The following is a 57138-nucleotide window of genomic DNA, read 5'->3' as shown; positions in this document are numbered from 1 at the left end:
TTTTGCAAGAAAACAGCGTTAATGTAAGGCAAAATAGTGATATATAGTAGCTTATTGATTTCATTTTAAAAAATTTTGTTTGTAAATTTGCACCCTATTTGCAAAATGTAAATATAACTAAAATACCTATTTCCCAATTGGGCTCCCGATAATGACATTGACTAAAAAAAAAGTAGCATTTTACACTCTTGGTTGCAAGCTGAATTTTTCTGAAACTTCTACCATTGCTCGAAACTTTCAAGACGAAGGTTTTGAACGGGTTGACTTTGAAGAAGTGGCTGATATTTACGTGATTAATACGTGTTCGGTGACTGAAAATGCCGATAAGCAATTCAAGCAAGTGGTTAAAAAAGCCATGAAATTGAACGATAAAGCTTTTGTTGCTGCAGTGGGTTGTTATGCTCAACTGAAACCCGAAGAGTTGGCGGATGTCAATGGGGTGGATTTGGTTTTAGGTGCGACTGAAAAGTTCAAAATCACAGATTACATCAATGATTTGTCCAAAAATGACATGGGCGAAATTCATTCTTGTGAAATTTCTGAAGCCGATTTTTATGTAGGAAGTTACTCCATTGGCGACAGAACGCGTGCTTTTTTGAAAGTTCAAGACGGATGTGATTATAAATGTACCTATTGTACAATTCCTCTAGCTCGCGGAATTTCTCGAAGCGATACGTTAGAAAATGTGTTGCAAAATGCGGCGGCTATTTCTGCTCAAGATATTAAAGAAATCGTTTTAACCGGTGTGAATATCGGTGATTACGGAAAAGGTGAATTTGGAAATAAAAAACACGAACATACATTTTATGAATTGGTTCAAAAATTAGACGAAGTAGAAGGTATTGAACGTTTACGAATTTCTTCAATTGAACCTAATTTATTGAAAAATGAAACCATTGAATTCGTTTCAAAAAGTCGAACTTTTGTTCCTCATTTTCATATTCCATTGCAATCGGGAAGTAACGAGATTTTGAAATTGATGAAACGCCGTTATTTGCGAGAAGTGTATACAGAACGGGTGAATAAAATTCGTGAAGTAATGCCGCACGCTTGTATTGGCGTTGATGTAATTGTTGGTTTCCCTGGTGAAACGGACGAACATTTCTTGGAAACCTACCATTTCTTGAATGACATGGATATTTCATACTTACACGTTTTTACTTATTCAGAAAGAGAAAATACAGAAGCTGCAGCAATGGAAGGCGTTGTTCCAGCGAATGTACGTTCAAAAAGAAGTAAAATGCTTCGTGGACTTTCAGTAAAAAAACGTCGTGCATTTTATGAGAGTCAAGTTGGCACCAGCCGAACTGTTTTATTTGAAAGTGAAAATAAAGAAGGTTACATTCATGGTTTTACCGAAAATTACGTAAAAGTAAAAACACCGTGGAATCCTGAATTAGTGAATACATTACACGAAATTACTTTGACAAAAATCGATGAAGACGGAAGTGTAAGATTGGAATTTGTACACGATTTAGTGAAAGCATAAGACGGGAAAATTTTATATAGATTACAAGAATTTGCACTAATTTTTAATCTGTGGAAATTCGTGTAAAAGAGATTTAGTTGATTATAATCCTGTCTTTCTAATACTTATAATGAAATTTAATCGTCGTCATTCTATAAACTGAAGGACTGTATTGCTCGATGAATTCAAATTTATTTCTGCCTTTTTTTTCGAATGAGAGAATATTTTTGGCACTGATTTCAACATACATTGAACCGCCTTCCATCATAAAACGCTCTCCTTTTTTGCGATAAGCAGCACGGATTAAGTTGAATTCAGACAAATTCCATGTGATATTGTGCGAATCGAAATCTTCCATATTAGTGTATAAACCGGAAGTAATTTCAGTTTTAGAACCATAATACTTTATGATTTCTTCAAAAAAAGCCAGTACGTTTGCGTTGAGTTCTTCGGATGTCATTTCGTAAAAATAGCAATTTTTTAAAAATAAAAAAAACCACTTGACGTAAGTGGTTTGCTTTTTGTAAATTATTAAATCCGAATTCCGGGTGGTAAAAGTTCTCTGTACACTCTATTTTTGCGAAAGAAAGAAGCGATTTTTGGTAAAATCGGAACTACTTTCCAGTTGTTATCAATAGCAATTTGCATAATTTCTTTCAAAAAGGCATTGATGAATTCTTCGTTTTCAAAATCTTCTGGAACATTTATACGGGTTAAGAAAATCTTTTTTTCCTGAAACGAATATTCTAAAGTAACGAGTTGTTCATCAACATAAGTTTCAAATTGTCTAGAGAACGTATTGTCTTTAATTTCCATAATATAAGTAATTTATAATTTTAATTGCTTTTTAGATGTAAAAGCAATGTAAATCGCAACGCATGAACTTTAAAATTACGTTCATAATTTATTGGTAAAATAATAATAAGTGTTGGGCTACTACAATTAATCGTGTAATTTTATACAAATTTCGTCATTTTATATGACTTTGGCTGCAGTAGCAGCGTTAAAACATTTATATGGAAAAAATTCATGTGTATTTTATGCCAGGTCTTGCCGCGAGTTCGCTGATTTTTGAACGAATCGAGTTGACTGAAGATCAATTCGAAATTCATTTATTAGATTGGGAAATGCCGTTAATTGCCGAAACATTGACCGCTTATGCGGAGCGAATGTCTAAATTAGTAAAGCATCCTAGTCCAGTTTTAATAGGCGTTTCCTTTGGGGGTGTTTTGGTTCAAGAAATGGCTCATTTTTTGAAACCTAAAAAAGTAATCATTATTTCCAGTGTGAAAACCAATTTGGAAGTCCCGCTTCGGATGAAATTTGCAAAATCAACAAAAGCCTATAAATTATTGCCCACAAGTTGGTTGCATAATGTAGAAATCTTGGCCAAATATTCGTTCGGGAATGCAGTGAAGCAACGCTTGAAACTGTATGAAAAATACTTGTCCATGCGAGAAAAAGTATATTTGGATTGGGCAATTGAGCAAATGGTTTTATGGAACAGAACCGAGCCTGACAAGCAAGTCATTCACATACATGGAACGATGGATGAAGTGTTTCCTCCTAAAAATATAAAAGATTATATTGCGGTATCAGGAGGAACGCACATTATGATTTTGAGTAAATACCGTTGGATGAACGAAAATCTTCCCAAAATTATTTTGGGCGAGAAATAATAAATGTACCATTTAGGTAGTTTAATTGTAAATAAAAATGAAAGAGATGAATACAATAAAAAAAATTGGAAGTATTGGTGCATTGGTATTGATAAGCGGAACGTTAATTCATTCGGTTGCTTATTCAGAGCCAAAAGCTAAAACTGAAGTAGGAGCGAGGTATTATCCAAGTAAAATGGATTTTGCTGGAGAAAAGACACCCTTGCATTTAGCCGATGTGAAAGAGCGATTTGACCGCGAATTGATTGTAAATGCAAATTTGCACGGTTCAATGATCATCATTACCAAAAGAGCCAATCGTGAATTTCCTATAATTGAGCCAATTTTAAAGAAATACGGAGTTCCAGACGACTTTAAATATTTGGCTGTAGCCGAAAGTGCTTTGGTAAACGCTACTTCATCAGCTGGAGCAAAAGGATTTTGGCAATTTATGCCTGCAACTGCAAAAGAGTACGGAATGGAAGTTAACGATGAAGTGGACGAAAGATACCATTTGATAAAATCAACCGAAGCTGCTTGCAAATACCTCGCGAATGCAAAAGAGAAAATGGGTTCTTGGACGTTAGCTGCCGCATCTTATAACGGAGGTTTAGCAGGAGTTAACCGTCAAGTTACTAGTCAAGGCGAAACTAATTACTATGATTTATTATTAACTGAAGAAACGTACCGCTATGTTTTTAGGATTTTGGCATTGAAAGAAATTATGCAAAATCCGGTGATGTACGGTTTCACTTATACAAAAGAGGAATTATATAGCGGAATTCCAACTAAAAAAGTGGAAGTTGACTCTTCAATTCCTGATTTAGCTGCTTTTGCCAAAGAGCAAGGAATCAATTATAAGATATTAAAAATCCACAATCCATGGTTGCGCGATAAAAAGTTGACCAATACTTCAGGAAAGAAATATGTAATTGAAATCCCAACGAGCGGTTATTAAGGAAGTGTTCAGAAACAATTTTCTGTTTAAAATTAAATTGCAATTTTTGATAAAAAAAATCCACTTTTGAAACATTCAAAAGTGGATTTTGTATTTTTAACCTAGAACCTAGAACCTAGAACCTAGAACCTAAATCTTCTTCATCTGATCCTTCATCATCTTAATTTGGTCTTTCAATAAGCCTTGTTTGTCAAGTTTCTTAGCTTCGTTCAATAAGTTCGTAGCTTCCAATTTTCTTCTTCTCGTCATCGCTACACCAGCCAAATTCAATTTAGCAATTGCGATATCAGTATCCATACCCAATCCCAATACTAATGCTTTTTTGAAATGTTTTTCAGCTTGTATGATGTTAGTCTGAGACAACATCAAACCATGTAGGTATTCGTAATAACCTTGTTGTTTTTTTACTAAAGCCGTTTCAGGATTTTTAATATAAGAAAGCCACTTTTGTGCACCTGTAAAATCTTGTTTTCGCAATTTTAAAAAGGCTAAAAGGATAAATTCATTTTTAAAATATAAAAAGATGAAAATTGTAGATAGTAAAAGAAGGAAAATTCCGTTACCAATATTGTTTTCCGTAAATTGCCAAATCCCAGTTGCAATGATTAATCCCGCTATAATAAGTTTAATATTTCTGTGATACATAGTAGTTCTTTAATTAAGTTTGCAAAGGTAAGAAAATCATTTGAAAATATTTTTATAAAACCGCTTGCTTAAAAAAAAAACCTTTGTATATTTGCACTCGGTTTTAAGGGAAGAAAAACTTACAACCTAATAGATAGAAATTAAATCAAGATTTTAAAGATACAAAGCAATGAGCAAAAGAACATTTCAACCATCGAAAAGAAAGAGAAGAAATAAACACGGATTTATGGACAGAATGGAATCTCCAAATGGAAGAAAAGTTCTAGCACGTAGAAGAGCAAAAGGAAGACATAAATTGACTGTTTCTTGCGAACCAAGACACAAAAAATAATGATTAGCTTCTAATCAATATCAAGCCGTTACTTTTATTAGTAGCGGCTTTTTTTTAAAGTTTTTTATAAAATATTGATTAATTTTAGGAGCTATTTCCTGCTATTCGCTATATCTTTTTAATTTTAAAGAAAAATTAAAAAGGATACCGCTGCTATCAGGGCTAGGGTTTGAGGGTATAAACTCAACTCTTTTTAATATACAATTTGGATAAGTCGCGACTTGTCCGAAAGTAAACATACAACAACACAACTACACATAAAAACAACTACTATGCCGAAAGACAATTCAATTAAATCGCTTTTAATAATTGGTTCAGGACCTATTGTAATCGGACAAGCATGCGAATTTGATTATGCTGGTTCACAATCCGCTCGTTCTATTCGTGAGGAAGGAATTGAAGTTATCTTAATCAATTCCAATCCAGCAACCATCATGACCGATCCAACAATGGCGGATCATGTGTATTTATTGCCTTTAACTACCAAGTCAATAATTCAAATTTTAAAAGAACATCCTCAAATTGACGCTGTTTTACCAACAATGGGAGGACAAACGGCTTTAAATTTATGTTTAGAAGCCGATGAAAAAGGAATTTGGGAAGATTTTGGTGTGAAATTAATTGGTGTGGACATCAATGCGATTAACGTTACAGAAGATCGCGAACAGTTTAAACAACTACTTGAAAAAATTGGCGTTCCAACGGCACCAGCAAAAACGGCAACATCTTTCTTACAAGGAAAAGAGATTGCGCAAGAATTTGGTTTCCCATTGGTAATCCGTCCTTCGTTTACTTTAGGAGGAACTGGAGCTGCTTTTGTACATACCAAAGAAGAATTCGACGAAAAACTTTCTTACGGATTGGAAATGTCACCAATACATGAAGTATTAATTGACAAAGCGTTAATCGGATGGAAAGAATACGAATTGGAACTTTTACGTGACAATAACGATAATGTGGTAATCATCTGTTCTATTGAAAACATGGACCCGATGGGAATTCATACAGGAGATTCAATTACAGTGGCTCCAGCAATGACGTTATCGGACACGACTTTCCAAAAAATGCGTGACATGGCAATTTTGATGATGCGAAGTATCGGAAATTTTGCAGGAGGTTGTAACGTGCAATTCGCCGTTTCGCCTGACGAAAAAGAAGATATTGTTGCCATTGAGATCAATCCACGTGTTTCTCGTTCATCAGCCTTGGCATCAAAAGCAACAGGTTATCCAATTGCAAAAATCGCTTCGAAATTAGCTTTAGGTTACACTTTAGATGAACTGCAAAACCAAATTACAAAATCAACTTCGGCTTTATTCGAGCCAACTTTAGATTATGTAATTGTAAAAATACCACGTTGGAACTTTGATAAATTTGAAGGTGCTGATAGAACTTTGGGACTTCAAATGAAATCAGTTGGTGAAGTAATGGGAATTGGACGTTCGTTCCAAGAAGCCTTGCACAAAGCGACACAATCCTTAGAAATTAAAAGGAATGGTTTAGGAGCTGATGGAAAAGGATATAAAAATTACGAACAAATCATTGAGAAACTGACTTTTGCAAGTTGGGACCGTGTGTTTGTAATTTACGATGCAATTGCAATGGGAATTCCATTGAGTAGAATTCACGAAATTACTAAAATTGACATGTGGTTCTTGAAGCAATATGAGGAATTGTATACTTTAGACCGTGAAATATCAAATTTCAAAGTCGATACGCTTCCTAAAGAATTGCTTTTAGAAGCGAAACAAAAAGGATTTGCCGACCGACAAATCGCTCACATGATGGGTTGTTTGGAAAGTCAGATTTATAAATTACGTGAGGAGAAAAACATCAACCGCGTTTTCAAGTTAGTAGATACGTGTGCGGCTGAATTTACGGCACTAACTCCTTACTACTATTCTACTTTTGAAGCTGAAGTTGAAAAAGCAGACGGAACAAGATACGTTCATAACGAAAGTATTGTTACCGACAAGAAAAAAGTAATCGTTCTTGGATCAGGTCCAAACCGTATTGGTCAAGGAATTGAATTTGATTATTCTTGTGTTCACGGAGTTTTAGCGGCAAAAGAATGTGGTTACGAAACCATTATGATCAACTGTAATCCTGAAACGGTTTCGACTGATTTTGATACAGCAGATAAATTGTACTTTGAACCGGTTTTCTGGGAACATATTTACGACATCATTCGTCACGAAAAACCAGAAGGTGTAATTGTGCAATTAGGAGGACAAACTGCTTTGAAATTAGCTGAAAAACTTTCAAAATACGGAATTAAAATTCTAGGAACTAGTTTTGACGCTTTAGATTTAGCGGAAGATAGAGGTCGTTTCTCTGAATTATTGACGGATCTTAAAATTCCTTTTCCACAATTCGGAATTGCCGAAAGTGCTGAAGAAGCAAGTAAATTAGCCGATACATTAGATTTTCCATTATTAGTTCGACCTTCCTATGTTTTGGGTGGACAAGGAATGAAAATTGTCATCAATAAACAAGAATTAGAAGAACACGTAATTGATTTATTGAAATCAATTCCTGGAAATAAATTGCTTTTAGACCACTATTTAGATGGTGCGATTGAAGCAGAAGCCGATGCAATTTGCGATGCGGATGGAAATGTATACATCATTGGAATTATGGAGCATATTGAGCCTTGTGGTGTGCATTCTGGAGATTCAAACGCAACTTTACCACCATTTAATCTAGGTGAATTTGTGATGCAGCAAATTAAAGATCATACGCATAAAATTGCAAGAGCATTGCATACTGTGGGTCTAATCAATATTCAATTCGCAATTAAAGATGACATGGTTTATATTATTGAGGCCAATCCAAGAGCTTCTAGAACAGTTCCTTTTATTGCAAAAGCGTATGGTGAACCTTACGTAAATTATGCTACTAAAGTAATGTTGGGTCATAATAAAGTAACGGATTTTAAATTCAATCCGCAATTGAAAGGATATGCAATCAAGCAACCCGTTTTCTCTTTTAGTAAGTTTAAAAACGTAAATAAAGCTTTAGGTCCAGAAATGAAATCAACGGGAGAAAGTATTTTATTCATTGACGATTTGAAAGACGACCAGTTTTATGAGTTGTATTCAAGACGAAAAATGTATTTGAGTAAATAATAAGAAGCTTAAACTTAAAAAAAAAAGTCTCTTTCTGTTGTGGAAAGAGACTTTTTTGTTGCGGTAAAGATTTTTATTAACCGACTATTTTAAAACAAAAACATTAGAAATATTAATTTTATTAGATACTTTGTTTTTTACAACACTTGGAATCTCAATAGCAAAGTCACTTGCATTCACAGAAAAATTGGTTACGATTTCTACGCCATTATCTGCTTTTTTAATTTTGGCAACAGTAGTGATGTCTTTTGACTTTCCGTGCATCTCAAGTTTGCCACTTATAGTATATTCTTGCGCAACACTAGTCAAATCTTTAACATTGAAATTTTTGATAACGCCTCTAAATGTTGATTTTGGATAACGTGTGGATTCCATGTAATTTTCATTAAAATGCTCTTCCATTAAAGCAACTTTAAATTTGAAACCTTTGATTAGTGCCAAACTTGCAATTTCGCCAGTTTGCGTATTTAAGATACACGTCACATTATCATTCTTGGCCTTTACTTCTTCAAACGAGGCAACGGAACCTTCAAACGAGGTAGTTCCATTTTTGGTAATTAATTTTTCTTGTGCAAAGGTTGCATTGAAGCAAAGCAGTAAGCAAATTATAATTGAATTTTTCATAATGTATTGATTTTTATTGTTGTAAACCGTCTTCTTGCCATTTTGCAATAATAGAAATTGTGGCATTTGGCAATTTTGGACCTCCTTGTGGCATTAAACTCGAATTTCCTTCTTCCAGCATAATTCTGTTAATCAAACCACGATTTAAAACTGCATCACGAACTTTATCGTACGTAGTTAAAGATAGATTTGTACCTGGGATAGGCGTTGCTCCATGGCACACCACGCAATTATTGTCAATGATGGACTTTACATCTTTCGCAAAACCAACTTGTTCCGCAATGGGTTCAGAATTGACAAGATCCATCGTGCTATCAGAAGTGCAACTCCACAGGAAAGTGGTGTTAAGTGTTAAAAAAGTAATTTGTTTAATATTCATTTTAATTGTTTTTCTAAAGTTAGATAGTAAAGTTAATATAATGCAGAAAATAGATAAAGTTAATTAAATTTGTTTAAATTTTTTATTATGAAAAAAGGTATAATCATTGTTTTTTCAGTCGCAATTGTTGCGGCAATCGGTCTTTATTTTTACACCTATCAAGGCCATCGCGACATCGGTTCAGAAAATTCGGACTTCAAGCTCAGGCTTTCTGAATTGCAAACGGAGTTCAAAGCCAATGATAGTTTGTTCAATGCAAAATATGCAGACAAGACTATTGAGATATACGGTAAAATTACCGCGTTAGATTTAGAAAATAAATCTTTTATGTTAGAGGAAAAGATTGAGGTCAATCTTATGGACGCTATTCCCAACACTATAAAAATTTCAGATACTATTGCTATAAAGGGCAGGTACGTTGGCTTTGATGATTTATTGGAAGAATTTAAAATTGATCAAGCAATTATTGTCAAAAATTAAACTATAACCGCACTTTAACCGTATCTGATAAGTATACACTTAAAACACCACCTTATGAAAATCAAATTACTGTTCTTATTTCTGCCGTTTTTATCTTTTGCACAAGATGATTTATTATCTGAAATTGATACTACGCTTAACAATCAAGTAGTCACTTCCGCCTTTAAAGCATTGAAGATTGTTAATTTAGAATCTACAAAACTTGCCGCAAAAGGTGATTTATATTTTATAGTTGCACATAGATTTGGTTCTGTGAAAGACGGTTTTGAAGGATTTTATGGCTTAGACAATGCCAATACACAGATTAAATTTTTGTACGGTGTCAAAGATTGGTTGACTATTGGTGGGGCACGAAGTGAACTGGCTTATGACTTTTCTGTAAAATACCGTTTACAAGAGCAAATTGAAGATGGATTTCCAGTAGCAATAGTTGGATTCAATAGTTTGGCAATTAACAATACGTTGAAAGAAAGCTTATATCCAAATATGACGTTCGAGAATAGACTGATTTACGTGAGTCAAATTTTAGTATCCAGAAAATTTTCAGAGAATCTGTCTTTAGAATTGGCTCCGACTTTCTTTCACGAAAACTTTGTAGCCAATGATATGCAGGATAACAGTCAATTTGCAATTGGTATTGGAGGTCGATATAAAATTTCTAAAAGATGGTCTATTAATGCAGATTATGCCGCACATTTAAATCGTGCAAGTAATTCTCCATTTAAAAATCCACTATCAGTTGGTGTAGATTTAGAAACGGGTGGACACGTATTTCAGATGCATTTTACCAGTTCGCAAGGTATTCATGAAGCGGGATATTTAGGACAAACCACGGGCGATTGGACAAAAGGAGATGTGTTTTTTGGTTTTAATCTCGCCCGCGTATTTTAATTTATTGAATCTGAACATTGTAATCTTCAAACAATTGATCCATCTCAATCGTATCAAAGTTTTCGTCGATTGCAATTTTCGGATTTGCTTTTTTTATCTTAGTTTGCTGAATTCCGTGGTAAAAGCGACGAATTTCATCAGCACTTGAAACAATTAATCCAGGCACTTTTATAGGTTTTCCTTCATCATCTTTTGCAACCATAGTAAAGTAGGACGAGTTACAGTGTTTTCTCGTTCCGGTCCGAATGTTTTCTGATTCCACACGAATGCCCACAATCATCGAGCTATTGCCCACAAAATTAACGCTTGCTTTTAAAGTAATCAATTCTCCGATTTCTATGGGATTTAAAAAATTAACTGTATTTACAGAAGCGGTTACGCAATAATATCCTGAGAATTTGGACGCACTTGCAAAAGCAATCTGATCCATTAACGACAGAATAAATCCACCGTGGATCTTACCACTAAAATTAGAATGCGAAGGTAACATTAACTCAGACAAGGTTACTTTAGAGGATTTTGCGGTTTTAAAAGTCATAATTCGGTTTTTAGGTAGTTTAAATATAAGGGTTAATTGTCAACTTCGTGATCCATTTCCGAAGTAAAAAGGTTTTCAGGCAAACTCTTATTTGTTTTTGCACCCATTTTTTTAAGTTTTTGCACACTGTTTACCAAGTTTCCTTTGCCATCGACCAACTTGTTCATCGCCAAACTGTATTCGCTTTTAGCATCGTCCAACTTTTTACCTATCTTTTCTAAATCGGTAATAAAACCATAGAATTTATCGTATAATGCTCCGGCTTGTCGGGCAATTTCAAAGGCATTTTGTTGCTGTTTTTGATTGGTCCAAATACTGTCAATCGTACGAAGCGTTGCCAAAAGAGTAGTAGGAGTAACAATTATAATGTTTTGCTCAAAAGCTTTATTGTACAGAAAATTATCTTGGTTCAGTGCTGTAGCAAAAGCCGCTTCAATAGGAACAAATAACAATACAAAGTCGGGACTTTCAATAGAATACAACGTATGGTAGTTTTTTGAACCCAATTGCTCCACGTGTCTTTTTAAGGAACTAATGTGCTCGTTGAGGTAATTCTTCTTCAAAGTCTCCTCCTCTTCATTCACGTACTTTTCATAAGCAATGAGTGAAACTTTCGAGTCAATAATCATTTTTTTGCCTTCCGGCAAATGCACTACCACATCGGGAATGCGTTTCTGACCTTCAACCGTAAAGCTTTGTTGGACATCATATTCACGTCCTTTTTCCAGACCTGATTTTTCCAAAACACGTTCAAGAACCAATTCGCCCCAATTCCCTTGCATTTTATTGTCCCCTTTTAACGCTTTGGTCAGATTTATGGTTTCTTTATTCATCAGCACATTTAAATCTTTCAAACCTAAAATTTGCTCACGCAGTGCCGCATGATAATCAATACTTTCTTTGTGTGTATCTTCTACTTTTTTCTCAAAATGTAGAATTTTCTCCTGCAAAGGCGCTAAAATAGTCTTCAGATTTTCTTGATTCTGAAGTGTGAATTTGGACGTTTTTTCCTCTAAGATTTTATTTGCCAAATTTTCAAATTCAACACTGAACTTTTTCTGCAAATGCTCAACTTCCTGCTTCTGTTCCTTATTGCGTTCCAGCAAATAATCAAAATCAGATTCTTTTTTTGAAAGTTGAATACTTAAAACTTCTTTTTCCGTCCGAATCAATTCCCGTTCGCGCTGCACCTGATCAATTTGCCTTTGAAAAACCAATTCCGACTGCATTTTTTCTTGCTTCAGCGTACTTTGTACAGTTTCCTGATGACGTAATTGCGCTTCAAGAAGTTGCTTTTCTGTAGCATTTTTGGAAGAAAAAATGGATTTGGAAAGTAAATAGCCAATAATAAAACTTATTGTGCTAATTATAACTATGATAGCAGTTGTATTCATATATAAAGTGGTGTACTTAAAAATGTTTGATGGAAATGTACAAAAATTTCTAGTATCAAAAAGCATATTTACAGTATGAAATCAAGGAGGAGCGCTGCATCGCTTTTAAAAATTAAATCGCAAAAAAAAAACGACTCCTAGTTAGAAATCGCTTTTAAATATCTTGAAAAATACCTATCGTTTATGACATTGTAAATTGGTGATCAAATTCTTTATTTACAATGCGTTTATTAGAATAACTGTTATAAATAATTGTTCTTACTTTTTTACGCTGTTGAATTAAAAGTGGGTAATTAATTAAAACTCCAACAATGCAAATGAGCATCAAGACTACAAGAATAGACATGTAGAGTAAATAATTTAACTCCGTAGATGCTTGGAAATCATTTATTAAAAAGAAGCCAGCTCCAAAGAACACTACTATTGACAGAATTAAAGATACTATTTTCATCGCTTAATTTTTATAAATTTTTAATACTGCTAAACTACAACTACTATCCAATGAGACGCTTATAGGATTTTTAAATTGTTTTATACAATTTCATTAGCATATAATTAACTATACGTAATTTGATGAAATTAGGTTTTTACTGATCTAAGTTTATTCAAAATTTAGATGGACTGAAAATGTACTTTTGTTATAAAATATTGTATTGTAGTACTATAGTTTAACGCTTAATTTATTTTGTCTACCCATTTTCTTTAAAGTTTTATTGTAACTCAAATTATATAATTTCAACAATAGGCCACAAAAAAAGAGAACCACATCCATAACGAACGTAATTCTCTTTTTCAAAACGCCTGTAAATTTAGGCATCTATATTCCCACGATGGGTATCCTTTTGATCATCCTCATCTGGAAATTCTTCTGGATTTGGATTTGAATTGAAATCCTTGTGCTCTGCAGTTCGTGGTGTTTGATGAATGGATTCGGTCGGATAATCCACTTGTGGAGCCGGTTTTGAATCTTCTAAATTTTTATCAACGTAGCGTGCTCTATCCACTTGTTCCACATCTCCGTCAGCATCTTTCTCAAATTCTTTTTTCAATTCAGGTGTTGAAACAGTGTCATTATTGGCACTATTTGCACCACTAAATCCTTCATTAATCGGTTGTTCTTTTTTTGAATTTTCCATACTACTCGTTTTTTTAGTTCAAGTTACGCTCAAAACAATTTAAATTCCAAAACCATTAACATTGTTTTAATGAAACAACACACCTGCACTGCCTCGTCATGGAGAGGAACGAAATAGTGCTTTGAATACAATCTGTAACTACAATTCACCTTTACAACCCACCATCAATCAAAAGAAAATCACTTTATAAATCAATCACTCCCCGAAATGAATTTGTATGTCTTCGAAGCTAATTTATGTGTTTCTGAAAGTCATTTGTATGTTTTGGAAACTCATTTGTGTGTCTTCGAAGGTAATTTGTGTGTCTCCGAAAGTCATTTGTATAACTTCGAAGCTAATTTGTGTGTCTCCGAAAGTCATTTGTATGACTTCGAAGCTAACTTGTGTGTCTCCGAAAGTCATTTATGTGTCTTCGAAGCTAATTTAGATGTGCAATAAATCAATTTAATGTGCTTTTAAAGTACCACACAACCCAAATCAAACGTTTTTACATGCAAACTACCTGCACTAAAAGCCCTCAACAAAGCAACTAAAGCCACCAGCATTGTTTTAGACTGTTAAACCTCCTATCTTTGCCCTACTCGAATCAAGCTATGGCACACCAGCACTACATAATTTACAAACCTTATGGCTTTTTAAGCCAATTTATCTACGAACAAAAACGCAAGAAAAAACTGCTAGGCGAATTGTCAAACTTTCCAATAGGAACCATGGCAATTGGTCGTCTGGACGAAGATTCAGAAGGTCTACTGCTACTAACTACAGACGGAAAAGTAAGTGAAGCCGTTAGAAGTAAAAAGGTCACTAAAGAATATTATGTCCAAGTGGACGGAATTATTACGGATGAAGCTATAAAGCTGCTCAAAACAGGTGTAGAAATAGGATTTGATGGTGGAAAATACATGACTTTACCTTGCGAAGCCAAGAAAATTGAGGCTCCAAATTTTGAAATCCGTTCCAAAAAAGTGCGCGATGACCGACACGGTCCAACCACTTGGGCTTCAATAACCGTTAGTGAAGGCAAATTCCGTCAAGTGCGAAAAATGACCGCTGCTGTTGGTTTTCCTACCTTACGATTGGTTCGCGTTCGGGTTGGAAATGTACATTTAAACCAAATGAAATCGGGCGAAGTAGTAGAAATGAATAATTTGCTGGAAGTTGTTCTTTCTTAAATTTTAAATATAATTTTATGTTGAATATTGTTTTAGTAGAACCTGAAATTCCAAATAATACAGGAAATATTGGCCGTTTATGTGTGGGAACAGAGAACAGATTGCACTTGATTCACCCGTTTGGCTTTGAAATTACCGATAAGAACTTAAAACGTTCTGGCTTGGATTATTGGGTACACTTAGATTGGAAACAATACCAATCCATCGAAGAATGGCGCAACCAAATTCCGGATATTTCGCGCGTGTTTTTATTCAGTTCGCATGCCGAAAAATCCTATTTAGAAGCCGATTTTCAAGACGGAGACTGGTTGGTTTTTGGGAAAGAATCAGTAGGTTTAAACACCGAAATGTTGCAAGAATTTCAAAACCACTTAAGTATTCCTATTTCACCTTTAGTACGAAGTTATAACCTGGCAAATGCCGTGGCCTTTGTCATTGGCGAAGCAAAAAGGCAATTGTTAGTAAAGTCAAAACAATAAATTTCAGTCCCAAAGAAGCTAAATTTAAAAATGTTGTTGGTGTAAATTCACCATTATTAACCTAAAGTTTTAAAGGTTTTGCTTTGCGTCTTTGCGAGAAAATTACAATCAAATTTTCCCAAAAACAAATTTCCCTTTTTCTTTATCAAAACTGATGCTTCTATCGTCAAAAAGTGCATTAAAAACACCTTTTTCAATCAATATACAAGGCGTACTTTGCACGGTTTTTTCAGGCGTCATGATAATCATTTCATCACAAAGTTGAATTGCTAAATCAATATCGTGTGTTGAAAATAAAATGCATTTTTCAGTTTCCTTGGCTAATTTTTGCAGCAATTGCAGTAAAGTAAATTTGTGCAGTAAATCCAAATGCGTGGTAGGTTCGTCTAAAATAATTAAAGGAGTATCTTGAGCCAATGCTCTTGCAATTAATACTTTTTGCAGCTGGCCGTCACTGATTTCGAAATGTTTTTTGTGTGCCAAATGTTCGATTTTCGTCAAGCGAATCGCCTCATGAACTTTATTCGTATCTTCAGAAGTCAGCGTACCAAGCCAATTGGTGTACGGTTGTCGTCCCAAGGCAACCAACTCAAAAACGGTTAAATTACTGGGTGGTAATTTTTCGGTTAAAACCATACTCATTTGTTGTGCTAATTCGCTTGACGTATAATTTTCTATGTTATTTTCATTCAAAATCACACATCCTGACAGAGGTTTTTGTATGCCAGTAATTGTCTTCAATAACGTTGATTTTCCCACACCATTGATCCCGACTAAGGCAATCAGTTTTCCTTTTCGCAATTGAATTTTGACGTCAGTGGCTACGGTTTTTATATTTTTCTTGTCGCGGTAACCAATAGAAATTGGATGTGCCTCTAAAATGATTTCGTTTTTCATGACCAGATTATTGAATGTTTTTCTTACCAATTAATAACCAGATTACCACTGGAGCACCCATAATTGACGTGATTGCATTAATAGGTAACGTCATTTCTAAAAACGGCATTTGCGAAATGATGTCGCAAGCTAACATCAAAATTCCACCGATCAAGACTGTACTAAAGAACAGTGTCTTATGGCTGCTGGTTTGAAACACTAACTTGGCAATATGCGGAACTGCTAAGCCAATAAAAGCAATCGGACCGGCAAAAGCTGTAATGCTTCCCGCTAAAATACTGGTGGCAATGATGATAATTAACCGTGCTTTCTTAAAGTTCAACCCGACGCTTTTAGCATAATTTTCTCCTAGTAATAAGGCGTCCAAGGATTTTATACTTACTAAACTCAACACTAATCCAACGGTTACAGTAGTTCCTAAAATTCCAATGGAAGGCCAAGGCAAATTACCCAAATTACCCATGGACCAAAAGGTAAATTTTTGCAATTGCTCTGCTGTACTAAAGTAACTCAAAACATTAACAATTGCTCCTGCAAAACTTCCAAACATCAATCCTACGATCAAAATGGACATGGTATTTCGCAATCGTTGCGCAACAACTAATATGGCCAAAAGCACTAAAAAACTTCCTAAAAATGATGCTAAAATTACACCGTAACTCGATATTACGGCAGTTTGTAAGAAGCTTGGTAATACGCCTGCACCTAAAATTACAAATGCAACTCCTAAACTGGAACCCGAACTCAACCCTAAAACATACGGTCCTGCTAATGGATTTCTAAATAAAGTTTGCATCAAAAGTCCACTGATCGAAAGTCCCATTCCAACGAGTATCGCAGTAATTGCCTTTGGTAATCTAAAATTTAGAATGATGTATTCCCATGTTGATTTTGAGGCGTCTTGTCCACTTAAAATTTTAAATACTTCTTTTAGCGGAATAGAAACTTGTCCTGACGTTAAGTCCAATAAAAAGAAGCACACCAATAAAACGGTGAAAGTTATAAATAAAATAGAATGGTGCTTGTTGGTCATTAAATTCTTTATTTCATCTGTTCAAAAAAGAACGGCTTGTAATTGGGCACTAATTCAGGATGAAAAATAGACACTAAATCTTTCAATACTAGATCAGGTCGATTGGGTGCTAATTCGTAATACAAAATGCCGCCTGTTTTTCCCTTTTTATTTCTAAATGAATATACTTTTTTGTTCTTAAACGCAGCAAATTGACTGTAATGCGTATTTGCTTTCTTCATCTCTTGCAACGTTGAAAATTGCCCTGAAGTGATCCAAAAATCAGCGTCTTTTGCCCTGTCAAAAACAACTTCAAAGGACAAAGCCAAGCTTCCTGTGCCAACAGTTTCTTTCCATAAATAAGCTCCGCCCGCTTCCTTAATCAGTTGTGAACCCCAACTAGAACCTTTTGGCATGTACCACGTTCCTTCAAATATATCACCTGCTAAAACAGAAGGTTTTATCGAACTGTTTTTGACTAAATCAACTGTAGTTTTGTATTCTTTTTCAATGGTTGAAAATATGGAATTCGCCTTTTGCTCTTTGCCAAATAAAACACCAAAGAACTTGATCCATTCTGCTTTTCCCAACGGAGTTTGCTCGTTCCAATCCCCGTTAAGCATTATTTTTATACCACTTTTTTCCAGATTATCTAACGTTGGATTTTTATTGTCAATTCCATATCCGATTAAAACGTCTGGATTTAAATCAATGATCACTTCAGTATTCAGGTCTTGATTTTGTCCCAATTCTGTCACTTTTCCGGCTTCAATTCTACTTCGTACTTTTTCAGAAGAAATATAGTCCAAATTAGGAAATCCAATCAACGCATTTTCTACTTCAAGCAATTCTAAAGATGGAATATGAGTGGTAGAAGTTACCACAATATTTTTAACAGGAACTGAAATTTGAATGTTATTTTGCAAACTATCAGGAATGATTCCGCCACTTTCCTTTAAAATGTATGTATAATTTTTTGTTGCATTGGGCCACGGATTTACCACAGTTACTAGCGAATAGCCATCGTACTTTACTATTGAAAAACCGGTTGCATAACGCACTTGATTTTCAGTGCTGATGGGCTCTTTATTAGTTTCGGTACTGCTTTCTTTGCAACCCGATAGCGAAAATAATACGAAGGTAAAAAGTAAAATTGTAGTTGTGGAAATTTTCATTTAAAATGATTTTATACGTTGCAAAGGTAGAAGTTATTCTGACTTTTTGAAGGTAAATTGAAAATTGAGTTCGAAAATTTATTCTAGAATCAAGGTGATTTAGATTTTAATTGGAATCTTATAATTGACTTTGTAAGCAAAAAATAATTGGAAGAAAAGCGATCCTAGTTTTAAAATTTGCAGTCGTTTTTTAGAGCTAGAATAAGGTTTTCCTATTTTGATTTTTATAAATAGTTGAGAATTGAAGTCAATACACATTTTTTAAACTACTTTTGCACCCAAATTAAGGTTGTGATTTTACTTTGAAATCACATTAAAAGGGAATTTGGATAAAAACCAAAGCTGTTCCCGCAACTGTAAGCTAGAAAAGCTCGCTGTAAACTACAAAACCACTGCCTCGAAAATCGAGATGGGAAGGTAAACAACGAGACGCAAGCCAGGAGACCTGCCTTATTTGTAACCAATATCGAATCTTCGGGAAAAAAGATTCTGAAATTATGACTTTACGATATTTTATATTTTTATTCGGAATGTTAGTTTGCCAAAAATCATTGGCACAAACGCCTGTTGCTGTCCAATTAGACGAAGTTGATATTGCAGATCGAAAATTGCGTGACTACTCAAATGCTCAGAACGTCCAGCAACTCAATGACTCTATTATACAAAAAAATCAACCCTCGTTAACCAGTCTTCTAAACTTTTCTACAGGAATTTATTTCAAAGAAAATGGTTTAGGAATGGTTTCTTCGCCTTCTTTTCGTGGCACCACGGCTCAGCAAACTGCTGTGGTTTGGAATGGAATCAACATTAATTCCCAACTAAACGGGCAAACGGATTTCAACACTATTAGTACATCAGATTTCAATTCCATTAGTGTTCGAGCGGGTGGAGGAAGCTCATTGTACGGGACGAGTGCCATTGGTGGAAGTATTCATTTAAATACCACTCTGAATTTTAGGAAATTGTTTTCCAATCGATTGAATGTTAATTATGGCAGTTATAATACATTGACAGCCAATTATCAGGTGAAATATGCTACCGAAAAAATGAGTTTCTTTGGAAGTGTTTCTCGAAACAGTTCGGATAATAATTACGATTATTTGAACTCAAATCGGACAAATTTAAATGGACAATTTTACAATTCAAGTTATAATGTTGGATTTGGATACAAGATAAATTCAAGAAATACATTAAAGTTATACAGCCAGTTTTTTGATGGCGAAAGGCATTTTTCATTAATTAACCCAACGGACAGTAAAACAAAATACCGAGATTTTAATACTCGAAACTTGGCCGACTTGACGACCTATTTGGGCAATTTTACGTCAAATTTAAAAGTAGGCTTTTTAAGTGAAGAATATAAATATTTTGGAAACATTGCTCAGGACAATTTTACGTTTGGGAAAGTCGAAACGCTGTTGGCAAAATATAATTTAAATTACCGAATCAATGCGGCAACGCAAGTGGATTTTGTAGCTGATTTTACCCAAAATAAGGGCGATGGTTCTGATATTGCAACTGAAAAAAGAAGCATTACTGGTTTTGCACTGCAGTTTAAGCAAAGTGTGAATGAACATTTTTCGTACGATTGGAGTTTAAGGAAGGAAGTCACTAATAACTATAAAAGTCCACTTTTATATGCGGTCGGAACAGTTTATAAACCGTTTAAATGGTATACGTTAAAGGCAAATTTTTCGCAGAATTTCAGAATTCCGACCTTCAATGATTTATATTGGCAAGGAGCTGGAAACATTGATTTACAACCAGAAAAAGCAGTACAAGGCGAAATTGGAAATGTATTTCAGTGGCAAAATTTTAGCATCACGGCCACTGTTTTTTATTCTAAAATTAAGGACATGATTCGTTGGCTTCCGCAAAATGGTGGCGTTTTTAGACCCACAAACACAGAACGCGTTTCAATATTTGGTAGTGAAATTTCGATGGATTACAGCAAAGTAGTGCATAAGCATCATTTTGATTTTCATGCAAATTATTCCTATACAGATTCGGAAAACGAGAAGACAGGAAAGCAGCTCACCTTTGTACCTTTTCATAAAACTACGGCATCATTGGCATATTCTTACAGCCGATTTGCTGCATTCTACCAGTACTTGTTTAACGGAGAGGTGTTTACACAAACAGATAATAATCCTAAAAAGATTATAGAAAATTATACCGTGTCAAATTTCGGGATTTCTGCAGATTTGGATCAACACAGCAACTATACATTAGGGTTTAAGGTTTTAAATCTTTGGAATGAAAACTACGAAAGCGTAGAAAACAGGCCGCTTCCCGGTCGCAATTATGCATTAAACTTAACATTAAATTTTTAAAATTATGAAGATTACTAGATTGTTTTTCATGGCACTTGCAAGTGCAATACTATTTGTTTCTTGTAGCGATGACGATTCCAATACGCCTGATGTGCAACTTGGTGCTTATGACAATGGCGTTATAATTGTCAATGAAGGAAATGGTGCAGCGGGATCAATTTCATTTATTACAGATGATTTAATGACGGTAAATCAAGATATTTTTGGAGCTGTTAACCCAGGTCAAGGAATTGGTGGTTACGTGCAGTCTATGTTTTTTGATGGAGATCGTGCATTTATTGTTTCAAATGGTTCTAATAAAATTACAGTTGTAAACCGTTACACTTTTGAAAAAATTGCTACTATTGAAACCGGATTTAATGTTCCGCGTTATGGTGTGGTTGAAAACGGAAAAGCTTATGTGACCAATTTAGGAAGTTTTAGCGATTTAACAGACGATTTTATAGCTGTGATTAACTTGTCTACCTTAGAAGTGGAAAGCACTATTGCCGTTAATGCAATTGCAGAAAAGATTATTGCAGAGGATGGAAAATTGTATGTAGCAAATGGTACGTACGGAGAAGGAAATTCGATCACGATTATTAATGCTGCTACAAATGCAATTGAAAGTACGATTGATGTTGGAATTTCACCAAATTCAATGGAAGAGGAAAATGGATTCTTGTACGTATTATGTGCAAATTTTACAGAAGCAAGTAGACTGATCAAAATTAATATGAACACAAATCAGAAAGTATCTGAGGTTGTGATGACGGACTTGATCAATGCACAAAATTTAGCCATAGAAGATGGTAAAGTATATTTTACGATTAACGCAGCTGTTTTTAAAGATAATTTATCTGCAACAACAATAAGCAGTACGCCATTGTTTACATCGCTTGCAACTACATTATATGGTTTTGGAGTAGAAGATAACCGCATTTTTGTAGGTGATGCAAAGGATTATGCTTCGGATGGAGAAGTTTTTATTTACTCTACTACTGGTGCGTTACAGAAACAATTTAGCGTTGGTCTAATTCCAAATGGATTTTACTTTAACGATTAATCTCAAATTGACTCCAATGAAACAGGGCTTGTATATAAATACAAGCCCTTTTATTATTTATTATAGAATAGAGATTTATTTTAATTCAGAAATTGCTTCTAGAATTGTAGCTGCAATTTTTTCTTGCTGCTCATCATTTGTAAGATAAGACCGATCATTTTCATTAGACAGAAATCCTAATTCCACTGTGATGGACGGATGTATGGTTTCTCTCAAAATCATGAAATTTGCATCTTTAACGCCTCTTGATTTTAAGTTATGATTGGCAATAAGTCGTGCATTTAAGTCTTCTGCAATGTTTTTTGCTACATCATAACTCACGTTTTTTGGAGAAATATATAGTTCTACACCTGAAGCTTCTTTATTTTCATTTCCATTTACATGAAGCGAAAGCACTAAATTTGGTTTTAAATCATTGATGAATTTAGCACGGTCTTTCAATGCGATGAACTCATCTTCCGTTCGTGTCAAATGAATGATTACGTTTTTGTCTGAATTATTCTTTTTTATTTTTTGTGCAATTAAAAACACAATTTCTTTTTCTGAAAATCCATCTACAGTCATACCGTGGTCATTTCCGCCATGACCAGCATCAATCACTACAGTAATTACTTTTTTAGGATCTTTAGAAGTAGGTTTCATGAAAGCGAAAGAAGCCACTACTGCAAAGGCAAGAATGAATTTGAATGTGTTTTTCATCTGAATGTATTTATTATTTGTTAAAACAGAACGGAAATTTAGTACTTTTATTTGATAAATGGTAAAATAAACACATCATCTGTGTTAATATACATGTCATTCCCAAAACGAACCAATGCTTTTGAAGTTTTAAATTCTTTGCCAAATTGACTTTTATTCTGCGTGATTGATCGCGCATTTCCATTAATTAATCCTAAAGCAGTGCTCAAAAAAGGTTCGTTCTCGTTTCCTAATAAGCCTAAATTACCTGGATTTTCTGCTTGAACAACTGTGGGTAGTAAACCATCTTGGTAATCTCCGAATCCGTCCTTATTAATAGTTTTTATAACAATAGGTTGCATTGCATATTTATGTCGCGAATTAACATCACTCTTATTAAATGTAGGTGAGTCATACAATGTAATGGAACCCACATTTTTACCAACGGTCGTTGTTCCAATTTGGATTACTTCAATGTAGGGCTTTAATCCATTAATTACCAGTTCGCTAGCAGAAGCTGTTCCTCCCGTTGTTAAGACGAACACGCGATTCAGATTTAAGCTGTTAATAGCTGCATTTCCCACAGTACCTGTAAAGTTATTGACTAATTGAGCTGGATTATTTTCTTCAAAATACGCCTGCACTTTTGGATTCCATTGCTGTTTTGCAAAAAGTTGTCCTGAAAATTGTCCCGTAATCATGCTTGCTAATCGTGTTGCAGTCAAAACGGAACCTCCACCATTGTAGCGTAAATCCAATACAAGATCCGTTACTCCAGCTGTTTTTAAAGTTGCAAATGCTTGATTCAATTGCAAGTCATAATTTGCTGTAAAAGCATTGTACATCAAATAACCTGTTTTCTTGCCATTGCTTTCGATGACTTTCGTCAAAAATATCGGGTTTTCAGTCAATTCTGTTTTGATTAATGAAACTGATTGCCCATTAGGTGTAATTGCACCATCATTATAATCAGCAAGATTGAGCGAATAGGATGCTCCAGAAAGGAGTGATTGGTAATTGTTCAAAGTTAGTGACTGACCATTTATTCCAGAAAATACAGTTCCTCTGGTGATGTTCTTTGCGGCAGCTTCGGAATTTGGAATGATGTAATTGACCACGCCATAAATTTCGGTTTCACTTCCTGCTTTAAAACGTAGTGTAAAATCCATTCCGTTGCTTTTTGAAACGCCTTGAAAGAGGTTTTCTAAAAGCACATAGTCATCGACTAAAATACTAAAACGATCAATAGAGCTATCTACTTTTAGATGGTCAAAAAGTGCTTTTGGTTCATCATAATTTGTTAGAAAAGCATTGAGTTGGTCTTGGTTTGCAAATCGATCGTCTGCTAAATCGGGCGAATCCTCTTGCCACAAATAGTACAAATTGAGTCCTTTCCAGATAAAATTTTGTACTTCAAGATTTTGAGGAACGTTTAAAGTGTCGTCATCGTCTTCGCAGCTTGATAAAGTAAGTACCGCAACAAGAAATAGAATTAATATTTTAAGCGTATCTTTCATACTTTTGGTTTATTATAGAAACGTAAATTTAAGTACTTTAGTTTTAATTTCTAACAGATTGTAAAAATAAGTAGATGTAAATCACAGTTTATAAGTAGTATCGTCATGCTAAGAAAGAACATTCAAAATTTCAACTCTTCATATAAAGTATAATGCACAAGCAATACCGAAATTTTATTTCTTACTTTTACAATGCAGCAGAGTGGCACGTCATTTGTATTTTAAATTGTAGTTTTACTTTCTATTGTATCGGTAGCATTACTTTTAACTCATAATTTTGCACAAAATCGGCGTTTCAGTAGAAGTTAAATACGAATCTAATGTAAAAAAAAGTTCTACTAGAATTGAAAAATACACAGATGCAGACTCAAATCATTAAAATTTAATCCAATAAAAATGCCTCATTACAAAAAACACAACAGTTTAAGATCCATAGTTCCAGCCGTTTTAATGTGTGCTGGCTTATTTGTTTTTTCAAGTTGCTCGTCTTCACAGAAAGAAGAATTGGGAACTTTTGACGATCCAAAAGAAGCACTACTAGAAACTCAGAAGGTACTTTTATTACTATCTGAAAATGTAAATAAAGGCTATAAAACAGTTGACGGTATCAAAGAGTACGAAATCACAAAAAATAAAATATTTACGCTGAAGTAAATCCTTTAATAAAAATTTTAAAATAGAAATTATGAAAAAATTATATATCCTCATTTTATTTGCTGTGTTGCCAAATTTGATCTTTGCACAGCAAGCGGTCTTTGATAAATTTGACGGAATGGACAATGTCAAATCGGTTTTGGTAACAAAGAAGATGTTTCAGATGATGGGAAATGTTAAAATGGATCCCAACGATAAAGAAATGCAGAAATACATTAGTTTGACGAAAAAATTGGACAATCTCAAGCAATTCAGTACTTCCAATCCAAAAATCAAAGCTGATTTAAAAGCTACTGCAGATAAATATATTGTTGCAGCGGGATTAGAAGAATTAATGCGTGTCAAAGATGGAACACAGAATATTCGAATTTTAGTAAAATCTGCGGGAACCAAAAGTCAAATAAAAGAATTACTGATGTATATTGAGGATAGTGGGCCGAGCAATGAAACTATTTTAATGTCGCTTACCGGAAATTTCGACCTGAACGAGCTTTCTGTTTTAACTGATAAAATGAATCTTCCAGGTGGAAATGTTTTGAATAAAACCGCAAAGTAATAGCGGTTAAATAAAAGCAGAAATTATTTTGTAACATAAAAAAATAAAGCCTTTCGTTAGTATATCGAAAGGCTTTTTTGTGTTGTTATTTAAAATATTTAAAAGGTACTATAAGCATTCCGAAACACTCTCCATCGCCTTTTCCAATATGCTTGTGGTGCATTTTGTGAGCGCGTCGTACTGCTTTTGCATACTTATTGTTGGCATTTCTAAACAACTTGAATCTTTGGTGGATGAAGATGTCATGTACCATGAAATAAGCTAAACCGTATGCAAAAATACCCAAACCTATTGCTAAACCTATTGCTAAAATTCCAGTTTGCCACAGCAGAAAAAATCCAATACTGATGATTGCATAAATGATGAAAAAAGCATCATTGCGTTCAAACCATGAATCGTGGTCTTTCTTATGATGATCTGCATGAAGATTCCATAAAAATCCGTGCATAATATATTTATGACTGAACCAAGCCATAAATTCCATGAAGAAAAAAGTCAGAAAGAATACTAAAATGTGAATTCCCATTGTGTTTTTAATTCTTTAAAGTTAGATAATATTTAATTTGTACGTAAAGTAACATTTTGCAAACAAGCCAAATTTCTGATAATCAGATACCCGAATACGCGTGTTTTTAATTTCGGTAGAAGGTGTATTTTTTAGTTTTGTGAGCAATTTTTTATAATATACATAAGCCGTATAAACTCCGAATTTAGCTTCTAAAGGCAGATTAACAATTCCTTTGTAAGCTGCTTTAAAGTCGGCTTCAATTTCGTTTATAATTTCGTTTTTAGAATTTTCATCTAATTTGGTAAGATCTGTATTTGGAAAATAGGTACGACTCAAATCTTCGAAATCTGCTTTCAAATCCCGCAAAAAGTTGACCTTTTGAAACGCAGATCCCAATCGCATAGCAGATTCCTTTAAATTCTCGTACATTTCCACATCACCTTTTACAAATACTTTTAGGCACATTAAGCCTACTACGTCAGCAGAACCGTAAATATATTGATGGTACTCCTCAGTAGTTTTGTATTCAGATTTGTATAAATCCAATCGCATACTGTGCATAAATGCATCAATCAGTTTTATGTCTATAGCATACTTATTTACCGTATGCTGGAACGAATTTAAAATAGGGTTTAAACTAATTTTTTCTGTCAAAGCCAAATGCAAGTCGATCTCGAAACGTTCAAAAAGTGCAATTTTATTGTAATCGTGAAAACTGTCCACAATTTCATCTGCAAATCGTACAAACCCATAAATATTATAAATATCCTGACGAATAGCTGGAGCCAGCATTTTTACGGCAGAAGAAAAAGAGGTACTGTACGAACGGGTTACAATTCGACTGCAATCAGATGAAACGGTGTCAAAAATGGATTTCATAGGCAGTTTAATTTTTTTTAATTAATTCAGATACTAATTTTCCGGAAATCAAAGCCGGAGGAACACCTGGGCCGGGAACTGTCAGTTGACCGGTAAAGTATAAATTGCCTACTTTCTTGCTTTTTAATTTTGGTCTCAAAAAAGCAGTTTGCATTAACGTATTTGCCATTCCGTATGCGTTTCCTTTATAGGAATTGTAATCAGAAACAAAATCATTTTTGCAGAACGATTCGCTAAATATAATATTATTTTTAATCTTCTGTTGTGTTAAAATTTCAAATCGGTCAATAATTTTATCAAAATATTTTTCGCGTAAACTTGGAGTATCTTCAATTCCTGGTGCTAAAGGTATTAAGAAAAAAGCAGATTCCATACCTTCTGGTGCTGTTGAGGGATCTGTTACAGAGGGAAAATTAGCATAAAATAATGGATTATCGGGCCATTTTGGATCATCATAAATGTCTCGTGCATGCTGGTCAAAGTCAACATCAAAAAACAAAGCGTGATGTGCAATGTTATCTAATTTTCTATTTAAACCTACATAGAAGAGTAGGGAAGAAGGTGCAAAAACTCTGCTATCCCAATACTTTTCAGAGTACATTCTGTATTCAGAATCTAATAAAGTTTCCGAATGGTGGTAATCTGCACCACTTAAAATTACGTCAGCTTCCACACGCGAGTTATTTACAATTAGGGCTACAGCTTTCTCGTTTTCAACAACAATTTTATTTACATTGGCATTAAATTCAAATGAAACGCCCAACTCTTTTGCCAAGCTTTCCATAGCTTTAACCACATCAAACATACCGTTTTCTGGATGCCAAGTCCCTAAACCAAAATCGGCATAATTCATGAAACTATAAAACGAAGGAGTGTCGGAAGGTTTTGCACCTAAAAACAAAACAGGAAATTCTAGAATTTGAATCAGCCTTTGGTTTTTAAATTCACTTTTCACGTCTCTACTTATTGTGCTGAAAAATTCGCCTACTTTTTTCGCCGTTTCAACGGTAATCAGTTCAAGTGGCGAAACACCTGGACGATATACTAAATCCTTGATTGCGATGTCATAATTGCTTTTGGCATTAGCCATAAACTTTTTTAATTTAACGCCGCTTCCTTTTTCTATAGATTCAAATGTGCTAATGATATCTTCTAAATTATCTGCAATACTTACAAAATCGTTGATACCGTAATATACGCGATAGGCTGGAGAAAGTTTTATAAGGTGGTAATAATCGCTGGTTTTTTTTCCAAAATCATTAAAGAAGCGTTCAAAAACGTCGGGCATCCAGTACCAGCTCGGACCCATATCAAAGGTAAAGCCTTCTTTCTTTAATTGTCGAGCTCTGCCTCCAATGGAAGCATTTTTTTCGTAAATCGTTACTTTGTTTCCGGCTTGAGCCAAATAGCAAGCGGCTGATAAAGATGAAAATCCCGAACCTATAATTGCAATTTCTTGTGACATTTTTATTTTAAAATTATAGCGTTTTAATAATGTGATCCATAGAAAGGAACAGTCGCGTTCGGTTTGAAGCAGTTTCCATTTGCAAACTGTCAATTCCAATACCGGTAATCCACAATTCAGCCTGAGGTGAATTGTCTAAAATTGTTTGTTGTAACTTTGTGATATAGCCATTTATTTCATCTGCCATGGGTGAAGTAGTGATATACGTAAGAAACACAGGCGACTCAAATTGTTCAGTCATTTTGTGTAAATCTTCAATTTCAATATTTTCGCCTAAGTAAATGGTTTTATAGCCGTTTTTAACTACTTCGTAATTTAAATATTTTAATCCCAAATCATGAATTTCCTGAATAGGTAGAAACAAAATAAATACTTTGTCCTGCACTATAACTTGGGACCTGGAAATTATTTCAAGTTCAACCTCTAATTTTTGTTTGATCAAATTAGTGATGAAATGTTCGTGAGCTGCCGTAATAGTATTAGTTTGCCATAAAAGTCCGATTTCATTTAATAACGGAACAAAAACGTCTTTAAAAATACTGGTAAAAGATTTATTTGCTAAGAGTTGCTCATAGGCTTTAAGAAATGCTTCGCGATCAAAGTTCAACATGGCCACTTTGAATGCGTTTATTGCATGACTTTTATACGTCTTGTCTGTGATGATTTCCTTCACTAAATTAGGAATGTCCTCTGATGGATACTGCGAAATTTTAGATATTTTGTAACCGTGGTTGTGCAGCAATGTAATATTTAACAACTTTTTGATACTCATAAAGTCGTAATAACGAATATTGGTATCAGTACGCATAGGTTCTAAGATGTTGTATCTTTTTTCCCAAATACGAATGGTATGCGCTTTAATACCTGAAATATTTTCCAAGTCTTTAATACTATATGCATTTCTAAAAGTGTTCATCATATTTTAATTTATCTTAAACAAAAGTACAGTTATTATCTTTTACAAACTAATTTGTTTAACGTTTTCTTTCGACTATATAACAAAAAAAATGACGCTATTATAGTACTACATGCTTTAATAGCCTGAAGTATAGCGATTTGTTGCTCTTTGTTTTTGTTCTTCTATTTGTTTAAAAAGTGTAAACAAGATAGGGTTTAGTTTGTTAGTTTGCAGTTGAGGTAATATTGCAAAGACATTGTAAAACATACCTCGTGAATAGGTGTTTAAGGGCATCAATGATTTAGAAGCTAAATTCTGTGGTAGAACCATCACATTCTTTGATGTTTTTATTTGTCGTTAAATAGAGAGAAGAGTGGAAAAACACTATTGTAAGAGGAATGTGGTTGGCTTACGGATTTTGGCGGATAATGATGCTAATGCTTAAATCAGAAAGTAGTACTGCATTCAGAGAGTTTTGCGTTATAATTAAAGGGATCTGAGGAGGAATTCAAAGCTTACAATACTTGTCTGATTAATTCAAGATTTTGAAATTTTAGAAATGTCTTGAAATTAAAAAAAGTTGTAGAAAACAGTTTAGGTAGCTAACTGATTTTTACAACTTTTTTAATCCGTGACCACGATGGGATTCGAACCCACACGCCCTTTCGAGCACCAGCCCCTCAAGCTGGCAAGTCTACCGTTTCTCCACGTGGCCAAAAAAAAAGGTCATTCGAAAAACGAACGACCTTTGTGACCCGACTGGGGCTCGAACCCAGGACCCCATCATTAAAAGTGATGTGCTCTACCAACTGAGCTATCGAGTCTAAACATTCAAGGAAATAAGTCAATTTGTGACCCGACTGGGGCTCGAACCCAGGACCCCATCATTAAAAGTGATGTGCTCTACCAACTGAGCTATCGAGTCATTTTCTTTCCTTGAATGCGGGTGCAAATATAAGGCCTTATTCTTTATTTTTCCAAGCTTTTTTACTTTAAATTTGTCTTTTTTTTACATTTAAACTTAACGTATTGTTTTTTAAGACTTTATTATCATGAAAAAAATTTTGATACTTGGCTATATGGGTTCCGGCAAAACTGTAATCGGTAAATTGGTGGCGGAACATTTACAAATACAGTTCTATGATTTAGATCAATTAATTGAAAAACGTCTCGAAATGCCCATTTCAGAAATTTTTCTGCAGAAGGGAGAAATTTATTTCCGCAAGATGGAAAGTCAGATTTTCAACGAAATTATGGTTACTGACCAAACCTTCGTTTTGAGTTTGGGAGGTGGTACACCTTGTTATGCTAACAGTCATCTTTTGTTATCAGGTCAAAATACGGTTTCTGTTTACTTAAATGCTTCCATAGCAACTTTGAGTAGAAGATTGTCTAAAGAACGCGAAAATCGACCACTAATAGCCAATCTAAATGAGGAAGAGTTTCAAGAGTACATTGCGAAACATTTATTTGACCGCAGTTATTTCTACAACCAAGCTTCAATAAAGGTTTTTGTGAACGATAAGAATACTAAACAAATTACAGACGAAATTGTTTCTCTATTAGCTTAAATACGCGTGATCGTTGTCTTTTTCAAAAACTACGTTTACGTGTTCAAATAAAGAGGTAGAAAGTGAAATGCCTTTAAAGTCGGCTTTAACGGGATATTTTTTATGATTTCGATCTACTAGAACTGCTGTTTTAAATTTTTTCAATGGAACATCCAGGAAATGGCGTACGCCGTAAATTAATGTCGTTCCTGAATTTAAAACGTCGTCTACTAATATTAGCCCCTTGTTTTTGTATTTATCCGATGGGATGGAAGTTGTAATAGATTGTGTAGGATCTTGTTTATCAATAAATACCTCGCACAAAACAACTTTTAAAGGCGTGATTTCTTGCAAAGTTTCCGCAATTTTTTCTGCAAAAGTAAAGCCGTTGGATGCAATACCAGCGATTACAATTTCCTCTTCGTCTACAAAAGTTTCATAGATTTGATAGGCGATTCGCTTTATTTTGTGGGCTATTTCTTGATGATTCAGGATGGTATTTTGACTCATGATTAATGGATTAAGATTGTAAATAATTAAAATATAAGATTAGGTCTCGGTCTCCGGTTCCACATCTGTAGTATAATCGTCAATGTCGCGTCGGTCCTTTTTGGTTGGTCGGCCTTCGCCATTTTTTCGATAATGTTCTTTGGCTAACTTTAGCAATTCTAAATGTTCAAAAGATGCTGCAGGTGTATCGTCCTTTCGGTACATATCTACAAGTTTAGCCGCTACACGATTGTCGGGAATGTCCAATACGGTAATTTTTCGGATGATTTGATCCTTGCGAAACGTGATCTTGTCCGTGGCAAAAACTTCTTTTGATGGCTTTGCTACAAGTCCGTTTACAGTTACATGATTTTTCTTACACGCTTCTGTAACCATGTTTCGGGTTTTATAATACCGTACACACCATAAATATTTGTCAATTCTCATTTGTTTTGTAAAATCAGCGTTAATTATTTGTTCAAAAATAAATCAATATTGTATCTTGCGGGCAAAATTTTCTATAAAAATGAACAAATTTAGGTTTTATTTTATTTTGCCTTTACTAAGTATCGTATTATTTTCTTGTAGCGAAGACGACGACACAGAAGTAACACCTCCTAGAGATTATGATGTGCAATATCCAACGGATTTAGATTCCATCGAATCGTATTTAAAAACCCATAGTTTCGCGGTTGTCGATGTTGACGGTCGTGTGGACGTTGAAATTGATACTTTTATCGTTGGAAACACCGAAGGTAAAGTTTCTATCTGGGATAATACGGATTACCCATTGAAATTTAAGATGGTTAAAAATGACAATCGTAGTTCTAATTTAGTGGACGGTCGTGTGGATGATGCAGTAGACTATAAGATGTATTATTTTGTTATAAATGAAGGAGGCGGTCAAAGTGCGACAAGATTTGACTCTACTTATGTGAGTTACCGTGGATGGCGCTTGACAAATGATCAATTTGACATTAATAATACACCATTTTGGTCCACATTTCCTGCTATATCTCAAGGTGAACAAGCTTTGATATCAGGATTTCGCCAATTTACGACATTGTTAAAATCAGCTGAATCTATTAATGTGGGTACAGATGGTGTTATTTCTTACAATAATTATGGTGTTGGAGTTGTGTTTTTGCCATCAGGTATTGGATACTACAATAGCTCGCAGTTCAACATTCCAGCGTATTCTCCATTGGTATTTACGGTGCGATTACATGCCATTCAAGAACGAGATCACGATCAAGATGGTATCTTGTCCAAATATGAAAATGGGGCAGGTGTAGAAGATTTGCATTCCGTGGATACAGACGGCGATAATATTCCTGACTTCTTGGATTCCGATGATGATGGCGATAATGTTCGTACGTATTTGGAGATTAAAAATCCAGTAACAGGAAAACCATATGCATTTGAGGATATTCCTACTTGTCCAGGTGGAACGGTTAAAAAACATTTAGATGCTACGTGTCAATAAAGAGTTGAAATATGCATAACAAAAAAATCCAGTTCATTACGAACTGGATTTTTTTTGTCTAAAATGAAACGTTATTTATTTTCTTTTCATTACTTTCTCAACTGCCGCTACAATAGCTTCGTTGTTAAGTTTGTATTTATCCATCAATTGGGCTGGAGTTCCCGATTCGCCAAAGCTATCGTTAACGGCTACAAATTCTTGTGGAGCAGGACTATTTAAAGCCAATACTCGCGAAACGCTTTCGCCTAAACCACCCATTATGTTGTGCTCTTCTGCAGTAACCACACATTTTGTTTTTGCCAGTGAAGCTAAAATTGCTTTTTCGTCCAACGGTTTTATGGTGTGGATGTTGATTACTTCTGCTGAAATCCCTTTTGCTTCTAAAGCTTCTGCTGCAACTAAAGCTTCCCAAACTAAATGTCCGGTTGCAATAATTGTTACGTCTGAACCTTCAGTCAGCATTACTGCTTTTCCTATTTCAAAAGTGCCATTTTCAGGTGTGAAATTTGGAACCGATGGACGGCCAAAACGCAAGTAAACTGGTCCATGATGATCGGCTATTGCCATTGTAGCTGCTTTTGTTTGATTGTAATCACATGTGTTGATAACAGTCATTCCTGGCAACATTTTCATCAATCCAATGTCTTCCAATATTTGGTGTGTTGCTCCATCTTCTCCTAAAGTCAATCCTGCGTGTGAAGCACATATTTTTACATTTTTGTCAGAATATGCTACCGATTGACGAATTTGATCGTACACTCTTCCTGTAGAAAAGTTAGCAAATGTTCCTGTGAATGGAATTTTTCCACCGATAGTTAAACCTGCTGCAATTCCAATCATGTTGGCTTCTGCAATTCCAATTTGAAAGAAACGCTCTGGATGATTTTTCTTGAAATCGTCCATTTTTAAGGAGCCAATTAAATCTGCACAAAGTGCAACTACGTTTTCGTTTTTTTGACCTAATTCTGTCAATCCTGCTCCAAAACCAGAACGGGTATCTTTATTTCCTGTATTTGTATATTTTTTCATGAATTCTTGTTTAAAAGTCTTAATACTTAATTCTTACTACTTTTATCTAAATTAATAATCTCCTAAAGTCTCCGCGTTTTGCTCAAATGCTTTTGCTAATTGCTCATCATTTGGCGCTTTTCCGTGCCAAGCGTGCGTATGCATCATGAAATCTACTCCGTTACCCATTTCTGTGTGCAATAAAATACAAACCGGTTTTCCTTTACCTGTCAACGATTTTGCTTCGTTTAAACCAGCTATAATTGCTTCAAGATCGTTTCCTTCTTTAACATCAAGTACGTCCCATCCAAAAGCTTCAAATTTGGCACGAATGCTTCCCATTGGTAATACTTCATCTGTAGATCCGTCAATTTGCTTTCCGTTTAAATCAACTGTTGCGATCAAGTTGTCTACTTTTTTAGCAGAGGCATACATGATTGCTTCCCAGTTTTGTCCTTCTTGCAATTCACCGTCGCCCATTAAAGTGTACACTAAATGGTTGTCTTTGTTCAATTTTTTGGCTTGAGCCGCACCAATTGAAACCGATAAACCTTGCCCTAGCGAACCAGATGCAATTCTAATTCCAGGTAAACCTTCATGCGTAGTTGGATGTCCTTGTAGTCTAGAGTTGATCAAACGAAATGTAGCTAATTCCGATACTGGAAAATAACCGCTTCGTGCTAAAACGCTGTAGAATACGGGAGAAATGTGACCGTTGGAAAGAAAGAAAACATCTTCATTCATTCCGTCCATGTCAAAACCTTCTTTTCGGTCCATAATGTTTTGGTACAAGGCTACTAAAAACTCGGTACAACCAAGAGAACCTCCCGGGTGACCTGAATTTACGGCATGAACCATACGAAGAATGTCTCTTCTTACTTGTGTGCTTAAATCGACTAGTTGTTGTGTGTTGGGTTTCATTTTATATATAAAAGTTAAACTGTTGCAAAGGTAAAGAGATAATTTGGTTTTTGGCGAATTGAAAAAACGGAATTTCAAGAAGTTATGAAAAGTTTTACACTAAAAAAAAATCCTCAAACTGTATTCAGTTTGAGGATTTTAGGTTAATTCTATCTTTGGATTATTCTTTTACGATAACCCATTCTCCAGAAGCCAATAGTGATTCTGCTTTTTTATATTTCATCGTTTCCGATTCTCCAGTAGCTACTTTTTTAATGGTGATATTGTCGTTACGGTTGATTTTTGGCATTTCACGTTTGATCGTTTCCGTTACTTGACGTTGTTGCGTCTGACCCGCTTCACGGTTTTCAGCCGCAGCTTCGTCGGTATTTTGAATTTCATCTTTAGAAGTCGTATAATCTTCTACTTGACGTACTTCTTGCGCTTCTTGAATAGTTGCTGGAACACTTTGCTGTGGCAAATCTCCTTTGAATAAGAAAGAAACCACTTCTTTGTTTACGCCATTTAGCATCGTACTAAATAATTTGAATGCTTCAAATTTGTAAATAAGCAAAGGATCTTTTTGTTCGTGAACAGCTAGTTGAACTGATTGTTTCAACTCGTCCATTTTACGCAAGTGTTTCTTCCAAGCTTCATCAACGATAGCTAGAGTGATATTTTTCTCAAAATCTGCAATCAGTTGTTTTCCTTCTGAATCGTACGCTTTTTTCAAATCCGTAACCACATTTAATGATTTGATTCCGTCTGTAAATGGAACTACAATTCGCTCAAATTGATTGTTTTCGTTTTCAAAAACATTTTTAATGATAGGCAATGCCTCACGAGCACTACGATCTGTTTTTTCAGTGTAATATTCTAATGCTTTTTTGTACACTTTTCCAGCAATTTCTACTGGAGTCAGTTTGTTAAATTCGCCTTCAGTAATAGCATCAGTAATAGAGAAATAACGAATCAATTCAAATTCAAAATTCTTAAAATCGTTTACTTCTTTGTTTGAAGTTGCAACTAACTCACAGGTGTCGTAAATCATGTTGGCAATATCTACTTTCAAACGTTCACCATGCAATGCGTGACGACGTCTTTTATAAACCACTTCACGTTGCGCATTCATAACGTCATCGTATTCCAATAAACGTTTACGAACACCAAAGTTGTTTTCTTCTACTTTTTTCTGTGCTCTTTCAATAGATTTGGTCATCATAGAATGCTGAATTACTTCACCTTCTTTCAATCCCATTCTGTCCATTACTTTCGCAACTCGTTCTGAACCAAAAAGACGCATCAAGTTATCTTCAAGCGAAACATAAAATTGAGAACTTCCCACATCACCTTGACGACCTGCACGACCTCTTAACTGACGGTCCACACGACGTGAATCATGACGTTCTGTTCCAATAATTGCTAAACCGCCGGCTGCTTTTACTTCTGGTGTTAGCTTAATATCAGTTCCACGACCTGCCATATTTGTTGCAATAGTTACAACTCCTGGTTTACCCGCTTCTTCTACGATTTGCGCTTCCTGCTTGTGCATTTTTGCATTCAAAACGTTGTGAGGAACGTTTCTCATTTTCAACATTCGGCTTAATAATTCGGAAATTTCAACAGATGTTGTTCCAATTAAAACTGGCCTTCCTGCTTTAGATAATTCAGCAACGTCTTCGATAACGGCGTTGAATTTTTCACGTACCGAACGGTAAATCAAATCTTCTTTATCATTACGAGCCATTGGACGGTTGGTTGGAATTTCAACAACGTCTAACTTATATATTTCCCACAATTCTCCTGCTTCAGTAACGGCCGTTCCGGTCATACCTGCAAGTTTATTGTACATTCTAAAGTAATTCTGCAAAGTAACGGTTGCAAAAGTTTGCGTAGCCGCTTCAATTTTTACGTTTTCTTTGGCTTCAATGGCTTGGTGCAAACCGTCAGAATAACGTCGACCGTCCATAATACGACCCGTTTGCTCATCCACAATCATGATCTTATTGTCCATGATTACATATTCCACGTCTTTTTCAAAAAGAGAATAAGCTTTAAGCAATTGAGTTAACGTATGTATACGCTCACTTTTGATACTAAAGTCAACAAAAAGTTTTTCTTTTTCTTCTGCTTCCGCATCTTTCTCCAATTTCATTTTCTCGATACGGGCAATTTCAGTTCCGATATCTGGAAGTACGAAGAAATCTGCATCTTCGTTAGTAGATAGGAATTTAATTCCGTTGTCTGATAATTCAACTTGATTGTTCTTTTCTTCAATAACAAAATACAACGCTTCATCAATTTTATGCATGTCGCGGTTGTTGTCCTGCATGTATTGATTTTCAGTTTTCTGAAGCAATTGTTTAATTCCTTCTTCACTCAAAAATTTAATTAAAGCTTTATTTTTTGGCAAAGCTCTATATGCTCTCAATAATTGAAAACCTCCGTCTTTAGTATTGCCTTCTTTAATTAATTTTTTAGCTTCTGTCAAAAATCCATTGGCCAATTGACGTTGAAGTGCAACCAAATTTTCAATTTTTGGTTTCATTTCCATGAATTCGTGACGGTCTCCTTGTGGAACCGGACCAGAGATAATTAACGGCGTTCTGGCGTCATCAATTAATACAGAATCCACCTCATCCACAATAGCGAAATTGTGTTTTCTCTGTACAAGATCTGTTGGCGAATGTGCCATGTTGTCTCTCAAATAATCAAAACCAAATTCGTTATTTGTACCATAAGTAATGTCGGCATTGTATGCTGCACGTCTTTCGTCAGAATTAGGTTGGTGTAAGTCAATACAATCCACTGTCATTCCGTGAAATTCAAAAAGTGGCGCTTTCCAAGCACTATCTCGTTTTGCCAAATAATCATTGACAGTAACTAAATGTACTCCGTTTCCAGTCAATGCATTTAAGTATAGTGGTAAAGTTGCAACTAATGTTTTTCCTTCACCCGTTTGCATTTCTGCTACTTTTCCTTGGTGCAACACCATTCCACCAATCAACTGAACGTCGTAGTGAATCATGTCCCATGTAATAAGTTTTCCGGCTGCAGACCATTGATTTGCCCAAAGAGCCTCATCACCTTCAACAGTTACATATTCTTTTGCGGCTGAAAATTTCAAATCGCTTGGAGTTGCTTTTACCCGAACAACTGCATTGTCTTTAAATCTTTTAGCCGTTTCTTTTACTACAGCAAAAGCTTCGGGTAAGATCTCTAGCAATGTTTTTTCCGAAATATCGTACGCTTCTTTCTCTAAAGCATCGATAGAAGCGTAGATGTCTTCTTTTTCATCTATATCAACTTTTTGCTCCACTTCAAGTTTTAAAGCGGCAATCTGATCGTCTTTTTGTTGGCGAGCAGCTTGGATGCGCTTTTTAAATTCAGCAGTCTTTGCCCTTAAATCGTCGTGAGATAACGAAGACAATGCTGCCTCAAATGTTTTAGTTTTAGTCAAGTAAGGCTGTAATGCCTTTACGTCTTTCTCTGATTTATCACCGACAAAGGCTTTAAGAATGCTGTTTATGAAGCTCATAGTTATATAATTCTAATATTCGATTCGTTATTTTAACAAAAAAAAAGTCTCGATGAGACTTTTTCATTGGGTTTATTTTTTAGTATTCATCCTCATTCCAAAGATAGTCTTCGTCAGTTGGATAATCAGGCCAAATTTCTTCCATTGATTCGTAGATTTCTCCTTCATCTTCTATAGATTGAAGATTCTCTACAACTTCCAAAGGTGCACCAGCTCTAATAGCATAGTCAATAAGTTCATCTTTGGTAGCAGGCCACGGCGCGTCACTTAAATACGATGCCAATTCTAATGTCCAATACATCTTTTATGATATTTTATAAATTTATGCAAAAATAAATTTTTTACTGATATAGTCAAGTAAAATTGTGTTTATTTTAGAAAAGTTAAGAACGTTTTTTTGTTTTCATTAGTAGCAATTGGACGTAGACTGTAAATTACCTGTATTTTAAAGAGTTAATACTTTTCAGGAATCCACTGCACTTCTTCTGCGTTTAAGTCTTGGGACAACTTCCGTGCCAACACAAATAGATAGTCAGAAAGTCGGTTAAGGTACTTCAAAACATAATCGTCAACGGCTTCATTTTCGTTTAAATGTACTGCTAATCGTTCCGCCCGACGGCAAACACAACGTGCAATATGACAATATGACACAGTAGTATGACCTCCTGGAAGTACAAAATGAGTCATCTGTGGAAGATGTTGTTCCATACTGTCAATGGCATTTTCCATGAACTCGATATCTTTTTCTGCAATTTTTGGAATGTTGAGACGCTCTTTGCCATTTTTCAATACCTCTTTGTCAGGAGGAGTTGCTAAAATGGCGCCAACTGTAAAAAGTTTGTTCTGAATTTCTGCCAAAATACCTTTATAAAGTACATTGATGTCTTGATCGCGAATCAATCCAATGTGTGAATTTAATTCATCCACAGTTCCGTAACTTTCAATTCGAATGTGATTTTTCGGAACACGGGTTCCTCCAAAAAGTGCCGTAGTTCCTTTATCCCCCGTTTTTGTATAGACTTTCATTTTGTGTTTATTTTTTTGAAGGTATAAAGTTACATTTTAATATAATACTTCTTCAACAAAAACATTATAGTATTTCAGAATTAATTTACAAGTTATCTATAATTGTATAAATAATTCATCGATGTACTAAATAATTCATAATTTATTAACTTAAATTATGGTTAATTCAGGAATAATTCTATATTTACATCGAATTAATAAAATAAATCAATTATGAAAAAAGTACAATTATTAGTAGGAGTTGTTCTTCTTGCAGCTTGTTTTACATCATGTAAGAACGAGGAGCAAGAAATGGCAGAAAAGTCATTTGACCGTTATGAAAAATACGTAGATTCTGTAAATACAGTTACTGAAGCAGAAGCGTTGTCAAACTGGAAAGCGATTGAAGCAGGTTATGAAAACAGTATGAGTGAAGCAGACATGGCTTTGGTGAATATGAAAGATCAAGCAAACGCTCAAGATCGATTGGATAAAGCCAAGATGAAATACGTTGAATTCAAAACTAAAGTGGAAGCAAGCGCTCCTAAACCTGTAGATAGAAAAACGGCACTTCGTAATTCTTATTTTGGTGATGGAATCATTGCTGGAGATAGTATGGACTTTAGTTGGGTCAATAAAGACAATATCTTAAAAGTGTACAATGATTTCTATAATGAATTTGACAAAAATAAGGAGTCGTATTCAAGAGAAGATTTTGACGAATTAAAGGCATTGTATGAAGCTTTAGATTCTAGGAAAAACACCGTTGAAAAAGAAGGTTTGTCTACTAAAGATAATTTGAAAATTGCCGAAATTAAACTCAAATTTGGTCCTAAATTTAAATGGGAACGAATGGGTGCAAAAGCAGATGAAAATGCCGACGCAAAACAATAATTTACCTATTATCATACAATGAAAATAGCTGTCCTAATTGGGGCGGCTATTTTTTTTATCTTCTACTTTTAATTTTATATCAATGGAAGTTTAACTTGAATTTAAATCGAGCTGCTAGATTTAATTTTATGTTTTTACTTTTTAATAACATTAAGATAACATAGAAACAAAATTCTTAAAGGACTTTTGTGCAAAATTAAATGTAGTAAAAGAATGGATCAGATTTACATTATAATGTTGATTGCTTTAGGGGTTTTAGCGATAATTGATTTAATTGTTGGCGTGAGTAATGACGCGGTAAACTTTTTAAATTCTGCAGTAGGCTCAAAAGCAATTTCATTTAAAACTACAATGATTGTTGCCAGTTTAGGAGTTTTGGTTGGAGCAATGTTTTCTAGTGGTATGATGGAAATTGCCCGAAGCGGAATTTTTGTTCCAAGTATGTTTAGTTTTAATGACGTCATGATTATTTTCTTGGCAGTAATGATTACCGATATCTTGTTACTAGATGTTTTTAATTCTTTAGGATTGCCAACGTCTACAACGGTTTCCATCATTTTTGAACTTTTAGGAGCTGCCGTTTGTCTGGCACTTTATAAAATATATACTACTGATGATACTTTTGACAATTTAGGAATGTACATCAATACCAAGAAAGCTTCTGAAATCGTGTACAGTATATTGCTTTCGGTCGTTCTGTCTTTCGCTTTAGGTAGTTTTATTCAGTACATCTCAAGGCTGATTTTTACGTTTCATTATGACAAAAAATTAAAATATTTTGGTGCTATTTTTGGTGGAATTGCCATTTCAGCCATTACTTTTTTCATATTAATAAAGGGTTTAAAAGGTGTTTCGTTTATTTCTAAAGATCAATATGCTTGGATAAATCAACACCAATTTTTAATTTTAGGTGGAAACTTTATTTTGTTTCTTGTCCTTTCTCAAATACTTATCAGCTTTTTTAAAGTCAATATTTTGCGGGTAATTATCCTGATCGGGACATTTGCATTGGCATTGGCTTTTGCTGGAAATGACTTGGTCAACTTTATCGGTGTACCCATTGCGGCATTTAACTCCTATGAAATTTTCCAAGCCAGTGGTGCCTCGGGAGATACATTTATGATGGGAGCTTTAGCAGACGATTCTATTGTAGCTCCATTTTACTTTTTACTTTTGGCTGGAATTGTAATGGTTGTCACGTTATGGACGTCTAAAAAAGCAAAAAGCGTTATCGAAACAGGTGTTAATCTTTCTAGACAAGGTGACGGAGTAGAGAAATTTTCTCCCAATTTAGCTTCTCGTTTTATCGTTCGATTGGGAGTTAATATTGGAGAAGGAATGAATTATTTCTTACCAAAAAAATTACAAATTAAAATTGACAGCCGTTTCAAAACTGTTGAAAAATCAGCGAAGAAAACCGAAGATGAACCGGCTTTTGATATGGTTCGAGCTTCCGTAAATTTAATGGTTGCCAGTATTTTAATAGCCATTGGTACTTCAATGAAATTACCATTGTCCACAACTTATGTAACGTTTATGGTGGCAATGGGAACCTCATTTGCTGATAGAGCTTGGGACAGGGAAAGTGCTGTTTATAGAATTGCAGGTGTCTTTAAAGTAATAGGTGGGTGGTTTTTTACTGCAATTGTTGCATTTCTATTGGCCTTTGTAATGGCCTATATTTTAAAGATCGGTGAAGTTTTTGCCTTTGTAGGATTGTTGCTTTTACTAGGAATCTTATTGTATAGAAGTTCTAGAAAACATAAGAAAAAAGTAAAATACGAAGCTGAAATTAAAAGCTTACGCAAAGAAGATATTGGAACCGTAAAAGATATGATTACGGAAAGTTCGGCTCAAATTTCTACGGTTTTTCGAAGAACAAGTGCTTTGTACTCCAGTTTAATTGACAATTTGGCTTCGGAAGATTTAGCCAAATTGAAACAAAATAAGAAAGATCAAAAGAAACTTGAAAAAGAAATTGACGAACTAAAAAGCAATGTTTTTTACTTCATTAAAAACTTAGATGATAATTCTGTAGAAGCTAGTAAATTTTACATTTTGATTTTAGGATACTTACAAGATATGGTCCAGTCTATTGACTTTATCACTTCAAATAGTTATTCGCACGTTAATAACAATCATAAGAAATTAAAATTCAATCAAATTAAAGGTTTAAAGACGATTGATGATCAAGTTCAAAAGTTGTTGTTATTGCTTGAAGATAGTTTTAAAAATGAAGAGTATAATAAAATTGATGTCATTTTAAAAGACAAGCAATTACTTTTAGACACTGTCTCTGATCTAATAACCAAACAAATTAATAGAATCAGAACTACAGAAACAAGTCCTAAAAATAGTAAACTGTATTTTGCGTTATTGCTAGAAACCAACGATTTGGTAAATGCAATTATGAATTTATTAGAAATGTTCAAAGAATTCAATAAGGTCGATAAGAATTAATGGAGCAAACCCCAAAGGTTTTTAATTCCTAAAACGTTGTCTAAAAAAAACGATTTATCAGTTCGGATAATGAAGTTTTCTTTGACTTGTTCGCTTCTAAAAAAAACAATACCCCACTGAAAGGTGTCCACCGTGACCTTTACTTTGGGGTGTTTTTTTATAATTTCCCAAGTTTCTTCCATTTCTTCTGACCAATGAATGTCATCAAAAATCCAAACGGTTTCGTTATCAATGGTGGGTAATAACAATTCAAAATAGTCCAATGTCGCTTGTTTTGAATGATTTCCGTCAAAGTAAATAAGGTTGAAGGTCGTAGGTTTTAAGTTGTAGGCTGTGAGTTGTTTTGAAAATTCACCCGTAATTCCCGTCACATTATTGATATTGAATTTTTGCAGTTGCAACTGACATTGCTTCATCGTTTCGGGACATCCTTCTAAAGTCGTAACTGCTGAAAAATCATTCAAGGCTAGGGCAGAAGTTGCTAATCCTAAAGAAGTGCCGATTTCTAATATACTTTTCGGCTGAAAATAATTCACAATTCTAAAAAGTAATTTTGCTCTTTCTGGCGAAATTCCAGCGTTTTTGGCAATTGCGTTAATGGTTCTTGTATTCGATTTGAAAATTCGTGAACCTGCACCAAAATCAGTTACTTCAATGGTGTTTTTGTTTTTCAAAAGAGAATTTCGATACTTTTCTAAAAGGGAGTATTCAGGATATTTTGTTTTATCGTAAAAACATTTCTGAACCAAATTAAATACAAACGGTGAATGTACTCCGTGAGCGTTAGTGGAATTCCAAATGAATTTTAAATATGATTTTATAATGTGTTGCATAATTTAGAAAGTCGGGCGAAGATACAAAGTACTATTATAATCTGCGAAATTTTTTAGCCACAGATTAATTGATTTCAAAAAGATTTCTTTTTTAATCAGAGCTACTCTTTTTAATCTGCGGTAAGTATACAGATAGTAAGAAAAGCCGTAAAATTCTTTGCTAAATATTAAATTTGAAAGAATAATTGTTTAAAATCTGTGCTAATCTCTTTAATCTGTGGCCAGAAAAGTAACACTTTAAAAATCTATCTTTGCTACCTTAGAATCTGCACCAAAAGCATTTTCAACTTTATACGAATGAACGAAGAAACGCCTACAATTAACATCCTTTCTGCCGAAGAAATCAACAAATGCATCGCTGTTTTAGAACAACTAAATGCAGAAACTTCGCAAATATTTGATATTCCAAAAGAACAACGAACCGCATTAATAAAAGCAGCTGGACAATTCTCCAGACCCGACCGCGAAGAATTTTCCCGCAGAAAAAAAGATGCAAAAGCTTTAGCGAAAAAGAAAGAAGAAACGAAAGACAGAGTTGCCCGAAAAGAAACCGGAATTCGTTCGGCTCGGGAAGCAAGTGTTTTTGTTGCTCCAAAATTGTTGGCTTCAAATATCTTGGAAAATAAAGAAGTTTTGGAACTAAAAATTCCAAAAATCTGCTACGTCTGCAAAACCAAATTTACTAAAATGCATCATTTCTACGATTCGATGTGTATTGATTGTGGCGATTTTAATTATGCAAAACGCTTTCAAACAGCCGATGTAAACGGTCAAGTTGCAGTCATTACAGGTTCTCGTTTAAAAATTGGTTATCATATTACGTTGATGTTATTAAGAGGTGGAGCAACGGTTATTGCAACAACGCGTTTTCCTGCAGATTCTGCGATTCGCTTTGCCAAAGAAGCAGATTTTAAGGATTGGGGACATCGTTTGAAAGTCCACGGATTGGATTTGCGACATATTCCAAGTGTGGAAATTTTCTGTAATTTCATCGAACAAAAATACGGCCGACTGGATATTTTGATTAATAATGCCGCACAAACGGTTCGTCGTCCGTCTGGATTTTATTCGCACTTGATGCGAAATGAAGAATTACCCATTTCTGAATTTAATGGAGATGTTCAAAGTTTGCTGAACGACCATTTAAATTGTTTGGAAGAATTAAAAGCATTGACCATTGGTTCTTCGTCCAATCAAAATATGCCAGTAACTTGGCACGGTCCCGAACCTGGAATAGGGTTGAGGGCTTCCGCCAAATTATCGCAGATTCCATATTCGTTTGACAAAGGATTGGTTTCAACTGAAGTTTTCCCTGAAGGCGAATTGGATGCCGATTTACAACAAGTCGATTTGCGAAAAACAAATAGTTGGCGATTGAAACTCGGCGAAATTGAAACCACGGAAATGATTGAAGTACAATTGGTAAATTCTGTTGCTCCATTTGTACTTTGCAACCGACTTTCAGAAGTTATGAAAAAGGACAAAACGGGCAAAAAGCACATCATCAATGTTTCGGCAATGGAAGGTAAATTCTACAAAGGTTTTAAGGAAGACCGACATCCACATACCAACATGGCAAAAGCCGCTTTAAATATGTTGACGCATACTGCCGCTGGAACTTTGGCGAAAGACGGCATTTTCATGAACGCTGTGGATACGGGTTGGGTTACCGATGAAGACCCTGCAGCAATGGCAAAAAAGAAACAAGAAGAGCAAGATTTTCAACCGCCACTTGACATTGTTGATGGTGCGGCAAGAGTGATGGACCCGTTATTTGACGGAATCAATTCAGGGAAACATTGGTCTGGAAAATTCTTAAAGGATTACAATCCGATTGCTTGGTAAAAGATTAAAAACCTTCTCCGTCGTTGAAGTAGAAGGTTTTAGAATCACGTCCTAAACCAAAATTCATCACGAAATTAGTTAACGTATTTTTATCCAATAAAATGCGTAATCCAACACCAACTGCAGGTTGAAAAGTGTGAAACAGATTTAAGTTTCCTTCCACGTCACTTGCAGAAGTTGCGTTTGCAAAAACAGTTCCGCTAATTAATTGGTTTTTCATTATCGGAAAACGGTATTCTGTTTCGAACGTAATTAAATTCGCACCTCGAAATAAACCTTGTGTATATCCTTTTCCGCTTCGGCTGTTTTGGTCCCAACCAATTGCGGGTAAATTTAAATAAGGTAAATTTCCGCTTGTCAAGAATTGACCATACGTCCAAAATCCCAAGACGTGTTGCTTATTTGATTTACTCAACGGAATAAAATACCGGGAATCTAAAGTCAACGTTGTGCTGTTTTGTTGCGATGTATTTAGTTCAGGATTGAAACGGTAACTTAAATTTACATAAAGCCCGGAATTTGTGTTTATCAAATTGTCGCGACCGTCGTAAATCAAATTCAAACTTCCGCCGGCAACTGTGTAATGTTTGTCGTTAAATCCGTAAGCTTGCGAATAGTTGTAATGTTCGGTCAGTTCTGCATTGGCAACATCTAAAAGTTCATCTTCGATACTGTCATAGCTGTCAATGTGAATTCCCAGTCCTGCATAAACATTTTCGATAATTTTATAGTTTGCCGTTTGGTGAAATTTAAAATAATTGTACTTCATCGGTTCTTCGATATCTTCATAATCGAAGTTGTCAAAAGCATCTCCGTAAGGAACAATATCCGAACCTAAACCAAAATTAGACTGCGAAAATACATAATAACGTAAATCTCCACTCAAGAAATAGGTTGCGTCTTTTAAGTACATATTGTTTTTTAAATAGGTCAAAATCTGACTTTTAGTACTGTATGAAGCACCTCCGGCAATCAATGAAATTTTGTCTTCTTCTTTTTCCTTGAAACTGTACTGACTGATAAAACCGCCTGTGAACCCGCTTGCCGGTTGCAAACCAATGGTGGGCAATATGATAAAGTTGGTAAGTGATTCCGGTTCGTCCACACGATTTTCTTTCTTTTTAAACAAGTCGTATAAAGTTACGTAGGGAATCGAATCTTTTGCCGGTGCTGTATTTTCGTCTTGCGAAAAAGCAAATGTTGAAAGAAATAATAACGGTACCAATATGATTTTGGATTGAAGAGTACTTGTAAAATTCATAAGGTAGAGTTATGTCTTAAATTTGGACAAATATAATCGAAATGGGGTTAGATAAATTTATATAATTTAGTGAAATGGTTATAGGATTGGTTGAGGTTGAGAATTTGTAATACTTAATTTGTTTCGGACTTGTTCTAAAATTATTTTCTGCCATTAAAAATTATTTTTTAGGTATAATTTTTTGCAATCTTTTTTAATTACATTTGGAAAATAAGAATTTAAATAAATCTTTAAAATAAGTTAGTATAACTACTCGATGCGATTTAATTGTCTGTGCTTATGAATGATATTTTACCTTTTTAAAAGAAAATGAATCAACTAAATAAATGCTAAAATATGCCAAACTACTACTGTGAATATTGTGGAACAAAAAGTTCGACTATCGCAAGTCTAACTGCCAATTCCTGTCATCGACATCCTTTAGGGCCTGGAAAAGGAAAACATAAACTTTATGAAGGAAGTGAAAAAACTCAATATAGCTGTAAATATTGCGGAACATCTTCATCTTCTATTTCAGGATTAACAGCAAACTCTTGTCATCGGCATCCAAATGGAGTTGGAAAAGGCAAACACTCTCCTACACTTTAAAATAATATTAAGTAATATAAATGAACGCAAAAGAAATTATAATAAACGAAATAAACAATAATGTTATTTCAACTGATGGGTCAGAAATATTTTTTTATCAAAATGGAAGTTTATTAAATATAGCAAAAGATGAACTTTTTAAAATAAGAGAAATAAATAATTTGGATAGAAATACTGCAATTTTATATGCTAGATTTTCTCAATCTTTCACTGAAGGAGATTTTTGGTCGGCATCTAAAAATGAAATTTGGTCTACAATTTTTTTAGAAGATAGAATATCAATACGTCATATCATTGAAAGTAAGGGATGGTCTAAAGGTGAGGATGCTATTATTGACATCTATTGGGATGAAATTGATGAAGTTGATGTGCATTGTTTCCACGAAGACACCGATGAAAAAGGTCAAACTATAAAACATTATTTGATTCGATTTTTTTCTAATATAGATAATGAAATTACTAAAGTACTAACTGACTATTTACTATTAAAAAGCGAAAAGGATAGTTTAGAATTTGTTAATTTAATTAATAAGATTTTAGAAAGCAGAAAAAAATTTTTAGATAGCGATGATGATGAATTAAATTTATTAATTGATAATATCAGGACTAAAACTATAGAAGAAGATTTTCAAAACGTAATTAATTTAATTAATGAAAATTTTGACTTAAATCTGGTGAAAGAGGAAAATTCTATAATTTATTATTTTTTAGTTTATCATCACTCAAGATGTTTAAAAGGACTCAAAAAGAATCAAGAGGCATTAAAATTTTTGGAAGAACGAATCATTAAAAATGATGTTTCAGAAGGCTATGAGGATTGGAATTTTAGATTGTTTGAATTAAAGGCAGAAATTTTTGATGAATTGGGAAACTACTATAAGTCATTAGAAAATTATTATTTTGCGTCTGAAAACACTCAGGAAATTGAGATTAAAAGCGATTTAAATGATAAGATTAATTATTCATATAATAAGTTTACGGAATCATTTAACAATTTACAATATGATAAGAGAAAAATGATTTTAATTTATGATGAGGTTAAAATAAGTCCATCAGATTCTTTCATTGTTTTAGATAAATCAAATTTACCAGTTGATATTAAATTTCCATTAACTCATCCAAAAAAAGAAGAAATTTACGTTGGACACCCATATTTAAAAGAAAGTTATTTGCCATACAGTAGTTTTGAAGCGGATTTGTTTAATGATAGATTTGAAGAGTTTTCATATTTTATTCAATGTTTAGGAGCAAAATCAATGACAATCAAAGTGATTAAAGAAAATGAGAAAACTACAACCGAAATTGATAACAAAAAAACTGGCGGTTCAATTGGATTAGGAAAAAAAGTAATAAAAAATACAATTGAAGCTGATTACGAAAATAATAGAGATTCTGATAAGAAAGAGGATTCAAAAACTTCTAGAATTAGAACGCAAAATTATAATCCTACAAAAAAACCTTATGTGCCCGGAAATCTCTTATGGTATCCACACGAAACATCTTGGCATCGAATATATCAACAAAGAATTAATGGAAATATTTTGAGTCATCACGACATAATTAGTTCAAAAAGCACTCATTCAATAAGTAACAACGAGAAATCAAATTTAAAAGTTGGACTCAAAACTTTTTTTTCTGATGTTAATTTAAATAGAGATACTTTTATTAAAAACACTATAGATGAAAGTGAATCAATTGAGTGGGAAATATTTGTAGAGTTTGAGTCGTTAGAAAATCTTTTAGAGAATGAGGAAAGTACAATTTCCTTTGTAGAAAGCTCTACATTTTCTGATGCAGAAAATCAATATAAAGAGGAAGTCATTTTTATGCTCGAAGATGATGGAATAATTGATGAAAAAGAAAGAAGAATTTTAAATAGATTAAAAGACAAATTAAAAATTTCTGATGAAAGAGCAAAATTCTGGAAAATGAAATTTCAAATAATTATTCACAAAATGAACAAGAATATATAGATGAATATAAAGAATTTTTAAATGATGGAGAAATTTCTGAAAAGGAAAGGAGAATTCTAAATAGGTTTGCTACAAGATTAGAAATAACTGTGGACAGAGTTAGAGAACTTGAAAATAGTGTAATTTAAAAGCACCTAACATTCACAATTGCCACAATATGTTTATTTAAGTTTTGACTTTAAAATAGTTTTGTATCTGCAAAATTATTTTAAAGTCAATATTTAATCAGCCAACAGCATTCTTTGATAATATAAAACCCTATTCCTCCATCTTCGCACTCAACTCAAACCATCTTTCTTCCTTATCTTCCATTTTCGTAATAATAGTTTGAAGTTCATTCGCTTTACCTTCAATCTCATTATCCGCTACTTTTCCATCCGAAAACAAAAGTTCAATTTTGCTTTTATCAATCTCTAAATCCTTAATTTCACGTTCCAACTTTTGGTATTCTTTCTGTTCGTTGAACGTCAAATTTCCAGTTGGATTACTTTGTTTCCACGCTTTTTTATCCGCTTTGTTGTCTTCTTTTTGTTGGACATCAGCGCTGTCTTCATAGGCTCTGAAATCCGAATAATTTCCAGGAAAATTCTCCACAACACCTTCGCCTCTAAACACAAAAAGGTAATCTACAATCTTGTCCATAAAGTAACGGTCGTGCGAAACCACCAATAAACAACCCGGATAATCCAGCAAGAAACTTTCCAAAACGTTCAGCGTTACAATGTCCAAATCGTTCGTTGGCTCATCCAGAATCAAAAAGTTAGGATTCTGAATCAAAACCGTACACAAATACAAACGTTTCAATTCGCCACCACTTAATTTTTCAACAAAATCATATTGTTTTTTGCTGTCAAAAAGAAAACGCTCCAACAATTGCGAAGCCGAAATGATTTTCCCTTTAGTCAACGGAATGTATTCGCCGTATTCCTTAATGATGTCAATAACGCGTTGCCCCGGTTTTGGGTTGATACCACTTTGGGTGTAATAACCAATTTTAATCGTTTCACCAACCACCACTTTTCCACTATCAAGAGGAAGCGTTCCAGTCAATAAATTCAAGAACGACGATTTTCCCGTTCCGTTTTTACCAATAATTCCAATGCGTTCGCCACGTTGAAAATCAAAACTAAAGTTGTCCAAAATCACTTTATCACCAAATTTCTTCGAAATTTTGTGCAACTCAATAATCTTACTTCCCATGCGTTCCATGTTGATTTCCAGTTCAACTTGGTTCTCTTTTCTACGGCTTTCCGCTTTTTCTTTAATCACGTAAAAGTCATCTTGACGCGATTTCGATTTTGTAGTTCTCGCTTTTGGTTGGCGACGCATCCAGTCCAATTCTTTTTTGAAAAGGTTTTGGGCTTTATCTACACTTGCGTTTTCAGAAGCCATTCGCTCCTCTTTTTTCTCTAAATAGTACGAGTAATTTCCTTTGTATTGGTATAATTTTCCGTTGTCTAATTCGATGATTTCGTTACAAACGCGTTCCAAGAAGAAACGGTCGTGCGTTACCATAAACAACGTAATATTTTCTTTTGCAAAATAACTTTCCAGCCATTCAATCATCTCTAAATCCAAGTGGTTGGTAGGTTCATCTAGAATCAATAAATCTGGACGGTTTATTAAAACAATCGCAAGCGAAAGTCTTTTTTTCTGTCCACCCGACATATTTTTCACCTTCAAACTAAAATCTTCCAACTTCAATTTGAACAAAATCTGCTTGAATTGCGTTTCAAAATCCCACGCATTATGAGCATCCATTCCGTCAAAAGCACGTTGGTACGCTTCCTCATCTTCCGGATGTTCCAAGGCTTTTTCGTACTGGTGAATCACTTTTAAAACCTCATTATCCGAAGCAAAAATACTTTCCTCAATCGTCAATTCCTCCTGCAAATTATTGTCCTGCGACAAAAACGCCATCTTAATATCTTTTCTGATCACCACTTGACCCGTATCCGATTCGTCTTCACCGTTAATTATTTTCATAATAGACGTTTTCCCTGAACCATTTTTCGCTATAAAAGCAATTTTTTGGTCTTTATTAATCCCAAAAGAAATGTCCTTAAAAAGCGTACGTTCTCCAAATGACTTCGATATATTTTCAACAGAAAGGTAATTCACAATAATAAATTTTTTGCAAAAGTAAGTCATTACAAGGCAGTAACCAATCTTTTCTCTAGCAACGCCTTTTAATATTTTTAGGAACGAATCGCTTGGGCTTTTTCAGCAATACTTGTTCCGGCTTTCCGTTCCAATCTTTTCTCTTTTTAAAGAAAAAAGAAAAAAGGATTTCACTGCAATCCGTGTTATCAGAGTAAGGTTTTTGCTTTTTTGGGAAGTTATGGGCTGTCTTTTTTTTGAAAATTTAACTAAAATAATTTTTTTGAATAAAAATAAATGTTTGTCAAAGATTATCAAAAAATAGTTTTTATATTTACAAAAATCACCCAATATAAGCCACATAATTATGAATATACACCACGAAATCATTGCGATAGATATACGCGATTCCAACGTCGCAAACCTTGAAAATTGGTTTTTGATAACCAACTATATTACTTCAGATGCAACAAGAATGTACTTGAGGCATTGCATGACAAATTGGAAAGAGTACGACAATCCCTATCAAATGGTTTACATTATCAATGACCATTTTTTTGCACATTCTCACGAAAATACGTTTCCTGAAATTGACTTTCAAGATGGAATGTCAGAGGAACTTTTGAAATTTATAATCCCAATTCAATTAAGTGAAATCGAACTGTACCGAAGTGTACTTATTGATTGGATTTTTAATATGCAACGAAAAATGCCAAAAACGGCAAAGGCTTTTCGTGCTTTGCAAAAGTATGAAGAAGATGAGTTTATTTTTCACCGCAACTTTGTCACTTCTGTAACATCCATTTCGGTGGAAGGTTTGGGTTTTGTCTTAAAAGATATTCTTGCTCCAATGGACGATAGATTCAAAGCGATTCTGCAAGAATTCAAAAACAATTACATCAGCGACAAATATTTGACCAAAATAAAACTAACTCGAATTTTTATCATCGACGCATATATTTTAGGCTACAGTTTCCGAATGGAAAACGAACCCAAAGAACATTTTTTCTGGAACTATTATTTCGAGGAACATCTACAAATGATTCAACCGTTTACGTTTGACCAAGAAATTTCAGTAACGCTTAATGACGTTTTGGATAAAATAATTAAAGTTGGAATTGAAAATTTATCAGACCGCGATAGAGATATTTTAAATAAATAATAACATTATGGTTAAAATACTAGCACCAGGAGTAATAGATGGAGATTTTATTAGCAATTACGATGGTTGTAATTTAAAAATTGGAAACTCATTAAATAAGCTAACTTTTCAAAGGATAACTTTTGACCAGGAAAGATATTTAAATATTAACAATAGCGTAAAAATGTGTTTTGAAATTGAGTTACTCGGTAGAAAGTTTTTAATGGTATTAGACGGTGAACATTTATATGAAATAGTAAAGGAAGATGGAGATGAGATTTATATTTTACTCACAAACTCGAATATGTTTTTTTCGAATCATTTTGAAGATGGTAAAAAATACGTATTTCATGGAATTATCAATTTACATTATTTGTATTCTGAAAATTGTGAGTATTTAGAAACGTTTAATTATCAACTTAATCTCAAAAATCACCAAGATCTAAAAGATATGCTCAAAGGAATAAACGAAAATATAGATTAATAACTAAATAATGAAAAACTATGCCAGTATCACACAAATTTTTAAATCATAATTGGGAAAATGGATTTAGGGCTGAAAATGCAATTTTAAAAACGGATTTATATAAACCAGAAGTTCTCATCATTGGAACAAATAATCCATCAACACCAAATGGAAATTATGCTGATTTTTTCTATGGAAGAAATTACTTCTGGACCGCTTTCAAAAATTTAGTTAATGGGAATTATAACTTACAACAGAGACGTATGCCACCAAATGGTGCTCCACAATTTCCATTAAATCCAACAATTGAAGAAGTGTTCGACTTATGTAAAAGATTCAAGTTTTCATTTGCAGATTTAATTTCAAGTGTTCTGATAAATCAAAATGAAATTAATTTTCTAGCAAATGATAATGTCATTTTGAATGATATTCAATACAATTTAATCAACGATAACAAAATAGCAGGAATTGGTGGTTTAGCAGAGTTAAACGCTATAGGAGAGGTAGCATGGAATACGAAGGAAATTATTAAATATTTATGTGAAAATCCACAAATAAAAAATATTTATTTTACAAGACAACCAAAAGGTATTTGGGGAAATCATTGGAATGAAATTAAAAGGAATGATTGCTCCAAAAATAGAAATTTCTATGTTATTTATACTCCAAGTGGTAATTCTTTGCACGGTACTCCGAGAATGAATACCCTAATTAAACATTGGTTATTCAATGAAACTGTAAATTACAATACGCTTAATGAAGAGTGGTTGCAAAACTGTGGTGTAGATATTGAAAATTTTCGTGATTAATATCGTGAATTATTTTTAAATATTAACTGCACAAACTTACCTCAATTACAAAAAAATCATTGTTGAATAACACACCTGATTTTAAATTTTTCTAAATGGCTAAAAATAACCTCCAAAAAATCCTCCTCGGAGTCGCAACTGGCGACGCTTTAGGAGTTTCGGTAGAATTCAAACCTCGGTTTTATTTCAAAGAAAATCCTGTTACGGAAATGCAAGAATTTGGAACGCATGATCAACCCAAAGGAACCTGGTCAGACGATACTTCGTTGACTTTATGTTTGGCAGAAAGCATCAAAGAAGGCTTGGATTTAGGTGAGTTAGCTCAAAAATTCATCGCTTGGAGAAACGATAATTATTGGACGGCTCGTGGTTGGGTTTTCGATATCGGTATTGGAACTCGCGTGGCAATTGAACGATTGGAAGAAGGAATCACACCAGAATTAGCTGGAGGAACTGCCGAAACAGAGAATGGTAATGGTTCCTTAATGCGAATTTTGCCTTTAATTATTTACATTAAAGATTTAGAAATCAACGAGCGTTTTGAGTGGACTAAAAAAGTGTCTTCATTAACTCATGGACATATTCGTTCAATAATGGCATGTTTTTATTATCTCGAATTTGCAAAGAAAATAATGGATGGCATAGAGAAGTTTCAAGCTTACAAAGAATTACAAACGGACATACTCGATTATTTTGAAAGTTCAAAGATTGATGTACAAGAAATTGAAAAATTTAAACGCTTGCTTGAACAAGATATTTCTTTAGTTAACGAAGATGATATCAAAAGTTCAGGATATGTAATCGATACTTTGGAAGCTTCTATTTGGTGTCTGTTAACTTCATCAAATTATTCAGAAGCAGTTTTGAAAGCAGTAAATTTAGGAAGTGATACTGATACTACTGGAGCTGTAACGGGAGGATTGGCTGTTTTAGTTCATGGAACAAATGATATTCCAAAAGAGTGGATTGAAGTTTTAGCACGGCGAGATGAATTAATTAATTTTTAGTGTTTATGTGATTTTGTTTTTGAATGACTTGATATTTACTCAAGTCATTTTTCGTATATTTGACCTTTAAAATGCTCGTTATGAAAGATAAAGAAATCAAGAATAAATTTCAAGAACCTATTTCAGATTATGAAGTGGGTGAGAGCTCGAAAGTAGATTCAGTTGAAATGCATCCTGTTTTGAAGCAATTGCTTGAAAAATCGATAAAGCAACACGAACAAGGTTTGGTCTACACTCATGAGGAAGCCATGCAAATCATAAAAGACAAATATCCATTTTTGAAATGAGTTATTCATTCTCGTGGGATATTACAGCCATTGAAACGTATATCGAAGAGATAGAATTTATTTTATACAAGTGGAATTATCGTGAAGTAGCGAATTTTAAAACTTTAGTTGATTTAAATTTGAAAAGATTATGTGAAAACACAGAAATTGGAAGACTTGATAAACAGTTAAATGTTTCGTATTTAGTCATCTCAAAGCAAACCACTTTATATTATAGTGTCGATAATGAGAACTTTAAAATTAGATTACATGTGTTTTGGAACAATTTGAAAAACCCGAACGATTTAAAAAAGCTTTTATAATAAACGCAACGCTATGGAAAATTCATCAAAAAACAACTCGAATAAAAAAGGAAACGAACCTGAAACGATTTACAATTCAAAATCTGAAACAGAACAAGTAGACGCTTTTGACTATTTACCAGACCATGTAAAAGAACGTTTAGAAAAAGCGCTACAAGAAAGTGCAAAAGGTTTAGGAAAACCTCATGCTCAAGTTACGGCAGAAGCTAAAGCTAGATATAACGTATCATAAATTATGTATTCCATTTTATGGTTGCATGAAGCTGAAATTAGCTATTACGAAGAATTGGATTTTATTTACGAAAAATGGAACATAATTGAAGTTGAAAACTTCATAGGTTTAGTTTACGATTTTTTAGAAATTTTATCTAAAAAAACCGACTATTGGAATTTATTCAAAAAAGTACGATACTTATTCAATTGTAATTTCGAGGCAATCTACTTTGTTTTACAAAATTATTGAAATTGACAAGGTAATTGAGTTAGTTTTATTTTGGAACAATAAACAAAATCCTAAATGGTTACAGAAATTATTAAAATAGTCAATTAGCTTTTTGTATCTTGAATGCTGTAATTAACTAAATTTTAGAAAATGGAAAATTCTACACTATTTATTCTAGCAGGTTTACTTTTTTTAATCGTTACTTTCTTTTACTGGAAAATCACAAGTAGATATCTAAAAAAGAACTATAAAGTAAAGTCGACACGAAGTTTACTAACTAATATCTACCATTGGGAAGGTGTGTTATTTTTAAGTAGTTCAACTACTATTGCGTTGTTCTTCATCTTTAATTATCTTGATATTTTGAAGTTCTAGTCCTGTATTTTTGTAAGTATTTTTTATTTCAAAATTAGAACGCACAAAAAAAAGCCATCCTTTCAGACAGCTTTTCCACATTATTTTATCACATCCACTTCAATCACACTATCGTCAAATACTTTGATAAACGCTTTGGTATAATCTTCTTTAGTAGCTAAAAACGGATTCTCCAAAAACTTCTGTGGATTGATTGCCATCAAAGGATACCAAGTACTTTGAATTTGAATTTGAATTTTGTGTCCTTTTTTGAACGTATGCAAAACATCCTGTAATTTGAAATTCACTTCCGTTGTTGCATTTGGTGTCAAAGCTTCTGGTTTCTCAAAACTATTTCTGAAACGAGCCGGCATAATTTCACTTCGCACCATTTGGTGGTAATTTGCGTAAAGCACGTTGGGTTTGTCTGCATTTTGAGGTTCATCTGCGGGATAAATGTCAATTATTTTTACCACAAAATCCGCATCCGTTGACGAAGAAGCAATTTTTAATTTCGCCATAATTTCGCCAGCCAGAGTTACATCTTCGGTTAAATATTCTGTAGTAAAAGTCAACACATCTGGTCGACTCAAAGCGAAACGCTGGTCTTCGCTCATGTAATTTCTTGGCGTAAATCCGTTGAATTCCGCATAATTGACACTACTTGGTGCTGGATTATTTGGGTCGCTGTAATATTCAGAAAAACCTGATTTTCCAAATTTCTCTTTTTCTAATGTACCGTTAGAAGCCAAATAGAAATTCAGTTTTTTACTTTCTTTTGGAGGCCAATTCGAAAATTCGTTCCACACTTTTTTACCCGTGTCAAACATGTAAGCTTCTGGTAAAGCAACTGCTTTTTTTGAATTTTCTTTTAGATAATGGTTAAAGAATTTGTGTTCGATGTTTTTCTGATAGAAAGTCGCAATGCTATCGCCAAAGTAAACGTCATTGTGATAATGCTTACCAGTTTCTCTTCCCCAAGCTCCATGGGAAAAAGGTCCCATAACAATGGTATTTTTCGCTTTCGGATTGTTCTTTTCAATCGTTTTATAAATGTTTAAAGGTCCAGCTAAATCTTCGGCATCGTACCAACCGCCAACTGTCATTACAGCGTGATCAATCCCTTTTAGATGCGGTAATAAGTTTCTCGATTGCCAATAGGAATCGTAATTTGGGTGAGCTAAAATTTCTTGCATGAAAAAGTTATCCTTATAATATTTGTCAGCTGCCTCTTTCAACGTTCCCAATTCATTGTAAAAAATAGAACCGTCTTTTGATGTAGACTTTATCATTTGGTCTGAATACCAACCTTGATTTTCTGCCTTCGTTTTTTGCACACCAAATACAGGAAATGTTCTTAAATAACCCATTACAAAAGCGCCGTTGTGACGGAAATCATCAAAAAAGAAATCTGAAATGGGAGCTTGTGGAGATGAAGCCACTAAAGCAGGATGATTGGCAATAGTTCCAACAGCAGTGTAAAATCCAGGATAGGAAGTTCC

The 57138-nt window shown here is 34.1% G+C and carries 59 protein-coding genes, 3 tRNA genes and 1 riboswitch (2 of these 63 running past the window's edge); of the genes, 28 read left to right on the top strand and 34 right to left on the bottom strand.

Annotation, left to right across the window (positions count from 1 at the left end; all coding sequences use genetic code 11):
• Positions 1-64, bottom strand: the beginning of a protein-coding gene (locus tag H602_RS0112285) for an ABC transporter substrate-binding protein (RefSeq protein ID WP_026978262.1). The gene continues 1547 nt to the left of window position 1, outside the view; only the first 64 of its 1611 coding nucleotides appear in the window; its start codon is at positions 62-64; its stop codon lies off the left edge, out of view.
• Between the two features lie 87 nt (positions 65-151).
• Between H602_RS0112285 and mtaB the strand changes: the two genes are divergently transcribed.
• Positions 152-1489 carry a tRNA (N(6)-L-threonylcarbamoyladenosine(37)-C(2))-methylthiotransferase MtaB gene (gene mtaB, locus H602_RS0112280; protein WP_035759574.1) on the top strand — a complete coding sequence of 446 codons (1338 nt, stop codon included), beginning with the start codon at positions 152-154 and terminating at the stop codon, positions 1487-1489.
• Positions 1490-1586: 97 nt separating this feature from the next.
• Here the strand turns inward: mtaB and H602_RS0112275 are convergent, their stop codons facing one another.
• Together H602_RS0112275 and H602_RS0112270 are read right to left on the bottom strand one after the other, a co-directional pair.
• On the bottom strand, positions 1587-1928 hold the full coding sequence (locus tag H602_RS0112275; RefSeq protein ID WP_026978260.1) for a hypothetical protein: 342 nt from the start codon (positions 1926-1928) through the stop codon (positions 1587-1589).
• Positions 1929-1999: 71 nt separating this feature from the next.
• Positions 2000-2284 (bottom strand): GNAT family N-acetyltransferase, encoded by a 285-nt coding sequence (locus H602_RS0112270; RefSeq protein WP_026978259.1) that lies wholly within the window; start codon positions 2282-2284, stop codon positions 2000-2002.
• Positions 2285-2484: 200 nt separating this feature from the next.
• On the opposite strand from H602_RS0112270, the gene H602_RS0112265 reads away from it, so the two are divergent.
• Both H602_RS0112265 and H602_RS0112260 read left to right on the top strand, forming a co-directional pair.
• Positions 2485-3147 carry an alpha/beta hydrolase family protein gene (locus H602_RS0112265; RefSeq protein ID WP_026978258.1) on the top strand — a complete coding sequence of 221 codons (663 nt, stop codon included), beginning with the start codon at positions 2485-2487 and terminating at the stop codon, positions 3145-3147.
• Between the two features lie 46 nt (positions 3148-3193).
• The gene (locus H602_RS0112260) at positions 3194-4084 is read left to right on the top strand and encodes a lytic transglycosylase domain-containing protein (RefSeq protein WP_026978257.1); all 891 of its coding nucleotides are present in this window, start codon (positions 3194-3196) and stop codon (positions 4082-4084) included.
• 129 nt (positions 4085-4213) lie between these two features.
• Here H602_RS0112260 and H602_RS0112255 read toward each other — a convergent pair whose 3' ends face one another.
• The gene (locus H602_RS0112255; RefSeq protein WP_026978256.1) at positions 4214-4729 is read right to left on the bottom strand and encodes a hypothetical protein; all 516 of its coding nucleotides are present in this window, start codon (positions 4727-4729) and stop codon (positions 4214-4216) included.
• Positions 4730-4898: 169 nt separating this feature from the next.
• Between H602_RS0112255 and rpmH the strand changes: the two genes are divergently transcribed.
• Both rpmH and carB read left to right on the top strand, forming a co-directional pair.
• Positions 4899-5060: a 50S ribosomal protein L34 gene (gene rpmH, locus H602_RS0112250; RefSeq protein WP_026978255.1), complete on the top strand. Its 162-nt coding sequence runs from the start codon at positions 4899-4901 to the stop codon at positions 5058-5060.
• A 272-nt stretch (positions 5061-5332) separates the two neighbouring features.
• Positions 5333-8188, top strand: coding sequence for a carbamoyl-phosphate synthase large subunit (gene carB / locus H602_RS0112245; protein ID WP_026978254.1), 2856 nt, complete (start codon positions 5333-5335; stop codon positions 8186-8188).
• An 84-nt stretch (positions 8189-8272) separates the two neighbouring features.
• Here the strand turns inward: carB and H602_RS0112240 are convergent, their stop codons facing one another.
• Positions 8273-8812: a YceI family protein gene (locus H602_RS0112240; protein ID WP_026978253.1), complete on the bottom strand. Its 540-nt coding sequence runs from the start codon at positions 8810-8812 to the stop codon at positions 8273-8275.
• 13 nt (positions 8813-8825) lie between these two features.
• Positions 8826-9191 (bottom strand): hypothetical protein, encoded by a 366-nt coding sequence (locus tag H602_RS0112235; protein ID WP_051224476.1) that lies wholly within the window; start codon positions 9189-9191, stop codon positions 8826-8828.
• Positions 9192-9278: 87 nt separating this feature from the next.
• On the opposite strand from H602_RS0112235, the gene H602_RS0112230 reads away from it, so the two are divergent.
• Both H602_RS0112230 and H602_RS0112225 read left to right on the top strand, forming a co-directional pair.
• Positions 9279-9671 carry a hypothetical protein gene (locus H602_RS0112230; protein ID WP_051224473.1) on the top strand — a complete coding sequence of 131 codons (393 nt, stop codon included), beginning with the start codon at positions 9279-9281 and terminating at the stop codon, positions 9669-9671.
• 54 nt (positions 9672-9725) lie between these two features.
• Positions 9726-10562 (top strand): DUF5777 family beta-barrel protein, encoded by an 837-nt coding sequence (locus tag H602_RS0112225; RefSeq protein ID WP_026978250.1) that lies wholly within the window; start codon positions 9726-9728, stop codon positions 10560-10562.
• A gap of 1 nt (position 10563) precedes the next feature.
• Here H602_RS0112225 and H602_RS0112220 read toward each other — a convergent pair whose 3' ends face one another.
• The 5 genes from H602_RS0112220 to H602_RS19945 all read right to left on the bottom strand — a co-directional run bounded on the left by H602_RS0112220 (position 10564) and on the right by H602_RS19945 (position 14032).
• Entirely contained in the window at positions 10564-11100 is a 537-nt protein-coding gene (locus H602_RS0112220) for an acyl-CoA thioesterase (protein ID WP_026978249.1), read from the bottom strand.
• A 32-nt stretch (positions 11101-11132) separates the two neighbouring features.
• Positions 11133-12494: a DNA recombination protein RmuC gene (locus H602_RS0112215; protein WP_026978248.1), complete on the bottom strand. Its 1362-nt coding sequence runs from the start codon at positions 12492-12494 to the stop codon at positions 11133-11135.
• 181 nt (positions 12495-12675) lie between these two features.
• Positions 12676-12945 carry a hypothetical protein gene (locus H602_RS0112210; RefSeq protein ID WP_026978247.1) on the bottom strand — a complete coding sequence of 90 codons (270 nt, stop codon included), beginning with the start codon at positions 12943-12945 and terminating at the stop codon, positions 12676-12678.
• Positions 12946-13303: 358 nt separating this feature from the next.
• The gene (locus H602_RS0112205) at positions 13304-13630 is read right to left on the bottom strand and encodes a hypothetical protein (protein WP_026978246.1); all 327 of its coding nucleotides are present in this window, start codon (positions 13628-13630) and stop codon (positions 13304-13306) included.
• A gap of 234 nt (positions 13631-13864) precedes the next feature.
• The gene (locus H602_RS19945) at positions 13865-14032 is read right to left on the bottom strand and encodes a hypothetical protein (RefSeq protein WP_157505053.1); all 168 of its coding nucleotides are present in this window, start codon (positions 14030-14032) and stop codon (positions 13865-13867) included.
• 191 nt (positions 14033-14223) lie between these two features.
• On the opposite strand from H602_RS19945, the gene H602_RS0112195 reads away from it, so the two are divergent.
• The gene (locus tag H602_RS0112195; RefSeq protein ID WP_026978245.1) at positions 14224-14802 is read left to right on the top strand and encodes a pseudouridine synthase; all 579 of its coding nucleotides are present in this window, start codon (positions 14224-14226) and stop codon (positions 14800-14802) included.
• Between the two features lie 17 nt (positions 14803-14819).
• Positions 14820-15281, top strand: a complete 462-nt coding sequence (locus H602_RS0112190) for a tRNA (cytidine(34)-2'-O)-methyltransferase (protein WP_026978244.1) — start codon at positions 14820-14822, stop codon at positions 15279-15281.
• 108 nt (positions 15282-15389) lie between these two features.
• On the opposite strand, the gene H602_RS0112185 is transcribed toward H602_RS0112190, so the two are convergent.
• From H602_RS0112185 to H602_RS0112175, 3 genes are read right to left on the bottom strand one after another with little or no spacing between them, the layout of a single operon-like run.
• Positions 15390-16178, bottom strand: coding sequence for an ABC transporter ATP-binding protein (locus H602_RS0112185; RefSeq protein WP_035759569.1), 789 nt, complete (start codon positions 16176-16178; stop codon positions 15390-15392).
• A gap of 7 nt (positions 16179-16185) precedes the next feature.
• Positions 16186-17211: an iron ABC transporter permease gene (locus H602_RS0112180; protein WP_026978242.1), complete on the bottom strand. Its 1026-nt coding sequence runs from the start codon at positions 17209-17211 to the stop codon at positions 16186-16188.
• A gap of 8 nt (positions 17212-17219) precedes the next feature.
• On the bottom strand, positions 17220-18365 hold the full coding sequence (locus tag H602_RS0112175) for an ABC transporter substrate-binding protein (protein ID WP_026978241.1): 1146 nt from the start codon (positions 18363-18365) through the stop codon (positions 17220-17222).
• A 269-nt stretch (positions 18366-18634) separates the two neighbouring features.
• Positions 18635-18832: riboswitch (cobalamin riboswitch) on the top strand.
• 30 nt (positions 18833-18862) lie between these two features.
• Between H602_RS0112175 and H602_RS0112170 the strand changes: the two genes are divergently transcribed.
• Together H602_RS0112170 and H602_RS0112165 are read left to right on the top strand one after the other, a co-directional pair.
• On the top strand, positions 18863-20698 hold the full coding sequence (locus tag H602_RS0112170; RefSeq protein WP_026978240.1) for a TonB-dependent receptor plug domain-containing protein: 1836 nt from the start codon (positions 18863-18865) through the stop codon (positions 20696-20698).
• 4 nt (positions 20699-20702) lie between these two features.
• Positions 20703-21743, top strand: a complete 1041-nt coding sequence (locus tag H602_RS0112165) for a YncE family protein (protein WP_026978239.1) — start codon at positions 20703-20705, stop codon at positions 21741-21743.
• A 75-nt stretch (positions 21744-21818) separates the two neighbouring features.
• Here H602_RS0112165 and H602_RS0112160 read toward each other — a convergent pair whose 3' ends face one another.
• A complete protein-coding gene (locus tag H602_RS0112160) occupies positions 21819-22442 on the bottom strand; it encodes an N-acetylmuramoyl-L-alanine amidase family protein (protein ID WP_051224462.1) in 624 nt (207 codons plus the stop codon).
• A gap of 47 nt (positions 22443-22489) precedes the next feature.
• Positions 22490-23938: a S41 family peptidase gene (locus H602_RS0112155; RefSeq protein WP_026978237.1), complete on the bottom strand. Its 1449-nt coding sequence runs from the start codon at positions 23936-23938 to the stop codon at positions 22490-22492.
• 396 nt (positions 23939-24334) lie between these two features.
• On the opposite strand from H602_RS0112155, the gene H602_RS18825 reads away from it, so the two are divergent.
• A complete protein-coding gene (locus H602_RS18825) occupies positions 24335-24592 on the top strand; it encodes a hypothetical protein (RefSeq protein WP_051224453.1) in 258 nt (85 codons plus the stop codon).
• Positions 24593-24623: 31 nt separating this feature from the next.
• Complete coding sequence (locus H602_RS0112145; protein WP_026978236.1) at positions 24624-25148, top strand: DUF4252 domain-containing protein; 525 nt, start codon at positions 24624-24626, stop codon at positions 25146-25148.
• Between the two features lie 85 nt (positions 25149-25233).
• Here the strand turns inward: H602_RS0112145 and H602_RS0112140 are convergent, their stop codons facing one another.
• The 7 genes from H602_RS0112140 to H602_RS0112110 all read right to left on the bottom strand — a co-directional run bounded on the left by H602_RS0112140 (position 25234) and on the right by H602_RS0112110 (position 29823).
• Complete coding sequence (locus tag H602_RS0112140) at positions 25234-25674, bottom strand: sterol desaturase family protein (RefSeq protein ID WP_026978235.1); 441 nt, start codon at positions 25672-25674, stop codon at positions 25234-25236.
• A gap of 21 nt (positions 25675-25695) precedes the next feature.
• Positions 25696-26535: a phytoene/squalene synthase family protein gene (locus tag H602_RS0112135; protein WP_026978234.1), complete on the bottom strand. Its 840-nt coding sequence runs from the start codon at positions 26533-26535 to the stop codon at positions 25696-25698.
• Between the two features lie 7 nt (positions 26536-26542).
• Entirely contained in the window at positions 26543-28000 is a 1458-nt protein-coding gene (locus tag H602_RS0112130) for a phytoene desaturase family protein (protein WP_026978233.1), read from the bottom strand.
• 13 nt (positions 28001-28013) lie between these two features.
• A complete protein-coding gene (locus H602_RS0112125) occupies positions 28014-28919 on the bottom strand; it encodes a MerR family transcriptional regulator (protein ID WP_026978232.1) in 906 nt (301 codons plus the stop codon).
• A gap of 611 nt (positions 28920-29530) precedes the next feature.
• Positions 29531-29613: transfer RNA gene (locus tag H602_RS0112120), tRNA-Leu, on the bottom strand.
• Positions 29614-29649: 36 nt separating this feature from the next.
• Positions 29650-29722 (bottom strand) — tRNA-Lys (locus tag H602_RS0112115).
• Between the two features lie 28 nt (positions 29723-29750).
• Positions 29751-29823: transfer RNA gene (locus tag H602_RS0112110), tRNA-Lys, on the bottom strand.
• Positions 29824-29950: 127 nt separating this feature from the next.
• On the opposite strand from H602_RS0112110, the gene H602_RS0112105 reads away from it, so the two are divergent.
• A complete protein-coding gene (locus H602_RS0112105) occupies positions 29951-30469 on the top strand; it encodes a shikimate kinase (protein ID WP_026978231.1) in 519 nt (172 codons plus the stop codon).
• Here the strand turns inward: H602_RS0112105 and H602_RS0112100 are convergent.
• Together H602_RS0112100 and H602_RS0112095 are read right to left on the bottom strand one after the other, a co-directional pair.
• Positions 30461-30958 (bottom strand): phosphoribosyltransferase domain-containing protein, encoded by a 498-nt coding sequence (locus tag H602_RS0112100; RefSeq protein ID WP_026978230.1) that lies wholly within the window; start codon positions 30956-30958, stop codon positions 30461-30463. The two genes, H602_RS0112105 and H602_RS0112100, sit on opposite strands and share 9 nt — an antisense overlap.
• Before the next feature lie 39 nt (positions 30959-30997).
• Positions 30998-31384 (bottom strand): RNA-binding S4 domain-containing protein, encoded by a 387-nt coding sequence (locus tag H602_RS0112095; RefSeq protein WP_026978229.1) that lies wholly within the window; start codon positions 31382-31384, stop codon positions 30998-31000.
• A gap of 79 nt (positions 31385-31463) precedes the next feature.
• On the opposite strand from H602_RS0112095, the gene H602_RS18820 reads away from it, so the two are divergent.
• Positions 31464-32423 carry an FKBP-type peptidyl-prolyl cis-trans isomerase gene (locus H602_RS18820; protein WP_051224450.1) on the top strand — a complete coding sequence of 320 codons (960 nt, stop codon included), beginning with the start codon at positions 31464-31466 and terminating at the stop codon, positions 32421-32423.
• 75 nt (positions 32424-32498) lie between these two features.
• Here H602_RS18820 and H602_RS0112085 read toward each other — a convergent pair whose 3' ends face one another.
• The 5 genes from H602_RS0112085 to H602_RS0112065 form a co-directional block, all read right to left on the bottom strand.
• The gene (locus tag H602_RS0112085; protein ID WP_026978228.1) at positions 32499-33452 is read right to left on the bottom strand and encodes a transketolase family protein; all 954 of its coding nucleotides are present in this window, start codon (positions 33450-33452) and stop codon (positions 32499-32501) included.
• A gap of 51 nt (positions 33453-33503) precedes the next feature.
• The gene (locus H602_RS0112080; RefSeq protein ID WP_026978227.1) at positions 33504-34352 is read right to left on the bottom strand and encodes a transketolase; all 849 of its coding nucleotides are present in this window, start codon (positions 34350-34352) and stop codon (positions 33504-33506) included.
• Between the two features lie 160 nt (positions 34353-34512).
• Complete coding sequence (gene secA, locus H602_RS0112075; protein WP_026978226.1) at positions 34513-37869, bottom strand: preprotein translocase subunit SecA; 3357 nt, start codon at positions 37867-37869, stop codon at positions 34513-34515.
• Positions 37870-37948: 79 nt separating this feature from the next.
• Positions 37949-38170: a DUF2795 domain-containing protein gene (locus tag H602_RS0112070; protein ID WP_022828503.1), complete on the bottom strand. Its 222-nt coding sequence runs from the start codon at positions 38168-38170 to the stop codon at positions 37949-37951.
• Between the two features lie 152 nt (positions 38171-38322).
• Positions 38323-38895, bottom strand: a complete 573-nt coding sequence (locus H602_RS0112065; protein ID WP_026978225.1) for a cob(I)yrinic acid a,c-diamide adenosyltransferase — start codon at positions 38893-38895, stop codon at positions 38323-38325.
• 213 nt (positions 38896-39108) lie between these two features.
• Between H602_RS0112065 and H602_RS0112060 the strand changes: the two genes are divergently transcribed.
• Positions 39109-39768, top strand: a complete 660-nt coding sequence (locus H602_RS0112060; RefSeq protein WP_026978224.1) for a hypothetical protein — start codon at positions 39109-39111, stop codon at positions 39766-39768.
• Between the two features lie 213 nt (positions 39769-39981).
• Positions 39982-42228, top strand: coding sequence for an inorganic phosphate transporter (locus tag H602_RS0112055; protein ID WP_026978223.1), 2247 nt, complete (start codon positions 39982-39984; stop codon positions 42226-42228).
• On the opposite strand, the gene H602_RS18815 is transcribed toward H602_RS0112055, so the two are convergent.
• Positions 42225-43061 (bottom strand): O-methyltransferase, encoded by an 837-nt coding sequence (locus H602_RS18815; protein ID WP_051224447.1) that lies wholly within the window; start codon positions 43059-43061, stop codon positions 42225-42227. The two genes, H602_RS0112055 and H602_RS18815, sit on opposite strands and share 4 nt — an antisense overlap.
• A 297-nt stretch (positions 43062-43358) precedes the next feature.
• Between H602_RS18815 and H602_RS0112045 the strand changes: the two genes are divergently transcribed.
• The gene (locus H602_RS0112045) at positions 43359-44906 is read left to right on the top strand and encodes an SDR family NAD(P)-dependent oxidoreductase (RefSeq protein ID WP_026978222.1); all 1548 of its coding nucleotides are present in this window, start codon (positions 43359-43361) and stop codon (positions 44904-44906) included.
• A 4-nt stretch (positions 44907-44910) separates the two neighbouring features.
• On the opposite strand, the gene H602_RS0112040 is transcribed toward H602_RS0112045, so the two are convergent.
• Positions 44911-46167: a BamA/TamA family outer membrane protein gene (locus tag H602_RS0112040; protein WP_026978221.1), complete on the bottom strand. Its 1257-nt coding sequence runs from the start codon at positions 46165-46167 to the stop codon at positions 44911-44913.
• 608 nt (positions 46168-46775) lie between these two features.
• On the opposite strand from H602_RS0112040, the gene H602_RS0112035 reads away from it, so the two are divergent.
• Positions 46776-48728, top strand: a complete 1953-nt coding sequence (locus H602_RS0112035) for a hypothetical protein (protein WP_026978220.1) — start codon at positions 46776-46778, stop codon at positions 48726-48728.
• Positions 48729-48986: 258 nt separating this feature from the next.
• On the opposite strand, the gene H602_RS0112030 is transcribed toward H602_RS0112035, so the two are convergent.
• Entirely contained in the window at positions 48987-50849 is a 1863-nt protein-coding gene (locus tag H602_RS0112030) for an ABC-F family ATP-binding cassette domain-containing protein (RefSeq protein WP_026978219.1), read from the bottom strand.
• A 346-nt stretch (positions 50850-51195) separates the two neighbouring features.
• Here H602_RS0112030 and H602_RS0112020 point away from each other — a divergent pair, with 346 nt between their 5' ends.
• The 9 genes from H602_RS0112020 to H602_RS19940 all read left to right on the top strand — a co-directional run bounded on the left by H602_RS0112020 (position 51196) and on the right by H602_RS19940 (position 55657).
• A complete protein-coding gene (locus tag H602_RS0112020) occupies positions 51196-51990 on the top strand; it encodes a hypothetical protein (protein ID WP_026978217.1) in 795 nt (264 codons plus the stop codon).
• Positions 51991-51997: 7 nt separating this feature from the next.
• The gene (locus H602_RS0112015) at positions 51998-52453 is read left to right on the top strand and encodes a hypothetical protein (protein ID WP_026978216.1); all 456 of its coding nucleotides are present in this window, start codon (positions 51998-52000) and stop codon (positions 52451-52453) included.
• Positions 52454-52473: 20 nt separating this feature from the next.
• The gene (locus tag H602_RS0112010; protein WP_026978215.1) at positions 52474-53244 is read left to right on the top strand and encodes a hypothetical protein; all 771 of its coding nucleotides are present in this window, start codon (positions 52474-52476) and stop codon (positions 53242-53244) included.
• Between the two features lie 95 nt (positions 53245-53339).
• Positions 53340-54251 (top strand): ADP-ribosylglycohydrolase family protein, encoded by a 912-nt coding sequence (locus H602_RS0112005; protein ID WP_026978214.1) that lies wholly within the window; start codon positions 53340-53342, stop codon positions 54249-54251.
• Between the two features lie 80 nt (positions 54252-54331).
• A complete protein-coding gene (locus H602_RS0112000; protein WP_026978213.1) occupies positions 54332-54538 on the top strand; it encodes a hypothetical protein in 207 nt (68 codons plus the stop codon).
• Positions 54535-54840 carry a hypothetical protein gene (locus H602_RS0111995; protein ID WP_035759564.1) on the top strand — a complete coding sequence of 102 codons (306 nt, stop codon included), beginning with the start codon at positions 54535-54537 and terminating at the stop codon, positions 54838-54840. The genes H602_RS0112000 and H602_RS0111995 overlap by 4 nt, the downstream gene beginning before the upstream one ends.
• Before the next feature lie 13 nt (positions 54841-54853).
• A complete protein-coding gene (locus H602_RS0111990) occupies positions 54854-55072 on the top strand; it encodes a hypothetical protein (protein ID WP_026978211.1) in 219 nt (72 codons plus the stop codon).
• A gap of 3 nt (positions 55073-55075) precedes the next feature.
• Positions 55076-55303, top strand: a complete 228-nt coding sequence (locus H602_RS0111985; RefSeq protein WP_026978210.1) for a hypothetical protein — start codon at positions 55076-55078, stop codon at positions 55301-55303.
• 129 nt (positions 55304-55432) lie between these two features.
• Entirely contained in the window at positions 55433-55657 is a 225-nt protein-coding gene (locus tag H602_RS19940; RefSeq protein ID WP_157505051.1) for a hypothetical protein, read from the top strand.
• A gap of 80 nt (positions 55658-55737) precedes the next feature.
• Here H602_RS19940 and H602_RS0111975 read toward each other — a convergent pair whose 3' ends face one another.
• A protein-coding gene (locus H602_RS0111975) for a CocE/NonD family hydrolase (protein ID WP_026978209.1) crosses the window boundary here: on the bottom strand, positions 55738-57138 show its 3' portion. 450 nt of this gene lie beyond the right edge of the window; only the last 1401 of its 1851 coding nucleotides appear in the window; the start codon falls outside the window, past its right edge; it ends in the stop codon at positions 55738-55740.

This window comes from Flavobacterium tegetincola DSM 22377 (genome assembly GCF_000425485.1).
Classification (GTDB): Bacteria; Bacteroidota; Bacteroidia; order Flavobacteriales; family Flavobacteriaceae; genus Flavobacterium; species Flavobacterium tegetincola.
Note: the sequence above shows the minus strand (reverse complement) of the source record. Positions and strands in the feature narration are given on the sequence as shown.

Bases quoted from the DNA above. Each gene is read 5' to 3' on its own strand.
- mtaB (WP_035759574.1), top strand. From the start codon at position 152: ATGACATTGACTAAAAAAAAAGTAGCATTTTACACTCTTGGTTGCAAG.
- H602_RS0112275 (WP_026978260.1), bottom strand. From the start codon at position 1,928: ATGACATCCGAAGAACTCAACGCAAACGTACTGGCTTTTTTTGAAGAA.
- H602_RS0112270 (WP_026978259.1), bottom strand. From the start codon at position 2,284: ATGGAAATTAAAGACAATACGTTCTCTAGACAATTTGAAACTTATGTT.
- H602_RS0112265 (WP_026978258.1), top strand. From the start codon at position 2,485: ATGGAAAAAATTCATGTGTATTTTATGCCAGGTCTTGCCGCGAGTTCG.
- H602_RS0112260 (WP_026978257.1), top strand. From the start codon at position 3,194: ATGAATACAATAAAAAAAATTGGAAGTATTGGTGCATTGGTATTGATA.
- H602_RS0112255 (WP_026978256.1), bottom strand. From the start codon at position 4,729: ATGTATCACAGAAATATTAAACTTATTATAGCGGGATTAATCATTGCA.
- rpmH (WP_026978255.1), top strand. From the start codon at position 4,899: ATGAGCAAAAGAACATTTCAACCATCGAAAAGAAAGAGAAGAAATAAA.
- carB (WP_026978254.1), top strand. From the start codon at position 5,333: ATGCCGAAAGACAATTCAATTAAATCGCTTTTAATAATTGGTTCAGGA.
- H602_RS0112240 (WP_026978253.1), bottom strand. From the start codon at position 8,812: ATGAAAAATTCAATTATAATTTGCTTACTGCTTTGCTTCAATGCAACC.
- H602_RS0112235 (WP_051224476.1), bottom strand. From the start codon at position 9,191: ATGAATATTAAACAAATTACTTTTTTAACACTTAACACCACTTTCCTG.
- H602_RS0112230 (WP_051224473.1), top strand. From the start codon at position 9,279: ATGAAAAAAGGTATAATCATTGTTTTTTCAGTCGCAATTGTTGCGGCA.
- H602_RS0112225 (WP_026978250.1), top strand. From the start codon at position 9,726: ATGAAAATCAAATTACTGTTCTTATTTCTGCCGTTTTTATCTTTTGCA.
- H602_RS0112220 (WP_026978249.1), bottom strand. From the start codon at position 11,100: ATGACTTTTAAAACCGCAAAATCCTCTAAAGTAACCTTGTCTGAGTTA.
- H602_RS0112215 (WP_026978248.1), bottom strand. From the start codon at position 12,494: ATGAATACAACTGCTATCATAGTTATAATTAGCACAATAAGTTTTATT.
- H602_RS0112210 (WP_026978247.1), bottom strand. From the start codon at position 12,945: ATGAAAATAGTATCTTTAATTCTGTCAATAGTAGTGTTCTTTGGAGCT.
- H602_RS0112205 (WP_026978246.1), bottom strand. From the start codon at position 13,630: ATGGAAAATTCAAAAAAAGAACAACCGATTAATGAAGGATTTAGTGGT.
- H602_RS19945 (WP_157505053.1), bottom strand. From the start codon at position 14,032: ATGACTTTCGGAGACACACAAGTTAGCTTCGAAGTCATACAAATGACT.
- H602_RS0112195 (WP_026978245.1), top strand. From the start codon at position 14,224: ATGGCACACCAGCACTACATAATTTACAAACCTTATGGCTTTTTAAGC.
- H602_RS0112190 (WP_026978244.1), top strand. From the start codon at position 14,820: ATGTTGAATATTGTTTTAGTAGAACCTGAAATTCCAAATAATACAGGA.
- H602_RS0112185 (WP_035759569.1), bottom strand. From the start codon at position 16,178: ATGAAAAACGAAATCATTTTAGAGGCACATCCAATTTCTATTGGTTAC.
- H602_RS0112180 (WP_026978242.1), bottom strand. From the start codon at position 17,211: ATGACCAACAAGCACCATTCTATTTTATTTATAACTTTCACCGTTTTA.
- H602_RS0112175 (WP_026978241.1), bottom strand. From the start codon at position 18,365: ATGAAAATTTCCACAACTACAATTTTACTTTTTACCTTCGTATTATTT.
- H602_RS0112170 (WP_026978240.1), top strand. From the start codon at position 18,863: ATGACTTTACGATATTTTATATTTTTATTCGGAATGTTAGTTTGCCAA.
- H602_RS0112165 (WP_026978239.1), top strand. From the start codon at position 20,703: ATGAAGATTACTAGATTGTTTTTCATGGCACTTGCAAGTGCAATACTA.
- H602_RS0112160 (WP_051224462.1), bottom strand. From the start codon at position 22,442: ATGAAAAACACATTCAAATTCATTCTTGCCTTTGCAGTAGTGGCTTCT.
- H602_RS0112155 (WP_026978237.1), bottom strand. From the start codon at position 23,938: ATGAAAGATACGCTTAAAATATTAATTCTATTTCTTGTTGCGGTACTT.
- H602_RS18825 (WP_051224453.1), top strand. From the start codon at position 24,335: ATGCCTCATTACAAAAAACACAACAGTTTAAGATCCATAGTTCCAGCC.
- H602_RS0112145 (WP_026978236.1), top strand. From the start codon at position 24,624: ATGAAAAAATTATATATCCTCATTTTATTTGCTGTGTTGCCAAATTTG.
- H602_RS0112140 (WP_026978235.1), bottom strand. From the start codon at position 25,674: ATGGGAATTCACATTTTAGTATTCTTTCTGACTTTTTTCTTCATGGAA.
- H602_RS0112135 (WP_026978234.1), bottom strand. From the start codon at position 26,535: ATGAAATCCATTTTTGACACCGTTTCATCTGATTGCAGTCGAATTGTA.
- H602_RS0112130 (WP_026978233.1), bottom strand. From the start codon at position 28,000: ATGTCACAAGAAATTGCAATTATAGGTTCGGGATTTTCATCTTTATCA.
- H602_RS0112125 (WP_026978232.1), bottom strand. From the start codon at position 28,919: ATGATGAACACTTTTAGAAATGCATATAGTATTAAAGACTTGGAAAAT.
- H602_RS0112105 (WP_026978231.1), top strand. From the start codon at position 29,951: ATGAAAAAAATTTTGATACTTGGCTATATGGGTTCCGGCAAAACTGTA.
- H602_RS0112100 (WP_026978230.1), bottom strand. From the start codon at position 30,958: ATGAGTCAAAATACCATCCTGAATCATCAAGAAATAGCCCACAAAATA.
- H602_RS0112095 (WP_026978229.1), bottom strand. From the start codon at position 31,384: ATGAGAATTGACAAATATTTATGGTGTGTACGGTATTATAAAACCCGA.
- H602_RS18820 (WP_051224450.1), top strand. From the start codon at position 31,464: ATGAACAAATTTAGGTTTTATTTTATTTTGCCTTTACTAAGTATCGTA.
- H602_RS0112085 (WP_026978228.1), bottom strand. From the start codon at position 33,452: ATGAAAAAATATACAAATACAGGAAATAAAGATACCCGTTCTGGTTTT.
- H602_RS0112080 (WP_026978227.1), bottom strand. From the start codon at position 34,352: ATGAAACCCAACACACAACAACTAGTCGATTTAAGCACACAAGTAAGA.
- secA (WP_026978226.1), bottom strand. From the start codon at position 37,869: ATGAGCTTCATAAACAGCATTCTTAAAGCCTTTGTCGGTGATAAATCA.
- H602_RS0112070 (WP_022828503.1), bottom strand. From the start codon at position 38,170: ATGTATTGGACATTAGAATTGGCATCGTATTTAAGTGACGCGCCGTGG.
- H602_RS0112065 (WP_026978225.1), bottom strand. From the start codon at position 38,895: ATGAAAGTCTATACAAAAACGGGGGATAAAGGAACTACGGCACTTTTT.
- H602_RS0112060 (WP_026978224.1), top strand. From the start codon at position 39,109: ATGAAAAAAGTACAATTATTAGTAGGAGTTGTTCTTCTTGCAGCTTGT.
- H602_RS0112055 (WP_026978223.1), top strand. From the start codon at position 39,982: ATGGATCAGATTTACATTATAATGTTGATTGCTTTAGGGGTTTTAGCG.
- H602_RS18815 (WP_051224447.1), bottom strand. From the start codon at position 43,061: ATGCAACACATTATAAAATCATATTTAAAATTCATTTGGAATTCCACT.
- H602_RS0112045 (WP_026978222.1), top strand. From the start codon at position 43,359: ATGAACGAAGAAACGCCTACAATTAACATCCTTTCTGCCGAAGAAATC.
- H602_RS0112040 (WP_026978221.1), bottom strand. From the start codon at position 46,167: ATGAATTTTACAAGTACTCTTCAATCCAAAATCATATTGGTACCGTTA.
- H602_RS0112035 (WP_026978220.1), top strand. From the start codon at position 46,776: ATGAACGCAAAAGAAATTATAATAAACGAAATAAACAATAATGTTATT.
- H602_RS0112020 (WP_026978217.1), top strand. From the start codon at position 51,196: ATGAATATACACCACGAAATCATTGCGATAGATATACGCGATTCCAAC.
- H602_RS0112015 (WP_026978216.1), top strand. From the start codon at position 51,998: ATGGTTAAAATACTAGCACCAGGAGTAATAGATGGAGATTTTATTAGC.
- H602_RS0112010 (WP_026978215.1), top strand. From the start codon at position 52,474: ATGCCAGTATCACACAAATTTTTAAATCATAATTGGGAAAATGGATTT.
- H602_RS0112005 (WP_026978214.1), top strand. From the start codon at position 53,340: ATGGCTAAAAATAACCTCCAAAAAATCCTCCTCGGAGTCGCAACTGGC.
- H602_RS0112000 (WP_026978213.1), top strand. From the start codon at position 54,332: ATGAAAGATAAAGAAATCAAGAATAAATTTCAAGAACCTATTTCAGAT.
- H602_RS0111995 (WP_035759564.1), top strand. From the start codon at position 54,535: ATGAGTTATTCATTCTCGTGGGATATTACAGCCATTGAAACGTATATC.
- H602_RS0111990 (WP_026978211.1), top strand. From the start codon at position 54,854: ATGGAAAATTCATCAAAAAACAACTCGAATAAAAAAGGAAACGAACCT.
- H602_RS0111985 (WP_026978210.1), top strand. From the start codon at position 55,076: ATGTATTCCATTTTATGGTTGCATGAAGCTGAAATTAGCTATTACGAA.
- H602_RS19940 (WP_157505051.1), top strand. From the start codon at position 55,433: ATGGAAAATTCTACACTATTTATTCTAGCAGGTTTACTTTTTTTAATC.